Origin of the sequence: Streptococcus sp. Marseille-P7376, assembly GCF_902460385.1 — a bacterium.
Lineage (GTDB): Bacteria > Bacillota > Bacilli > Lactobacillales > Streptococcaceae > Streptococcus > Streptococcus sinensis.
In genome coordinates this window covers 1-53,922 of sequence record NZ_CABPTS010000015.1, presented here as the reverse complement: position 1 = coordinate 53,922, position 53,922 = coordinate 1, and the positions used below count along the sequence as shown (strand labels likewise).

Annotated in this window: 47 protein-coding genes, 1 pseudogene and 1 other annotated feature; of the genes and pseudogenes, 41 read left to right on the top strand and 7 right to left on the bottom strand. The window is 40.9% G+C overall.

Annotated elements, in window-relative coordinates; genetic code table 11:
• The first annotated feature begins 281 nt into the window (after positions 1-281).
• On the top strand, positions 282-2,336 hold the full coding sequence (locus FZ952_RS08130; RefSeq protein ID WP_148881290.1) for a C69 family dipeptidase: 2,055 nt from the start codon (positions 282-284) through the stop codon (positions 2,334-2,336).
• A gap of 128 nt (positions 2,337-2,464) precedes the next feature.
• Here FZ952_RS08130 and FZ952_RS08125 read toward each other — a convergent pair whose 3' ends face one another.
• The gene (locus FZ952_RS08125; RefSeq protein ID WP_148881289.1) at positions 2,465-3,019 is read right to left on the bottom strand and encodes a TetR/AcrR family transcriptional regulator; all 555 of its coding nucleotides are present in this window, start codon (positions 3,017-3,019) and stop codon (positions 2,465-2,467) included.
• A gap of 149 nt (positions 3,020-3,168) precedes the next feature.
• Between FZ952_RS08125 and FZ952_RS08120 the strand changes: the two genes are divergently transcribed.
• The 3 genes from FZ952_RS08120 to FZ952_RS08110 all read left to right on the top strand — a co-directional run bounded on the left by FZ952_RS08120 (position 3,169) and on the right by FZ952_RS08110 (position 8,181).
• Entirely contained in the window at positions 3,169-3,870 is a 702-nt protein-coding gene (locus FZ952_RS08120) for an ABC transporter ATP-binding protein (protein ID WP_148881288.1), read from the top strand.
• A 12-nt stretch (positions 3,871-3,882) separates the two neighbouring features.
• Complete coding sequence (locus FZ952_RS08115; RefSeq protein ID WP_148881287.1) at positions 3,883-7,248, top strand: FtsX-like permease family protein; 3,366 nt, start codon at positions 3,883-3,885, stop codon at positions 7,246-7,248.
• A gap of 90 nt (positions 7,249-7,338) precedes the next feature.
• On the top strand, positions 7,339-8,181 hold the full coding sequence (locus tag FZ952_RS08110) for a metallophosphoesterase family protein (protein WP_148881286.1): 843 nt from the start codon (positions 7,339-7,341) through the stop codon (positions 8,179-8,181).
• Positions 8,182-8,271: 90 nt separating this feature from the next.
• On the opposite strand, the gene FZ952_RS08105 is transcribed toward FZ952_RS08110, so the two are convergent.
• The 3 genes from FZ952_RS08105 to FZ952_RS08095 are packed head-to-tail and all read right to left on the bottom strand — an operon-like array spanning position 8,272 to position 11,939.
• The gene (locus FZ952_RS08105; RefSeq protein WP_148881285.1) at positions 8,272-9,453 is read right to left on the bottom strand and encodes a TPM domain-containing protein; all 1,182 of its coding nucleotides are present in this window, start codon (positions 9,451-9,453) and stop codon (positions 8,272-8,274) included.
• A 16-nt stretch (positions 9,454-9,469) separates the two neighbouring features.
• Positions 9,470-10,555, bottom strand: coding sequence for a hypothetical protein (locus tag FZ952_RS08100; RefSeq protein WP_148881284.1), 1,086 nt, complete (start codon positions 10,553-10,555; stop codon positions 9,470-9,472).
• 49 nt (positions 10,556-10,604) lie between these two features.
• On the bottom strand, positions 10,605-11,939 hold the full coding sequence (locus tag FZ952_RS08095) for an SPFH domain-containing protein (protein WP_148881283.1): 1,335 nt from the start codon (positions 11,937-11,939) through the stop codon (positions 10,605-10,607).
• Between the two features lie 345 nt (positions 11,940-12,284).
• Here FZ952_RS08095 and FZ952_RS08090 point away from each other — a divergent pair, with 345 nt between their 5' ends.
• The 3 genes and pseudogenes from FZ952_RS08090 to FZ952_RS08080 form a co-directional block, all read left to right on the top strand.
• A complete protein-coding gene (locus tag FZ952_RS08090; protein WP_062199688.1) occupies positions 12,285-12,737 on the top strand; it encodes an Rrf2 family transcriptional regulator in 453 nt (150 codons plus the stop codon).
• A gap of 285 nt (positions 12,738-13,022) precedes the next feature.
• Positions 13,023-13,520 (top strand): hypothetical protein, encoded by a 498-nt coding sequence (locus tag FZ952_RS08085; RefSeq protein ID WP_062199686.1) that lies wholly within the window; start codon positions 13,023-13,025, stop codon positions 13,518-13,520.
• Positions 13,521-13,724: 204 nt separating this feature from the next.
• A pseudogene (locus FZ952_RS08080) lies at positions 13,725-13,979 on the top strand (type I restriction enzyme endonuclease domain-containing protein); the annotation flags it as partial.
• A gap of 134 nt (positions 13,980-14,113) precedes the next feature.
• On the opposite strand, the gene FZ952_RS08075 reads toward FZ952_RS08080, so the two are convergent.
• Positions 14,114-15,196 carry a M24 family metallopeptidase gene (locus tag FZ952_RS08075; RefSeq protein WP_148881282.1) on the bottom strand — a complete coding sequence of 361 codons (1,083 nt, stop codon included), beginning with the start codon at positions 15,194-15,196 and terminating at the stop codon, positions 14,114-14,116.
• A gap of 161 nt (positions 15,197-15,357) precedes the next feature.
• Here FZ952_RS08075 and ccpA point away from each other — a divergent pair, with 161 nt between their 5' ends.
• The 8 genes from ccpA (at position 15,358) to FZ952_RS11825 (ending at position 23,263) form a co-directional block, all read left to right on the top strand.
• Positions 15,358-16,362, top strand: coding sequence for a catabolite control protein A (gene ccpA / locus FZ952_RS08070; protein WP_062199680.1), 1,005 nt, complete (start codon positions 15,358-15,360; stop codon positions 16,360-16,362).
• Positions 16,363-16,644: 282 nt separating this feature from the next.
• Positions 16,645-17,643: a glycosyltransferase family 4 protein gene (locus tag FZ952_RS08065; RefSeq protein WP_148881281.1), complete on the top strand. Its 999-nt coding sequence runs from the start codon at positions 16,645-16,647 to the stop codon at positions 17,641-17,643.
• Between the two features lies 1 nt (position 17,644).
• A complete protein-coding gene (locus FZ952_RS08060; RefSeq protein ID WP_148881280.1) occupies positions 17,645-18,958 on the top strand; it encodes a glycosyltransferase family 4 protein in 1,314 nt (437 codons plus the stop codon).
• A gap of 36 nt (positions 18,959-18,994) precedes the next feature.
• Positions 18,995-19,360, top strand: coding sequence for a hypothetical protein (locus FZ952_RS08055; protein WP_148881279.1), 366 nt, complete (start codon positions 18,995-18,997; stop codon positions 19,358-19,360).
• Between the two features lie 269 nt (positions 19,361-19,629).
• Entirely contained in the window at positions 19,630-20,268 is a 639-nt protein-coding gene (locus FZ952_RS08050) for an AAA family ATPase (RefSeq protein ID WP_187423898.1), read from the top strand.
• A complete protein-coding gene (thrS, locus tag FZ952_RS08045) occupies positions 20,265-22,214 on the top strand; it encodes a threonine--tRNA ligase (protein WP_148881278.1) in 1,950 nt (649 codons plus the stop codon). The genes FZ952_RS08050 and thrS overlap by 4 nt, the downstream gene beginning before the upstream one ends.
• Positions 22,215-22,362: 148 nt before the next feature.
• The gene (lepB, locus tag FZ952_RS08040) at positions 22,363-22,920 is read left to right on the top strand and encodes a signal peptidase I (RefSeq protein ID WP_148881277.1); all 558 of its coding nucleotides are present in this window, start codon (positions 22,363-22,365) and stop codon (positions 22,918-22,920) included.
• A gap of 220 nt (positions 22,921-23,140) precedes the next feature.
• A complete protein-coding gene (locus FZ952_RS11825) occupies positions 23,141-23,263 on the top strand; it encodes a hypothetical protein (RefSeq protein WP_262366350.1) in 123 nt (40 codons plus the stop codon).
• Between the two features lie 7 nt (positions 23,264-23,270).
• Here FZ952_RS11825 and FZ952_RS08030 read toward each other — a convergent pair whose 3' ends face one another.
• Entirely contained in the window at positions 23,271-24,461 is a 1,191-nt protein-coding gene (locus FZ952_RS08030; protein WP_148881276.1) for a cation diffusion facilitator family transporter, read from the bottom strand.
• Positions 24,462-24,608: 147 nt separating this feature from the next.
• Between FZ952_RS08030 and pcrA the strand changes: the two genes are divergently transcribed.
• The 21 genes from pcrA (at position 24,609) to FZ952_RS07925 (ending at position 51,064) form a co-directional block, all read left to right on the top strand.
• Positions 24,609-26,891 (top strand): DNA helicase PcrA, encoded by a 2,283-nt coding sequence (gene pcrA / locus FZ952_RS08025; RefSeq protein WP_148881275.1) that lies wholly within the window; start codon positions 24,609-24,611, stop codon positions 26,889-26,891.
• Complete coding sequence (locus FZ952_RS08020; RefSeq protein ID WP_148881274.1) at positions 26,888-27,286, top strand: NUDIX hydrolase; 399 nt, start codon at positions 26,888-26,890, stop codon at positions 27,284-27,286. Before pcrA ends, FZ952_RS08020 begins: the two co-directional genes overlap by 4 nt.
• A gap of 98 nt (positions 27,287-27,384) precedes the next feature.
• Complete coding sequence (locus tag FZ952_RS08015; protein ID WP_148881273.1) at positions 27,385-28,665, top strand: O-acetylhomoserine aminocarboxypropyltransferase/cysteine synthase family protein; 1,281 nt, start codon at positions 27,385-27,387, stop codon at positions 28,663-28,665.
• Positions 28,666-28,763: 98 nt separating this feature from the next.
• Positions 28,764-29,690, top strand: coding sequence for a glycosyltransferase family 2 protein (locus FZ952_RS08010; protein ID WP_148881272.1), 927 nt, complete (start codon positions 28,764-28,766; stop codon positions 29,688-29,690).
• Entirely contained in the window at positions 29,687-31,171 is a 1,485-nt protein-coding gene (locus FZ952_RS08005; RefSeq protein WP_148881271.1) for a glucosyltransferase domain-containing protein, read from the top strand. Before FZ952_RS08010 ends, FZ952_RS08005 begins: the two co-directional genes overlap by 4 nt.
• Before the next feature lie 276 nt (positions 31,172-31,447).
• A complete protein-coding gene (gene rfbD / locus FZ952_RS08000; protein ID WP_148881270.1) occupies positions 31,448-32,302 on the top strand; it encodes a dTDP-4-dehydrorhamnose reductase in 855 nt (284 codons plus the stop codon).
• A 114-nt stretch (positions 32,303-32,416) separates the two neighbouring features.
• Positions 32,417-33,694 carry a lipopolysaccharide biosynthesis protein gene (locus tag FZ952_RS07995; RefSeq protein ID WP_148881269.1) on the top strand — a complete coding sequence of 426 codons (1,278 nt, stop codon included), beginning with the start codon at positions 32,417-32,419 and terminating at the stop codon, positions 33,692-33,694.
• Between the two features lie 6 nt (positions 33,695-33,700).
• On the top strand, positions 33,701-34,693 hold the full coding sequence (locus FZ952_RS07990; protein ID WP_148881268.1) for a glycosyltransferase family 8 protein: 993 nt from the start codon (positions 33,701-33,703) through the stop codon (positions 34,691-34,693).
• Between the two features lie 36 nt (positions 34,694-34,729).
• Complete coding sequence (locus tag FZ952_RS07985) at positions 34,730-35,446, top strand: glycosyltransferase family 2 protein (RefSeq protein WP_187423896.1); 717 nt, start codon at positions 34,730-34,732, stop codon at positions 35,444-35,446.
• Complete coding sequence (locus FZ952_RS07980) at positions 35,446-35,805, top strand: DUF2304 domain-containing protein (protein WP_002912850.1); 360 nt, start codon at positions 35,446-35,448, stop codon at positions 35,803-35,805. Before FZ952_RS07985 ends, FZ952_RS07980 begins: the two co-directional genes overlap by 1 nt.
• The gene (locus tag FZ952_RS07975; RefSeq protein WP_148881267.1) at positions 35,795-36,574 is read left to right on the top strand and encodes a glycosyltransferase family 2 protein; all 780 of its coding nucleotides are present in this window, start codon (positions 35,795-35,797) and stop codon (positions 36,572-36,574) included. Before FZ952_RS07980 ends, FZ952_RS07975 begins: the two co-directional genes overlap by 11 nt.
• Positions 36,575-36,598: 24 nt before the next feature.
• Positions 36,599-39,532, top strand: a complete 2,934-nt coding sequence (locus FZ952_RS07970; RefSeq protein ID WP_148881266.1) for a rhamnan synthesis F family protein — start codon at positions 36,599-36,601, stop codon at positions 39,530-39,532.
• Positions 39,519-40,820: a DUF2142 domain-containing protein gene (locus tag FZ952_RS07965; protein WP_187423897.1), complete on the top strand. Its 1,302-nt coding sequence runs from the start codon at positions 39,519-39,521 to the stop codon at positions 40,818-40,820. The genes FZ952_RS07970 and FZ952_RS07965 overlap by 14 nt, the downstream gene beginning before the upstream one ends.
• Positions 40,821-40,829: 9 nt before the next feature.
• On the top strand, positions 40,830-42,074 hold the full coding sequence (locus FZ952_RS07960) for a glycosyltransferase family 4 protein (protein ID WP_148881265.1): 1,245 nt from the start codon (positions 40,830-40,832) through the stop codon (positions 42,072-42,074).
• Positions 42,075-42,245: 171 nt separating this feature from the next.
• On the top strand, positions 42,246-43,394 hold the full coding sequence (gene cps2T, locus FZ952_RS07955) for a beta 1-4 rhamnosyltransferase Cps2T (protein WP_148881264.1): 1,149 nt from the start codon (positions 42,246-42,248) through the stop codon (positions 43,392-43,394).
• Positions 43,391-44,338 (top strand): glycosyltransferase family 2 protein, encoded by a 948-nt coding sequence (locus tag FZ952_RS07950; RefSeq protein WP_148881263.1) that lies wholly within the window; start codon positions 43,391-43,393, stop codon positions 44,336-44,338. The genes cps2T and FZ952_RS07950 overlap by 4 nt, the downstream gene beginning before the upstream one ends.
• Positions 44,332-45,141, top strand: a complete 810-nt coding sequence (locus tag FZ952_RS07945; RefSeq protein WP_148881262.1) for an ABC transporter permease — start codon at positions 44,332-44,334, stop codon at positions 45,139-45,141. Before FZ952_RS07950 ends, FZ952_RS07945 begins: the two co-directional genes overlap by 7 nt.
• A complete protein-coding gene (locus FZ952_RS07940) occupies positions 45,141-46,349 on the top strand; it encodes an ABC transporter ATP-binding protein (RefSeq protein ID WP_148881261.1) in 1,209 nt (402 codons plus the stop codon). The genes FZ952_RS07945 and FZ952_RS07940 overlap by 1 nt, the downstream gene beginning before the upstream one ends.
• 17 nt (positions 46,350-46,366) lie before the next feature.
• Positions 46,367-48,016: a rhamnan synthesis F family protein gene (locus tag FZ952_RS07935; RefSeq protein ID WP_148881260.1), complete on the top strand. Its 1,650-nt coding sequence runs from the start codon at positions 46,367-46,369 to the stop codon at positions 48,014-48,016.
• A 20-nt stretch (positions 48,017-48,036) separates the two neighbouring features.
• Positions 48,037-50,505, top strand: a complete 2,469-nt coding sequence (locus FZ952_RS07930) for an LTA synthase family protein (protein ID WP_148881259.1) — start codon at positions 48,037-48,039, stop codon at positions 50,503-50,505.
• Between the two features lie 70 nt (positions 50,506-50,575).
• Positions 50,576-51,064, top strand: a complete 489-nt coding sequence (locus FZ952_RS07925) for an EbsA family protein (protein ID WP_037616331.1) — start codon at positions 50,576-50,578, stop codon at positions 51,062-51,064.
• Here FZ952_RS07925 and FZ952_RS07920 read toward each other — a convergent pair.
• Positions 51,061-51,258: a ferredoxin gene (locus tag FZ952_RS07920; protein WP_280513234.1), complete on the bottom strand. Its 198-nt coding sequence runs from the start codon at positions 51,256-51,258 to the stop codon at positions 51,061-51,063. The genes FZ952_RS07925 and FZ952_RS07920 overlap by 4 nt on opposite strands.
• A 45-nt stretch (positions 51,259-51,303) precedes the next feature.
• Between FZ952_RS07920 and FZ952_RS07915 the strand changes: the two genes are divergently transcribed.
• From FZ952_RS07915 to rplT, 5 genes are all read left to right on the top strand, one after another.
• Positions 51,304-51,759, top strand: a complete 456-nt coding sequence (locus tag FZ952_RS07915; RefSeq protein WP_148881258.1) for an SAG1386/EF1546 family surface-associated protein — start codon at positions 51,304-51,306, stop codon at positions 51,757-51,759.
• Between the two features lie 9 nt (positions 51,760-51,768).
• Positions 51,769-52,446 carry a (d)CMP kinase gene (gene cmk / locus FZ952_RS07910; RefSeq protein ID WP_148881257.1) on the top strand — a complete coding sequence of 226 codons (678 nt, stop codon included), beginning with the start codon at positions 51,769-51,771 and terminating at the stop codon, positions 52,444-52,446.
• A gap of 26 nt (positions 52,447-52,472) precedes the next feature.
• Positions 52,473-52,603: a sequence feature (ribosomal protein L20 leader region), on the top strand.
• A 16-nt stretch (positions 52,604-52,619) separates the two neighbouring features.
• Positions 52,620-53,150 (top strand): translation initiation factor IF-3, encoded by a 531-nt coding sequence (infC, locus tag FZ952_RS07905; RefSeq protein ID WP_037616322.1) that lies wholly within the window; start codon positions 52,620-52,622, stop codon positions 53,148-53,150.
• A 33-nt stretch (positions 53,151-53,183) separates the two neighbouring features.
• Complete coding sequence (gene rpmI / locus FZ952_RS07900) at positions 53,184-53,384, top strand: 50S ribosomal protein L35 (protein WP_002895038.1); 201 nt, start codon at positions 53,184-53,186, stop codon at positions 53,382-53,384.
• Positions 53,385-53,429: 45 nt separating this feature from the next.
• Positions 53,430-53,789: a 50S ribosomal protein L20 gene (gene rplT, locus FZ952_RS07895; protein ID WP_003003310.1), complete on the top strand. Its 360-nt coding sequence runs from the start codon at positions 53,430-53,432 to the stop codon at positions 53,787-53,789.
• Positions 53,790-53,922: the final 133 nt, after the last annotated feature.

The window sequence follows — 53,922 nt, the reverse complement described above, 5'->3', positions numbered from 1 at the left end:
CATAAGATTCTTTCTAATGATGGTTTCGTTGCTTTTCATTATAGGTCTTATGGGACTTTTTTTCTACAACAAAATAGGCTCCATAATCCCTGCGGTGGATTTACCCACTACAGAAATTATAGAGCCTAGATATTTATCTTTTTAAGAAAAAGTCAATTGGCTAGTTATCAAAAAAATTGAGAATAGATTTCTTGAAACCGCTTGCATTATAATATTATAAATAGTATACTAAGTGTGGTATTACAATTCTACAAAAAATATACAAAATAAAGGAGAAATGTATGAAAAAAGTACTTTTTCGTTCACTTCTTGCTCTCTTGACGATTTTCCTGCTTCCTTTTCAGATAGTAGAGGCCTGTACAGGCTTTATCGTCGGCAAGAACTTAACAACAGACGGCTCAACTCTTTATGGCCGGACAGAAGATTTGGAGCCAAATCATAACAAGGTCTTTCTGGTTCATGAGCGAAAGACTAATGCAGCAGGCGAAAAATTAGTCGATCAGGTCAATGGGTTTGAATGGACCCTTCCTGCCGAAAGCTATAAATATACTTCTGTTTCAGATGTGACCCCTGCAGATGGAATCTACGATGAAGTTGGTTTTAATGAGTATGGTGTCTCCATCTCAGCGACTGTCTCAGCTAAGGCCAATAAGGCTATTCAAAAGGTGGATCCTTATGTGGAGAAGGGATTGGCCGAGTCTATCTTAACCACTGTAGTCCTGCCTCATGTCAAGACGGCTCGCGAAGGGGTAGAGCTGATGGGGAAAATTGTAACTGAGCAAGGTGCTGCTGAGGGCAATATCATCACCATCGCAGATAAGATCGGCGTCTGGTATATGGAAATCTTGTCTGGACACCAGTATGTAGCGATTAAGTTTCCAGATGACAAATACGCAGTCTTTCCTAATACCTTCTTCTTAGGCAGTGTCGACTTTGCTGATACAGAAAATGTTATTGCCTCTGAAGGTGTAGAAGAAGTAGCCAAGAAGGCCGATTCTTATAAGGAAATCGACGGGAAATTCCACATTTCTCAATCCTACAATCCGCCTATGGTAGAAGCAGACCGTTCTCGCGCTTGGGCGGGGATTACCAGCCTAGATCCGGAGGCACCGATTTCTTATAACGATGCCTACTTTGATCTCATGCACAGCACGAATAAGAAAATCTCAGTGGCTGATGTCATGAAAATGCAGCGCAACCGTTTTGAAGGTACTCAGTTCAAGCCTTTAGATCAGATGGAACTGGACGGTAAGGGCATCCCTCAGCGCGGTTCAGTAGATCCCGTTTACAAATATCCACTAGGCAATCCGAACGTTATGGAAGCCCATGTTTTCCAACTCAAAGACAATATGCCTGCCAGCATGGGTGGCGGTACTATGTGGCTGGCAGTAGGCAGTCCGCGTTTCTCCCCTTATCTTCCTTACAATGGTAATATCACAGATACTTACGGTGCTTATAAGGTCAACACAACTAGCTACAGTCCAGACTCTTGGTACTGGGTTGCATCCCATATCTATGACATGGCGGCTAAACATCAGGATCTCTTTGGCACTTCTATCCAGGATAAGTGGAAGGCTTTAGAAGCCAAAATGATTGAAGAACAGGCCGGTTTGGACCTTGCCAATGCGGGATTAGAAGATTCATCTGCTCAAGTGACTGCTGAAAGCATAGCCAGAGCAGAAGCTGTATTCAAAGAAATGAAAGCTCTGGAAGCAGAAATGGAAGCTAAGATTAAAGAAGCTGAGACAAAACCGTCTGATTCCAGCAGTTCATCATCTAGCTCTTCTGCAGAGACGAGCACTTCTTCCAGCAGCTCATCTACCTCCAGCACCAGCAGTTCCAGCTCCCAATCTTCTACTGATCAGCAGGTTATTGATAGTTTGGTAGACGATGCGACAGGTATCAGTCTGAAAAATGCTGACTTGGTCAAGGCCAGCCTGAAACTATCTGTGACTAAAGTAAACACAGACGACCAAAATGCAGATACTTATGACATCAAGCTGACAGACCAGCAAGGTCAGCCAGTCCATCAGGTCAGCCCTACTCTGGTGACCATGCCAATCCGCAAGGGAGCAACTGTAGAAGGAGTCTATGACCTTAAAGACGGCAAGCCAGCTGAAAAATTTGAGTTTACTGTAAATGAAAATGGAACAGTCCATTTCACGACAAGCCATTTTTCAAGCTATCAAATTCAATATAAAAAACCAAGCCCTGATGTTAAAAAGACGAGCAAATTCTTACCGTCCACTGGTGAACAAGTCACATTCTTAGGAATTATAGGTGTTATTCTTTTGGGTGTTGTTATCTACGTTTTGAAAAAATCTAAAAAGAAATAGAAGCCAGAAATCCCCTCAATCGAATGATTGAAGGGATTTTTACAAATGATGAACTTACTAGATTTTTTAGTTCACACATATTCTGAGTGAAGCTAAGCCTATAATAAAAAATAAACTGAATGCCTATCTCAGTACCACTGGCTGTAATCGTAAGTATTGAGGATGATGTCAGTGATTTCTTGCGGACTTTCCTGAGCACCGCTTGTAATCCAGAGAGAGACAATTCCTTCAATGCTGGATAGGAAAATCTCCAGAGCATATTTCTCTGGGACTCGGAAATTTTCTCGGAGAAAGGCCTCGGTACTGGCAGTTTGTTGCTCGCTGAGGATAATGCTAGTCATGAATTCTCGAATGGTTTCCCGAAAGTTGATATATTTGCTCTTTGCCACGGCATTGATCAGGCGCTCATTTTCCTTGAGATTTTGGAAATTTGCCATCATCAGCTCTCGGGGAGATGTTGCATGTTCTTCAAAAAGGCTGCGCAGCTGGGAGATAATTTCCTCTTTGAGGCGCTCCATCATATCATACTTATCAATGTAATGCAGATAAAATGTTCCGCGATTAATACCGGCTCGCTTGCAAAGTTTACTGACAGAAATATTTTCAAATTTTTCTTCTGAAAGCAGCTGGATTAGAGCTTCCTTGATGTCTTCCTTGGTGGATGTTTGGCGTTTTTGGGCCATCTTTGCTCCTTTTTATTAAATCAACACTTTGTTGATTTCTGACTATTGCAATTCACTTGTTTCCATTATATAATATCTTTGATAAATAATCAACATGTTGTTTATTTAATAAAAAATCTGCTAGTTATAAAGAATGAAAGGGTGAGGGAATGGCTTATATTGAGTTGAAAAATAGTTTTAAATGCTATCAAACAGGCGATACAGAAATTATTGCGAACAATGATATTTCTTTTGAAATTGAAAAAGGAGAGCTGGTCATTATTTTGGGGGCTTCCGGTGCCGGCAAGTCAACCGTCCTCAATATCTTGGGAGGCATGGATACCAATGATGAAGGGCAGATTTTGATAGACGGCCAGAATATTGCTGATTACACTTCTCATCAGTTGACTGACTACCGCCGCAACGATGTGGGCTTTGTCTTTCAGTTTTACAATCTGGTTCCCAATCTGACAGCCAAGGAAAATGTGGAGTTGGCTTCAGAAATCGTCAAGGATGCCCAGGATCCGATAGTGGCTTTGACGGCAGTTGGTTTGGAGAAACGAATAAATAATTTCCCCGCCCAGCTCTCAGGTGGAGAGCAGCAGCGGGTCTCTATCGCTCGGGCAGTGGCCAAAAATCCTAAGCTTTTGCTCTGCGATGAGCCGACCGGAGCCTTGGATTACAAGACTGGTAAGCAGGTTCTTCAGATTCTTCAGGACATGTCCCGCAAGCAAGGGGCGACCGTCATCATCGTAACCCACAATGCTGCTTTGGCTCCTATTGCTGATCGGGTTATCCGTATGCACGATGCCCGAATCCAGTCTGTTACTTTAAATGCTAGGCCTCAGGATATTGCCAGTCTGGAGTATTAGCGGGGTGAGTATATGAGAAAATCAATTCTTAATAAAGATATCTGGCTCTCCTTTCGTCAGTCAAGAGGACGCTTTATTTCTATTATGAGTCTGATGATGCTGGGCGCTTTTGCTTTGGTTGGGCTCAAGACATCTGGTCCTGATATTGAGCGGTCTGCCAGTCGCTATCTATCCAGTCTTAACACCATGGATCTAGCTCTTATTTCTGACTATGGGATTAGTAAGGAAGACCAGAAAGAGCTAGATGGGATAGATGGTGCTCAGGTGGAGTACGGTTATTTTACAGATGCTGTGATTGGCGAATCCTACCAAGCCCTTCGGGTCTTTTCTAAGCCAGATAATATTTCTAAATTTAAGCTGGTTTCTGGTAAATATCCAAGAAATGACCGAGAAATTGCACTGCTCAGCTCTTTTCAAGATCGTTACAAAATCGGAGATAAGATTACTGTAAACGAAAAGAGTGGCGGAAATCAACTTCTGACTCAGCACAGCTTTACTATTACTGGCTTTGTTAACTCAGGAGAGCTGGGCTCTACTGTTAATTTTGGCAATACCAATGTCGGAAATGGAACCTTGTCTGGCTACGCCCTTGTGCTGCCTCAAGCTTTTGATAGTCAAGTCTATACTCTTGCCCGTTTGACTTATAAGGATTTAAAGGGGCTGAATTCTTTTGGGCCTAACTATCGGACCAAACTGGAAAAACATCAAAAAGACTTGGAAAAACTGGTCGCAGATAATGCAGAAAATCGTTTGGAAGAAATCCAGTCAGCAGCTAAGAAGAAGATTCAGGACGGTGAAGCCGATTTGCAAAAAGCTCAGCAAAGTCTGATAGATGCTGAAAATCAGCTAGCGGATGGGCAAAATCAAATCAATCAGAAACAAACTGATTTAAACCAGGCTCAGTCGCAAATTGCTGAAAATGAAGGAAAACTAAGTCAGGCTGCCACCCAGCTTGCTGAGGCTGAACAGGTACTTGCCGCTTCAAAAGCTCAGCTGGATGCAGTAGCTCCGCAAATTGCCGCAGGTCAAAATCAGCTGAATCAAAACAAGGCACAATTAGATGCGGCACTTGCATCCCTGATGGCAGCTCAGCAAATCTTAGAGGGCAAAAAGGCGGACTTGGATACAGCCCAAGCTAGTCTCAGCCAAGGTCAGGCCGAATTGGAAGCTGCCAAATCTCAGCTTCAGGCGCAGCTTGCGGCTATTGAGGCTCAAGGTGGCGATCCTGCTGATTTTCCGAAAATTGCTGCTGCCCAGCAAGAAATTGCCACTAAGGAAACAGAATTGGCTGCTGCCCAGCAGGCACTAGAAGCTGGCAATGTCCAATATCAGACGGCACTTACAACCTACCAAGCTCAGGAAGCTTCTTATCAATCTGGCTTAAGCCAGTACCAGGAGGCTGTCGCCCAGTTTGAAAGTAAAAAAACAGCCTATAATGTCGGTTTAAACCAATATCAGACAGGATTAGCCAGTCTTGAAAGTAAAAAAGCTGAATATCAGTCTGGCGTCAATCAGCTGGCCCAAGCCAAAGAACAGTTAGCAGCAGGCCAGCAGCAGATTGACCAAGCTCAAGCAAGCCTAGATGAGAAAAAATCTGAGTTTGATCAGCAAAAGGGAGAGGCAGAGAGCAAGATTAAAACGGGACAGGCAGAGATTCAAAAAGCTAAAGAAGAAGCTGCTGGTCTAACGCTTCCAAGTTACCATGTCTATACCCGACGCAACTTTCCGGGAGACACAGAGTATCAGATAACGGCAACTCGTGCCAGCGGTATGTCCTCGGTCGGAAATGTCTTTCCAATCGTACTTTACTTGGTGGCAGCTTTGGTAACCATGACGACGATGACACGTTTTGTGAGTGAGGAGCGCATGAACGCAGGAATTCTTCGGGCCTTGGGCTACGAAAACAGAGATGTCATCAAAAAGTTTGTTGTCTATGGCTTAATTGCAGGTGTCCTGGGAACGATTTTGGGTATTCTTGCGGGAACCTACTTTCTGCCCTATATCCTTGGGAAGTCACTCTTCCAAACCTCTACCTATCCAGCGATTAGACTGGATTTCTACTGGCAAATTAGTTTGGCTGCCCTAGTTCTTTCTTTTATCTGCAGTGTTGTACCAGCACTTTACATTGCTCACAAGGAGTTGAAAGAAAAGCCAGCTCAGCTGCTTTTACCCAAGCCTCCAAGCAAGGGTTCAAGCATTTTATTGGAAAAAATCGGCTTTATCTGGCGTCGTCTCAGCTTCGCTCAAAAAGTGACTGCCCGCAACATTTTTCGCTACAAGTTGCGTATGTTTATGACCATCTTTGGGGTGGCTGGTTCCGTCGCTTTGCTCTTTGCAGGACTAGGCATCTCTTCCTCTCTGGGAGGAATTGCAGAGCGGCAATTCGGCGAAATTTTTCAGTATGATATGATTGTTGTGGAAAAGAATCGTAACAGTCAAGCAGAAGAACAGTCTCTGATTCAAGCCTTGAAATCAGACAAAGTATCTGACTCCCAAGGCATTTACCGTGAGACTTTTACCAAAACCATCAAGGGTCTCAAAGATGAGCAGTCCATTGCTATGTTTGTGTCAAAAAACAATGACTTTAAAGGTTTTATGGAGCTCTACGATAGTCAAAGTGGGCAAAAATTGCCCCTTTCAGATAATGGCATTGTTCTTTCAAGAAAACTGGCGACTGTTTTAAATGTATCGGTCGGAGACAGCATTGAACTGACATCTGATGAAGGGAAGGCCTACAAACTAAAGGTTTCAGGTATCTCAGAAATGTATGCAGGCCACTTTCTTTTCCTGAATCAAACCTATTATGAAAAGGTTTTTGCCCGAGATTTTGCGATTAATGCCTATCTAGTCAAGCTCAAAAATCCTTCAAGCAAGAATATTCAGGCTAGAGCTGCTGATTTTATGAAAGAGACCGGTGTTCAAACTGTCGTACAGGATATTGAAGTGATAGAGTCGATTAATGCAGCTGTCAAGTCTTTGGGCTTGGTCATGCAGATTCTAACTCTGGTCTCCATTCTCTTGGCAGTGGTCATCCTTTATAATTTGACGACGATCAATGTCTCTGAGCGGATTCGAGAGTTGTCTACCATCAAGGTACTGGGTTTCCATAACAAGGAGGTAACCCTGTATATCTATCGTGAAACGATTGTCCTCTCACTGATTGGCATTGTGGTCGGAATCTTTGCTGGGAAGACGCTTCACAGCTTTCTGTTGCAGATGATTGCACCGGACAATGTTCTTTTCAATCCAGAAGTGTCCTTTACGGTTTACCTGATTCCAGTCATTTCCATCATGGGTATCCTAATCCTTTTAGGTTATATGGTCAATTACAATCTCAGACGGGTAGATATGCTAGAAGCTCTCAAGTCGGTGGATTAATATTCGTATATAACTTCCCTCAATGTTTTTTGAGTGGAAGTTTTTTTGATCTTTGTTATAATATTTCTTGTATAGAAAGAGAAAGATACGATGAAAAGAAAAATTGCTTTATTGTCAGATGTTCATGGCAATGCGACGGCTCTGGAGGCCGTCTTGGCTAACGCAGAGAGTCAGGGAGTGACGGACTACTGGTTTTTGGGTGATCTGCTCATGCCAGGGACTGGTCGGCGTAATATTCTGGACAGACTGGATCAGTTGCCCATCAGCCTACAGGTTCGGGGAAATTGGGAAGATAGCCTTTGGCGTGCCCTGCACGGCAAGCTGGACTTGTCTCGCCCTAGCCATCTTTACTTGACCAGGCTCTGCCATTTTATCTTGGAGGAAATTCGTCCAGAAGAAATTGACCGTATGCAAGAGTTACCTCTGCAAGTTTTGACAGAAGTAGAAGGTTTGAAGATTGCAGTCAGCCACCACTTGCCGGATAAAAACTGGGGTCGGGAGCTGATTCATATCGGTGAACAGGCCGATTTTGACCGACTCTTTGAGGGAAATGAAGCGGCCATTGCCATCTACGGCCACATCCACCAACAATTCCTTCGTTATGGAACGGGTGGCCAGCTGGTTATCAATCCAGGCTCCATCGGTCAGCCCTTCTTTTTGGACGCGACTTTGCGGCAGGATCTGCGAGCCCAGTATGCTATCATCGAAATTGATGAGACCGGTCTGAAGGATGTGGACTTGTGTAGAGTCGCCTACGATGTTGAGCAGGAGTTGGAAATAGCGCGTGAGCTCCAGTTGCCCTATTACGAAATTTATGAGGAAAGCATAGTCAATGGCATTCACCATACCCACAATCACGATCTCTTGCGAGAAATCAGTGAGAGGGAAGACTATTTTGCCTCGGTTAAGGAGTTCTTGAGAGACCCTTTATAAACTTGCAGCGCCTGCAGAACAATGTTTTTTTGTCAATTAAATAAGCGGTCGAAGATTCTTGTTTCGACCGCTTTATCTATTGGCATGATTCTAAAATCCTCCGCCACTTCCTCCGTGACTTCTGCCTGATGAAGACGTATGTGTGCTGCTACCACCAGAACTAGAGTTGCTGCTAGGTTCTGGTTTTGGTTGCTTGCTTACCTTTGAGAAGAGGAAGAATTCTTGAGAATTGGTAATCTGAAGGCTGTTTTTCTTGATGTAATCAGCGGCTCCGGTTTGATAATGGACGGATTTGAGCTGACCTTTCATTCCTGTTACGATGAGATAGGCGATACCAAAACCGATAGCCATAGCCCCAGGAATCCAGTACCAATCTAAAGGTTCCTTGGGGAGATTATGCACATCATAAGGCTGTCCTTTTCTGGCTTGCGTCAGAAAGTCATCGCACTGCTTAGCGTAGGTTGTAAAAGCAGCATTGTAGTCACCATCTTTTAAATCAGGCAAGAACTGCTTTGATAGATAATCTAAGCCAGCATCGGTAAAAGCAGTGATGCCGTAGCCTGTTGTTGAAATGTGCCATTTTCGTTCTGTCATACTGACTAAGAGAAGAAGACCATCGTGATTTTTCCCTTGGCCGTAGCCATTGTAATCGAAGTAATCATCTGCAAAGTCTTGGACGCTCTTTCCTTCCAGACTCTTGACGGTTACGACAACGACATCGCATTTTTGGCGCTGACTAATGTCTTCGAGCTTTTCTAGCAAGACTTTTTCTTGCTCTGGCTTCAGCAAGTCGGCATCATCTACCAGTAACTTATTGGCTGATGAATCAAGAAGCTTGACCACCTTATTGAGATAATACCGGACACAGCTATAATTGTTTTCACCGCTCTCAAAAGCTTCCCAAAGTATGTCGTCACTCTTTTCGCCTAGCTTTTCTTCAGCATTTCCAGCATAATAGACGGTCCACTCGTCCTTTTCCTCATCGACAGCAAGGAGAACGCCTTCGGCTGTCCCTGCAGTTTCTTGATAAATCTTTTCAGCATAGGCTTGAATGCCATCTTCACCTGCTGACTTGGCTGCCAGAAAGTAGACTTTGAAGTGATAGCGCTCATCAATCTCTTTGGCGGCTTTATTAATCTCGGCAATTTCCTCACTGGAAAAGGCGGAGACTTCATCGCGAATATAGCTGGTTTCTTCTTCTGCACAGACGGTTCCAATCATGAGCAAGGAAAGCAGAAGGGTTGTCAGTAAAGTTATGAATTTCTTCAACATAGTCTGATCCTCCTTCTCACAGTAAGTTGATTAGCCATGCTGCCGCATAACTAACTAAACTTGCCGCCACGCCAATACCAATCAGCCAACGTCTATAAGCTTGTTTGTCTAATGGCAGGTCGCCGACGAATTTACCAGTTTGACCATTCATGGCAAAGACAAATTTTTTACCATGCCAAGTTGTATTTAAGATCCAAACTGGATAAAGCACATACTTGGTCGAGCCATTTTTTAGTCGGATATTTGATGATTCTGCAACAACGGTATCGAAATTGGTGACCGTGTTTGCAAAGACAGTTTCTGTACTTTGCTTGACACGGCGATTGGCATGAGAAAGACTTTCCTCAGCACCAACATCATACTTGTCTGCCAGATAACCTGCTAAGTATGCAGTCTGAAAATTAACAGCTTCTGAAAAATCAAAGGGCTCAATGGATTCCATCAATTGATTATCTAATTTGCTTGAACCATCAACTGGGATTCGCTCAAAATCTAACTGACCAGAACGAAGAACTGAAAAGTAGTTCGTTTCGGTGTAGTTGTAGTCCTTATCACTCCAGCTTCTCACTCTAGTGGCTTGATACTGAATATCGGCATCCGCTTCTGTATCAAAAAGCCAGAATGGGACATAAAGTCCTTTGACCTCATCGATGTGATTTTGGTCTTTAAAGACCTTGGGGAGGAGGATTTTCCCCACAAGGTGTTTACTTAGTTTTTCCTTAGCTGCTTTTTTGTCCAATTTAAAAGGAATGACATAGTCTGGTTTTAAATCACCAGAAAAGCGTCCCATCATAACGACAGGATTGTCACAGAATGGGCAGGATGTGGCTGCCGTTGATTCATCAGCGACGATTTCACCGCCACAAGACTTACAGACATAGACGGACATGTTATCTGTCTCGCCACTTTCCCATTCACCACCAGCTTGAGAAGTCCAAGTCAAATCTTCACCGGCTTGGTTTTTTAATGCTTCATCTAATGCCTGCAAACTATCCATATCCAACTCAGTATCACAATAAGGACACTTCATTTTTTGGATAGAACTGTTAAATTCAAGAGCACCGCCGCAATTCGGACATTTATATTCTTGTAATTCTGCCATGATGACCTCCTTTCTACTGTCATCTGTCTATGAGATAGAGAAAAAAGTTTTAAATAAGGTCATGTTCATCGAAAACATTGCCACATTCAGGGCAGAATTTTGGTGGATTGTATGGATCTTCAGGCTGCCAGCCACAGTTGCTGCAACGGTATTGGCGCTTGGATTCAGGTTTCGGTTGGCCGCAATTTGAGCAGAATTTGCCCTTGTTGACAGTGCCACAAGAACAGGTCCAACTGTCTTGAACAGGTTTTGGCGAACCGCATTCGGGACAGAATTTCCCAGAAGCTTCATGTCCATTTGGGCAAGTCCATTTATCTGTTGGACTTTGAGAAGCTGCAGACGCTGCTTGTGCCTGTTGTTTGGCAGCTTGTTCTTGTTGTCCCATGGCAAAAAGATTTTGAGCATTCATACCGCCGCCCGCGCCTGTAGCCATGCCTAGTCCCATGAAGCCGGTCATAGCACCGCCAGGATTATTAGCGGCTGCTTTCATAGCATCTGCCTGTGCTCCAACCAAAGTAGCAGCTGCCATTGTTGTATCTTTCATAATGGCCGTACGTTGCGCTTGCTTAATCATTTCAGCATCTTCTTCTGGAAGAGTGACAGAACCCAGAGCTACGCTAATGACTTTCAGCCCACGGAGCTCGCCCCATTTGCTAGATAAGGCTTCGTTCATGGCATTTTCCAGCTCTGTATTGTGGCTCACGATTTGATTTGGCCGCAATTCTAAGTCAGATAATTGTGCAAAAGCTGGTTGAAGAGCGCTGATAAATTCAGTTTTCAGTTGTGATTCGAGTTCTTCCCGCAGATATTCTCTTTCTACGTTTCCACAGACATTGGTGTAGAAAAGAAGCGGGTCAGCAATCTTGTAAGAATAAACGCCAGAGCAGCGGACAGAAACATCTATATCCAGACCGATTTTGGAGTCCACTACCCGAAATGGAATTGGGTTTGGGGTGCCAAACTTATTATCGATAAGTTCTTTGGTATTGAAATAGTAAACACGCTGGTCTTTGCCTGTATCACCACCATAAGTAAACCGTTTACCGATTTGTTTGAAGGTTTCCTTGATGGATTCCCCTAAATTGCCTGTAAAAATGCTAGGCTCACTAGAAGTATCGTAAGTAAATTGACCAGGCTCCGCACAGACTTCGACAATTTTTCCTTGTTCGACAATCATCATACATTGACCGTCTGCCACAGCAATTCCAGAGCCGTTTGAAATAATGTTGTCGTTGCCCTTAGTGTTGGAAGAACGTCCAGATATTTGTTTTTGCCCTTTGACCACCATAACGGACTTGTCCATGGCATCACAGTAAAAGAATTCCTTCCATTGGTCGGCTAAGACGCCTCCTACGGCGCCAATTCCTGCTTTAATAAGGCCCATAAGAATCTCCTTTCTTTTTACAAAACACGCTGATTGGCATTAATTTAAAGATTCCTGATAAATCACCTCATCTCTTTTGGCAGTGAATTTTGAGTATAGCAAAAAATCGTGTGCCGATGAACACACTTTTATATTTTCTAATTTCATAATTTGCTTGACTCGAAGTTTTTGAAAACGCTTTCCTATATAAACTATTATATCATATTTTGGGAAGATTACAATAATTTATAGGAGAAAACATGCAGACAGGATGCAAAAGTGGAGACAAGAATATATAAGTAACACTTGAAGTTACAACGTTTTTAATATATAATAAAGGAGAATAAGAGCAGAGAGGAGAATGAAATGCAAATTTCTAGCCGTTTTACTATGGCGACTCACATCCTAGTGGTTATCGCTCTAGAATGTAAAAATGAAAAAATAACGAGCGATTTGTTGGCAGGCAGTGTCGGAGTCAATCCAGTTATTATCCGCAAGACCTTGTCCCAACTTAAGAAGGCTGGCTTGATTACCGTTGCCCGCGGAACAGGAGGAGCAGAGCTTGCTAAGGATTTAAAAGATATCACGCTCTTGGATGTCTATCAGGCAGTAGAATGCCTGGGCAAGAGCGGGCAGCTCTTTAGTTTCCATGATAAGCCTAATCCAGACTGTCCGATCGGCAAGAACATTCACACTGTTTTAGACGACCGCTTGGCTGCTATCCAGACAGCCATGGAAGCAGAATTAGCTCAAACCAATCTGGCCCAAGTCGTTGCGGCTGCGGAAAAAGAAATTCAACAACAAGCTGTTTCCCAATAATCAGCTTGTTGTTTTGCAATTTCCAATGGCTTTGTTTATAGTAACAAACATTGATATATTTTGAGAAGGTCGCTGTGAAAAACAGAACGGGTGGACAGACACTCTGAAGATGAGGAAAGCAGATAAAAAGTACCAAATTCGGTGCTTTTTACCGTACTTTAAATATGGTAAAATGGATATGACCAAAATATGAAAAAAGTATAGAATGGCGAAATAATAAACGCAAATATTCTTTTTTGATGATGAATAAGAATAGAGAAAATTTGAATGTACAGAGGAAAAAGCATGAGATTACCCCAAAATAAGACAAAGCATGAACTTACAAAATTATGGACTGGGGAGCTGATGGCTGTTGTATCATTTTGGCTATGTTTTTTTGCTTTAAAAGACTGGCTCTTAAATACAATGATGTTGATTTCTATTTTATATCCACTAACTGTATTGAGTTTAATTCTTATTCAGGGTTCCTTATATTGGCTGATTTTGTTAAAGAGATTATCCAAGCCGCAATTTGCCAGAACAAATACAAGAAAGATATATAGGATCTTTAAAATGATTGATTTTGTTTTATTATGCTTCGGCGTCCCTATGATTATACTCTGTTTTGTAAATGTTCCTGTAATGATGTTCGCAAGTTTCATCTTGACCTTTGCAGTAATTGAGTGGATAAACTATTACAAAGTACGATTATCTTACAGTGCGAATCCTTTCGTTTTATTGAGACGTATTAAAAACGGGAAATTGTCAAAGAGTAGATTAGCTAAAGAACTTAGTGGAAAATAACTTGCAGATTGTCTAACCGAAACAATTAAATACAATTCTACTACATAGTCATTCATCAAACAGTAAGTCCAAATGATTTACTGTTTTTTTATTGTGCACTTATATTGTATATTCAAGGGATAAATAGGGAAAGAGTATACATCAAGTAAATAATTGCAAATACCAAGGGTGAGGGCGAAAAAGTTGGGGCAAAGCCGAAAAGCTCTCCTATACAGTACTCATGAATTAACGGAGACATTGCGCAAAAGCAGAATTATTGATTGGCAGAAAAAACATTCTGCGCGTGCTCGTATGCGCATGCTTGTTAAACGGCTCCTTAGGAAATACAAATATCCACCGGAGGGTGTCGAAGACGCCATTGTGACAGTTATCAAACAATGTGAAATGTGGACAGATAATCCTGATAATAATTATGAGTCCTATTCATTTTCTGACCAACTGATGGTTGCTGAAAAATAATATTTACTCAAAATATCAGTCATTTTTTGAGATCCCTCAAAGATATTTTGTTACAATATTTTCACCATTCCAGAAAGTAAAAATAAGAACCCGTGTAAGCAAAAAAGCACCAAATTTGGTGCTTTTTTGCTATGTTAATTAAAATACAGCAAGTCCTTGCTGGTTTCGGTGAAGAGTTCAAAACCATTCTTAGTGACATGACCGCAGTCTTCGATGCGGACACCAACCTTGCCAGGGATGTAGATACCAGGCTCGACAGAGAAGCACATGCCTTCCTCGATGACCATGTCGTTGCCCTCCATGATGGATGGGAATTCGTGGACATCCATACCGATGCCGTGACCCAGACGGTGGTTGAAATACTCACCATAGCCAGCTTTTTCGATGACCTCGCGGGCAGCTCGGTCTACTTCATGAGCTGTGACGCCTGGTTTGATAAAGTCAAGCGCTGCTTGTTGGGCTTCCAGAGTCAAATAGTAGATGTCTTTTTTGAACTGGTCTGGTTGCCCGACAGCGACGGTCCGTGTCATATCACTGGCATAGCCATTAACCATGCAACCCAGGTCAAAGAGGAGGAGGGCATTATTTTCTACTTTGTTAGCTCCGGGAATGCCGTGTGGATTGGCTGCGTTATTGCCTGTCAGAACCATGGTTTCAAAGCTCATCTCATAGCCTTCTCGCTTGATAGCAAAATCAATTTGAGCGATGATGTCTGTTTCGGTATTATCCAGTGAAATATTGTCAAAACCAATATTGACAGCCTTGTCGGCATACTGGCCAGCTACCAGCATTTTCTGGATTTCGTCGGCTGATTTGATCAGACGCAAACGGTTGATATAAGGAGTCAGGTTGACAAATTCAGCCCCGTCAAAAACGGTACGCAGGCCGTGATATTTGGTTAAAATGAGATTGTCAAACTCGACCGCTACTTGTTTGAAGATTTGAGATGGTAGGGAAGCTTTGATCTTTTCCCAAGGATTTTCAGAATCAACATAGCCCACAACCTTAAAATCCACGATGGATGAAGCGCGCTCAACCTCAAGTGCAGGTACGAAAAGAAGCGGCTCATGGTCGGTGTAGACGAGTAGAAACATTTGGCGTTCATGAGGGTCGCTGTAAAAACCAGTTAGGTACTGAATCGTTACAGGATCGGATATGACAGCCACATCTTTTTTTTCATTTTCAAGATAAGTGATGATTTGATTGATTTTTGTCATGTTTCGACCTTCTTTCTATGCCTCTATTTTGGCAAAAAAAACAAAAAAAATCAAGAGTTTTCAAAAACTTATCAAAATACTTGAAAGTGTTTACAATAAGTGATAAAATGGTGTGTGTAGGAAAGTGAAAGCGAAATTTTCAATAAAAGAAAGGAAACCATATGAACACAGACGACACAGTAACCATTTATGATGTCGCCCGTGAAGCGGGAGTTTCAATGGCGACAGTTAGCCGAGTCGTAAATGGAAACAAAAATGTAAAGGAAAACACGCGTAAAAAAGTGTTGGAAGTGATTGATCGCCTTGACTACCGTCCAAATGCTGTTGCACGTGGTCTGGCTAGTAAAAAAACAACTACTGTCGGTGTTGTGATTCCAAATATTACCAATAGTTACTTCTCAACTCTGGCCAAGGGGATTGATGATATTGCTGAGATGTATAAATACAACATTGTCTTAGCAAACAGCGACGAAGATGACGACAAGGAAGTTTCTGTTGTCAATACGCTTTTCTCTAAGCAGGTGGATGGTATCATTTTCATGGGTTATCATCTGACTGAAAAAATTCGCTCTGAATTTTCACGTTCACGGACACCGGTAGTCCTTGCAGGAACGGTAGATGTGGAGCATCAGCTACCAAGTGTCAATATTGACTATAAGCAGGCAACAACGGATGCGGTGAGCCTTTTGGCTGATCGTAACAAGAAGATTGCCTTTGTTAGTGGCCCTTTGGTTGATGACATCAATGGCAAGATTCGTTTGTCTGGCTACAAAGAAGCCCTGAAAAGCAAAAAACTCCCTTACAGTGAAGGGCTGGTCTTCGAGTCCAAGTATAGCTACGACGATGGTTACCATCTAGCTGAACGCCTGATTGCCTCAAAAGCCACTGCAGCTTTTGTGACAGGTGATGAATTGGCGGCTGGTCTGCTCAATGGCTTGTCAGACCAAGGAGTCAAGATTCCAGAAGATTTTGAAATCATTACCAGCGATGATTCACAAATAGCTCGCTTTACTCGCCCTAACCTTTCTACCATCAGTCAGCCTCTTTATGATATTGGTGCGATTAGTATGCGCATGCTGACTAAGATTATGCACAAAGAGGATTTAGAGGAACGTGAAGTTCTTCTCGCTCATAGCATTAGTGAGCGCAAATCGACCCGTAAATAAGCCGAAAAGACCGCAAGGTCTTTTCTTATCTCGTCACCAAATGATGGCTGTAGAGAAGATGCTCTAGACGAAAATCCACTAAATTGTAAACTCTCAGGATATACAGTTCTTGAGAGTGTTCTTTTTTGATTAAGTCTGAGCCTGTCTATTTCGGAAATATCATTCTGAAAACAAATCCAAGCCTTCCTTTAGTTTTATGAGAAGTCAGGCTAAGGATTGATTTTTGCGTCATTCTTCCCTTGGCGATTCCCTTTTTCGCATCTTTTGGGTATAATAGAAAATATGAAAGTATTACTATATCTAGAAGGAAAGTCTGTTTTAGAAAAATCAGGCATCGGCCGTGCCTTGCAGCATCAAATGCATGCACTGGATCTGGCAGGAATTCCTTATACAACAGATGTTTTAGGAGATTATGATGTTGTGCACATCAACACTTACGGTCCCCGTAGTTTGCTTCTTCTTCACGCGGCCAAGCGGAGAGGCAAAAAAGTAATCATGCACGGACATTCGACCAAAGAAGACTTTGAAAATTCTTTTATTGGCTCTAATCTTTTTGCGCCCTTATTTGGCAAATATTTAGCTCACATGTATAAAATGGCGGATTTTATCATTACTCCGTCAGAGTATTCAAAAAAATTGATTCAATCCTACGGTGTAACGACGCCCATCATAGCTGTGTCAAATGGCATTGAGCTGTCTAAATACAAGAAAGACAAACGTAAGGAAGACGTCTTTAAAAAACATTTTCAGATTGCAGAGGGGCAGAAAGTCGTAATCTGTGCAGGCCTTTATTTCAGACGAAAAGGAATCGAAGACTTTGTCGAAGTAGCTAGTAGAATGCCAGATGTCCGCTTTATCTGGCTGGGTTCTATCAATCTTTGGCTTATTCCGCGCAAGATTCGAGATCTTGTCCTCTTTAATCATCCAGAAAACGTGGAATTTCCGGGTTATTTCAAAGGTGCAGTCTTCCAAGGAGCCATGTCAGGCAGTGACGCTTTCTTTTTCCCATCTTATGAAGAGACAGAAGGGATTGTGGTTCTAGAAGCGCTGGCCAGTGGTCAACATGTGGTCCTGCGTGATATTCCTGTTTATAATGGCTGGATTAATGAAGAGTCGGCGGAGCTTTGTCATAATGTAGATGAGTTTGTTGAATCGCTTCGTAAGGTTCTTGACGGAAAAGTGGACAAACGTGAAGCAGGTTATCGCGTTGCGGAGAGTCGCTCTATTGATGATGTCGCACTTCAGTTAGTCAAGGCTTACCAAACAGTTTTGGAGATGTGATATGCGGATTGGTCTTTTTACAGATACCTATTTTCCTCAGGTTTCCGGGGTGGCGACGAGCATTCGTACCCTCAAGACTGAGCTAGAGAAACTAGGTCACACAGTCTTTATTTTTACTACGACGGATAAGGATGTCAACCGCTATGAGGATTGGCAGATTATCCGTATTCCCAGCGTACCTTTCTTCGCTTTTAAGGATCGGCGCGTGGCTTATCGTGGTTTTTCCAATGCTTTGGAAATTGCCCGCCAGTACCAGCTGGATATCATCCATACCCAGACAGAGTTTTCTCTGGGCCTTTTGGGAATCTGGATTGCCAAGGAATTGCGGATTCCAGTGGTTCACACCTACCATACCCAGTATGAGGACTATGTGCACTATCTTGCCAAAGGAATGGTGATTCGTCCAAGTATGGTCAAGTACATCGTGCGTGGCTTTATGAGCGATTTGGATGGTGTGATTTGTCCTTCTGAGATTGTTTACGATCTTTTGGTCGGTTACAAAATCAAGGCAGAAAAACGGGTCATTCCGACAGGAATCGACTTGGCCAAGTTTGACCGACCAGAACTATCTCGGGAAGATATTAAGAAACTGCGCTTTAAGCTGGGAGTAGCAGAAGACGAAATCATGCTGCTCAGTTTATCTAGAATTTCTTACGAGAAAAATATCCAGGCGATTGTTCAAGCGATGCCAACGGTTCTCGAAGAGAATGGTAAGGTTAAGTTGGTCATTGTCGGAGATGGGCCTTATGCAGAGGACTTGAAAGCCTTGGTAGCCCAGCTCCATATTGAGGATGCTGTCATTTTCACAGGAATGATTGCGCCAAGCGATACAGCCCTCTATTATAAAGCGGCAGATTTCTTTATCTCAGCCTCAACCAGTGAGACGCAGGGTCTGACCTATCTGGAAAGTCTAGCCAGCGGTACGCCGGTCATTGCTCATGGTAATCCTTATCTGGACAATGTAATCAGCGATAAAACTTTCGGTACACTCTATTATGAAAATCGGGATTTGGCAGGAGCCATTTTGGAGGCCATTTTGGCAACACCAGATATGGACGAGAAAAAGCTAGCTGATAAATTATACGAGATTTCCGCAGAGAATTTTGGCCGTCGTGTCTATGAATTTTACCTAGATTTGACTATTAGCAAGGATTTTCAAAATGATCTCAATCCGGAAGAAACGGTTGCCAAACGCTTAGCCAAGACCATTGTCTATTTGCCAGGTAAGATTATTTCTCTGCCAGTAAGTGGTTCTACACGAATCATGAAGGCATCTAAGAAACAGATAAAAAATATTCGGAAATATTTGGAATAAACATCGTCGTGAGGCCTAATGATCGGAGGTGTTCCTATGAAAGGTTACAAAAAAGAAATTTTCTTTTTGCTCCCCCTTGTCTTTTTCTATTTTGTCTTTTATATACTGTTACGGTATTTGCCCATGGATTCCATGTTAAGTAAGGGGCTTGTAGTTGGAAATGTTCTCATCTATTCTCCCCTCGCAACCCTACTGGTCTCCTTGCTCTATGCAGCTTTTCATGGATTTTCTTTGCGCTTTTCTTTCTTGGTTGCCCTCTTATTTTTCCTGACCATTTTCACCTTTGGAGAGTGGATTCCTCTTTATCATGCCGTCTATTTCCTTTTCTCACTAGCTGGAAATGGCTTGGGGCATTTGATCTATCGATTTAGTAGGAAAAATAGCAGAGCTGGGAATCAGTAAAAGTTCTTGCAAATTTTTCCAATCGTGCTATAATGTTTTCTAGAGACATATCACCTGCAGGAAATCTTTTAGAGAGCGCGTGGAGCTGGAAATCGCGCAGAGGATGCAGTTGGGACTACTCTACTGGCTTTTATGCAAACATAAAACGGTGGCTACGTTAGAGCCGATTCGAGGTGTGAGTCTTTTGACTTGCATAAATGAAGGTGGAACCACGTTGCGACGTCCTTTTATGGATGCCGCTTTTTATTTTGTCAGAAGGAGGAAGAATGATGCTTTATATGATTGGCGGATCGCCTTGTAGTGGGAAGTCAACAATTGCTTCACTTCTAGCTAGACAGTATCAGCTGCTTCATATCAAGCTGGATGATTTGGTGGACGAGATGATGAGTCAAGCAAGTGTAGATTCACAGCCGATTTGCCTTCTTAGACAGGACAGAAATCCGGAACAAATCTGGATGAGAAATCCAGAAGAGATGGCAGATGAAGAATGGCGCTTTTATGAAGAGATTTTTCCTTATGTAAAATCTTACTTGATAAAAAATCAAGATAGACCTCTCTTGGTGGAGGGGGCAGGACTTTTGCCTCACTTGGTAAAGGAGCTTGAATGCCCAGTGGCCTCTTATCTATGCTTGACTCCGACAGCTGATTTTCAGAAAAAGCATTATAGACAGAGAGAATGGGTTCCTTATGTCTTAGAGGGAACAACCAATCCTGAGCAAGCTTTTGAAAACTGGATGCAACGAGACATTCTTTTTGCCCAAATGGTTCGGCAGGAAGCGATGAAATTAGGCTATCCTAGCCTCATAACAGATGGTAGTCAGTCAGAAAATCAGACTGTGGAAGAAGTTGCTCGGCTCTTAAAATTGTCCAATATAAATAGAATAGATATTAAAGGAGAAAACACATGATTAAGATTACTTTCCCAGATGGCGCTGTGCGTGAATTCGAATCTGGCGTTACTACTTTTGAAATTGCCCAATCTATCAGCAATTCCCTAGCTAAAAAAGCTTTGGCTGGTAAATTCAACGGCAAATTGATTGATACAACTCGTGCCATCACTGAAGATGGTGCCATTGAAATCGTGACACCTGACCACGAAGATGCTTTGGACATCTTGCGTCACTCTGCAGCCCACCTGTTTGCGCAAGCAGCTCGCCGTCTTTTCCCAGATATTCACTTAGGCGTTGGTCCTGCCATTCAGGACGGTTTCTACTACGATACAGACAATGAAGCAGGGCAAATCTCCAACGAAGACCTGCCTCGTATCGAAGAAGAAATGAAGAAAATCGTCAAAGAAAACTTCCCGTCTATCCGTGAGGAAGTGACCAAGGATGAAGCGCGTGAAATCTTCAAACATGACCCCTACAAGTTGGAATTGATTGAAGAGCACTCAGAAGATGAGGGTGGTTTGACCATCTACCGTCAGGGCGAGTACGTGGATCTCTGCCGTGGACCTCATGTTCCATCGACAGGTCGCATCCAAAACTTCCACCTCTTGAACGTGGCTGGCGCATACTGGCGTGGGAACAGCGACAACGCAATGATGCAGCGGGTCTATGGTACTGCTTGGTTTGACAAGAAAGACCTGAAGAAATATCTGCAAATGCGGGAAGAAGCTAAAGAACGCGACCACCGTAAACTTGGTCGTGAGCTTGATCTCTTCATGATTTCTCAAGAAGTAGGACAAGGTTTGCCATTCTGGCTGCCAAACGGTGCGACCGTCCGTCGTGAGTTGGAACGCTACATTGTAGACAAGGAGTTGGCTTCTGGTTACCAACACGTCTACACTCCACCATTGGCTTCTGTAGAGCTTTATAAGACTTCTGGCCACTGGGATCATTATCAAGAAGATATGTTCCCAACTATGGATATGGGTGATGGGGAAGAATTTGTCCTCCGTCCGATGAACTGCCCTCACCACATCCAGGTCTACAAACACCACGTTCACTCTTACCGTGAGCTGCCAATCCGTATCGCTGAGATCGGCATGATGCACCGCTATGAGAAATCCGGTGCCCTGACTGGTCTCCAACGTGTACGCGAAATGTCCTTGAACGATGGACACCTCTTTGTTACTCCAGAACAAATCCAAGAAGAATTCCAACGCGCCTTGCAGTTGATTATCGATGTTTATGAAGACTTCAATTTGACAGAATATCGTTTCCGTCTGTCTCTTCGTGACCCTCAGGATACGCATAAGTATTTTGATAACGATGAGATGTGGGAAAATGCCCAAACCATGCTGCGAGCAGCCTTGGACGAAATGGGTGTGGACTACTTTGAAGCAGAAGGAGAAGCAGCCTTCTACGGTCCGAAACTGGATATCCAGGTTAAAACAGCCCTTGGAAATGAAGAAACTCTGTCAACTATCCAGCTGGACTTCCTCTTGCCAGAGCGCTTTGACCTCAAGTATATCGGAGCTGATGGTGAAGAACACCGTCCAGTTATGATTCACCGTGGTGTTATTTCAACCATGGAGCGCTTCACAGCTATCTTGATTGAGAACTACAAGGGTGCCTTCCCGACTTGGCTGGCTCCGCATCAAGTGACTTTGATTCCAGTTTCTAATGAAGCCCATATTGACTACGCTTGGCAAGTGGCTAAGAAGCTGCGTGACAAGGGGGTTCGTGCTGATGTGGATGAGCGCAATGAAAAGATGCAGTACAAGATTCGTGCTTCACAAACCAGCAAGATTCCTTATCAGCTAATCGTTGGTGACAAGGAAGCAGAAGACGGTACTGTCAATGTTCGTCGCTACGGCCAAAAAGAAACGCAAACCGTTCCAGTTAACGAGTTTGTGGAAGCTATCCTAGCTGACATCGCCAACAAATCACGCGTGGCTAAAGAAGATTAAAATAAGAAAGGCAAATCCGACTGAGGGAGCTCCTCAACAGGTTTTGCTTTTCTTTGCAAGTTTATTACGGAGAAACTATTTCTCATCTCTGTGTTTTGTCTAATTTCTCAAAAAATGGTATAATGAAATAAAAGAACAGGGGAGAGAGATGTTAAAAAGAGATTTACTGAGAAATGTTATCATTGTTGCGGTTCTTCTTGCTATTTTAGTGGGATTGCGTTTGTTTGTCTATACGCCTTATCGTATTACCAAGCAAGATGCCAATTCTTTCTTAGCGGAAGATGATTTGGTGCTGGCTGAAAAGACAGAGAAAATTCCGCGGGGGGAATTTGTGCTCTATGAAGTCGATGGCAAATATTATGTCGGTCGCGTCATCGCTAAGGAAAATGACAAGGTGACCTACATGGATAATCTTCTCTATCTGAACGATCAGGTGCAGTCAGAGGAATATATCGAAAAGATGCGGGAAAAATACTTAGCTTCTGCTGCAAGCACAGGCTATTATACTCACGATTTTTCGATTATGGATTTAAAAGGTGCAGAGTCCGATACCATCCCAGAAAAATCCTTTTTGATTTTAAACGATCGGCGGGAGAATACAAAAGACAGTCGAGAATTTGGTCTGATAAAAAAGAATCAGATTAAGGGAGTTGTGGAATTCCGGATTTCTCCATTAGATAAATTTGGTTTTGTAGAAACGAAGTAACATGAGTTATTTCGTTTTTCTTGTGGTTTTGTAGTAGTCAGAAGGATGATATAAAAATGCTCAGATGCTAGTGACGTGGGGCTGATTCGTGTTCTTTTGCTTAATTGTGTGTATGCACATTATTATCGGCCAGAAGAAATCTTGGAGGAGCATACTATTTTTGAGTTGCAATTGTTAGTAAGGCCTTTGCGGTCGAGCTAGAAAGGCGGACCGTACTTTAGTGGAAAAAGTAAATGCTGCTTTCGGAAAATTATACCAAGAAGGACAAGTCCATAAAATCGCTGAAAAGTGGTTTGGAGAAGATATTGCAACAGACCAAGTGAAAGTATATAAAAACAACTAGCAGAAAACTAGTTGTTTTTTCGTGTTTCTTGGTGAAAGATGTTTTGCCAGACTTCGTGGCGGCGCCAGAGGCTGGTATGGATAACATCTCCGATTTGATAGCGAATCAGCTTGGTTTTTTGGCTGACGGATGTAATTTCTAAATTTTTGATAGGAGAAGTTTGGGCTCTCTCTAGTTGAAATTCTTCTTTGTTGAGCTGGCGACCATCTTGGGAAATGTAGACAAAATCGGAAGATAAGAGAGTATCTAATTGACTGCCTTGGTCGACTAATTGCTCACGCATCAGGAGTTTTTGATAAACATTATCCAGAATCTCATCTTCAGGAATAGGAGCTGGCTCAATATGAATATCAATGTCGAAGACACCGAAGTTTTCCTTGAGCATATCCTCTACCTGATCAGCGATTTCGTGGCTTTCAAAGACGGAGAGGTTAGGATTCATTTCCAGTATAATATCCAGATAGATATTGCTGCCATAGGTCCGGCCACGCTGGGACTTGACGCGTGTGATTTTAGGAATTTCCAGAATGGCACGCTTATAGTCGTCTAAAAGGTCCTGGTCAAAGCCATCTGATAGGCTGAAGGAGGACTCCATGAAAATATCATAGGCCGTTTTCAGAATGAAAAAAGTAATAATGATGGCTGCTAGCTTATCAACGATAGGAAACTTCAGGGAGCTAGCAATAATAGCAACCGACGTGCCCAGAGAAGTGATAGCGTCCGATAGATTGTCCTTGGCAGCCGCATCCAGAGCTTTGGATTTTACCCTTTTGGCTAGGTTTTTATTGTAAAGATAAACGCCAAACATGATGATAGCTGATACAATCCCGACAATGGCTCCCACAGGATCAATCAAGGTTTCTTCTTTGTTAATAATTTTTTGAGCCGTATCAATGAGAACATTGAAACCGACAAAAAACATGATGAAAGAAGTAATCAGGCTGGCCAGATCTTCAATCTTCCAATGGCCAAAGCGATGGTCCTTATCCGCTGGTTTTCGAGCCATGCGCAGGCCGATTAAGACTGCTAGATTGGCAACGATATCGGAGACGTTGTTGAAACCATCCGCCGTCAAACTGGAGGATGTCAGTGCTGCACCTGCAATGATTTTTGTAACGGATAAACCTATGTAGGTGGCAATTGCTAGGAGGGCGCCTCGTTCGGCAAGTTTGAGATTGTCACTTGGATGATTGTTCATGGCTGCTCCTTTCTAGACTACTATTATAGCTTTTTCGCACTTAAATTTCAATGAAGGACAGTTGTCTTTTCGATAACAAATTCACTCGAATTTTGATATAATGGAAGCATTGATTTTCAGTTTGATTTTATATTGAAAGGATAGAAGATGAATCCCTTATTAAACGGTATGAATGACCGTCAGGCCGAAGCGGTCCAAGCAACAGAAGGACCCTTGTTGATTATGGCGGGGGCTGGTTCGGGTAAGACCCGTGTCCTGACCCACCGTATCGCCTATTTGATTGATGAGAAGATGGTTAATCCTTGGAATATTCTAGCCATTACCTTTACCAATAAGGCAGCGCGGGAGATGAAGGAACGGGCAGCAGCACTCAACCCAGCTACCCAAGATTGTTTAATCGCCACTTTCCACTCCATGTGTGTGCGCATCCTGCGGCGAGAAGCAGATCATATTGGCTATAACCGTAACTTCACCATCGTTGATCCGGGCGAACAGCGAACCCTGATGAAACGGATTCTCAAAAACCTCAATCTGGATCCTAAAAAGTGGAATGAGCGCGCCATTCTGGGTACGATTTCCAATGCTAAGAACGACCTGATTGATGAGGTAGCCTATGCGAATCTAGCAGGTGATATGTACACGGAGATTGTGGCCAAGTGCTACACAGCCTATCAAAAAGAACTGCGTCAGTCTGAGGCTATGGACTTTGATGACTTGATTATGCTGACCCTGCGGCTTTTTGACCAGAATCCTGATGTCTTGACTTACTACCAGCAGCGTTATCAGTACATCCATGTGGACGAGTATCAGGATACCAACCATGCCCAGTACCAGCTGGTCAAACTCTTGGCTTCTCGCTTCAAGAATATCTGTGTAGTCGGGGATGCTGACCAGTCTATCTATGGCTGGCGGGGAGCCGATATGCAAAATATCCTAGACTTTGAAAAGGATTATCCAGAAGCTAAAGTAGTTCTGCTTGAGGAAAATTATCGCTCTACCAAGACCATCCTTCAGGCAGCTAATGAAGTGATCCGAAATAACCGCAACCGTCGTCCTAAAAATCTCTGGACCCAGAATGAAGATGGCAAGGAGATTGTCTACTATCGGGCTAATGATGAGCAGGATGAGGCCCTTTTTGTCGCTCGGACCATTGATCAGCTGAGCCGAGAAGGCTACAGTCATAGGGATTTTGCGGTCCTTTACCGGACCAATGCCCAGTCACGGACGGTGGAGGAAGCCCTGCTCAAGTCCAATATTCCTTATACTATGGTGGGCGGCACTAAGTTCTACAGCCGCAAGGAAATCCGCGATGTCATTTCTTATCTAAATCTCATCGCCAATCCTAGCGACAATATCAGCTATGAGCGCGTGGTCAATGAGCCCAAGCGTGGTGTCGGTCCAGGAACGGTGGAGAAAATTCGGGATTTTGCGTCCAGCCAGGAAATCTCTCTACTGGAAGCATCGGCCAATATCCTGCTGTCGCCAGTCAAGGGTAAGGCGGCTCAGGCAGTTTATGAGTTTGCCAATCTGATACTCGACTTGCGGGATCGTTTGGATGATTATACAGTGACTGAGCTGGTAGAAGCCGTATTGGAAAAGACAGGTTATGCTGCAGCCTTGGCTGCTCAGGCAACCATAGAAAGCCAAGCACGGATTGAAAATATCGAAGAATTCCTGTCTGTGACCAAGAACTTTGACGAAAGTCCAGACAATCCTGCTGATGAGTCTGGTCTTGACAAGCTCAGCCGTTTTCTCAATGACTTAGCCTTGATTGCAGACACAGATGACGGAGATACGGAGAGTTCTGAAGTGACTCTGATGACCCTCCACGCGGCCAAGGGATTGGAATTTCCAGTCGTCTTTCTGGTTGGTATGGAGGAAAATGTCTTCCCTCTAAGTCGGGCATCTGAAGATGAGGATGAGCTAGAAGAAGAGCGGCGTCTGGCCTATGTCGGCATCACCCGAGCGGAGAAGATTCTCTATCTGACCAATGCTAACTCCCGCTTGCTCTATGGCCGTACCAACTACAATCAGCCGACCCGTTTCCTAAGAGAAATCAGCTCAGACTTGCTAGACTATCAGGGACTGGCTCGGCCGGCAAACAGCTCCTTTAAGGTCAGTTACACCAATAGCGATACTAGTCAGTTCGGTCAGGGCATGAGTCTAGCACAGGCTCTACAAGAGCGGAAGCGTCAGGCGGCTCCTAGTTCGATTTCTACAGGCAGTCTGCCTTTTGGAAAGAGCAGTCAGTCATCTAAGCCAGAAGTTGCTTGGGCTATCGGGGATATTGCCCACCATAAGAAATGGGGCGATGGGACAGTTCTGGCAGTTTCTGGCAGCGGAAATAGTCAAGAGCTCAAGATTAATTTCCCAGAAGTCGGTCTGAAGAAAGTGCTGGCCAGCATAGCACCGATTGAGAAAAAATCATGATAAGGCAGTCAATTGAAGCCTGGATCTATCATTCAAGTGATAGGGAAATCTTGCTCTTGAAAGTTGAGGATGAGAAAGTTTCCTTTTGGCAGCCCATTACGGGTGGAATAGAGAGGGGCGAGAGTCCAGAAGAGGCCTGCCTTCGTGAAATAAAAGAAGAGACTGGCTTAATCTTGTCTTGTACGAATCTGACTAGCCTTGGAGATTTTACAGTAAAGATTGATGAAAAACTGACCATCCACAAAAGTCTCTTTCTAGTTCTGACAGAACAGAAGGAAATCCAGCTTTCAGATGAGCATGTGGGAGCTCAGTGGGTAGCTTTAGACAAAGTTTCGTCGCAGTTGTACTGGCCCAGCAATCAGACTACTTTTGAAATCATTTCCGAGGAGCTATAAGATATAGCTTCTCTTTATTTGTTTTGATAAGGAAATTCTATTAGTCAAGCGAGATGTTTAGTGGTAGACTTATCACATAACTATAGTGAGGTGACCTTATGACACGTGAATTCAAATTTGAAACCCTGCAGCTTCATGCCGGACAAACAGTGGACCCGACAACCAAGTCGCGGGCTCTGCCTATTTACCAGACAACTTCCTATGTGTTTGATGATACTCAGGAAGGAGAAGATCTTTTTGCCCTGCGCAAACCGGGCAATATCTACACTCGGATTACCAATCCGACCCTGTCTGCTTTTGAGGAGCGGATTGCGGCTTTGGAGGGTGGAGTCGGAGCTCTAGCAACAGCTTCTGGTATGGCGGCCCTTACCTATACCATTTTAGCCTTGGCGCATGCTGGCGACCATGTAGTGGCAGCTTCCACCATCTACGGTGGCACCTTTAATCTGCTCAAGGAAACCCTGCCTCGCTATGGTATTACCACGACTTTTGTCGATATTGAAAATCTGGCTGAAGTAGAAGCGGCCATTCAGGACAATACCAAGTTGGTTTTGATTGAAAGCTTGGGCAATCCTCTGATTAATATCCCTGACTTTGAAGCTTTGGCAGAGCTGGTTCATGCTCATAAAATTCCGCTGATTTCTGACAATACCTTTGCTACACCTTATCTGATCAATGTCTTTTCTCACGGAGTGGACATTGCGGTGCATTCTGCGACCAAGTTTATCGGCGGTCACGGAACCAGCATCGGAGGTGTGATTGTGGACAGCGGTCGTTTCGACTGGGAAGCTTCTGGCAAGTTTCCGCAGTTTGTTGATCCGGACCCGAGCTATCATAATATCAGTTATACGCGCGATGTCGGAGCAGCAGCCTTTGTCACTGCTGTCCGGACCCAGCTCTTGCGCGATACGGGCGCAGCCATGTCTCCCTTCAATGCCTTTCTCTTCTTGCAGGGGTTAGAAACTCTCTCTTTGCGCGTAGAGCGTCATGTGTCCAATGCGGAGAAGATTGTAGATTTCCTAGCAGGGCATCCTAAGGTTGAGCAGGTCAATTATCCCAAACTTACTGACAGTCCTTATCATGCTTTGGCAGAAAAATATTTCCCTAAAGGCGTGGGCTCTATCTTCACCTTTAATGTCAAAGGTGGAGAGAAAGAAGCTCGTAAGGTTATTGACAGCCTGGAGATTTTCTCTGACTTGGCCAATGTAGCAGATGCTAAGTCTCTGGTTGTCCATCCAGCTACGACAACTCACGGTCAGATGTCCCCAGAAGATCAGCTGGCAGCAGGTATTACACCAAATCAAATTCGTCTCTCTATCGGCCTGGAAAATGTGGATGACTTGATTGAGGATTTGAGAATCTCCTTGGAATCTATTTGATTTTTAATATTTCTAGACAGAGTAAATAAGAATAAAACTAGGTTTTCGCCTAGTTTTTTGTTATAATGAGAGATATTAAAAAATAGCAGGTAATTAAAATGACAATTTCAGTGATTGTTCCGTGCTTCAATGAAGAAGAGTCTATTCCTTTGTTTCATGAAGCCATGGAAGCGGTCAAATATCAAATCCGTGACCAGTTTGAATATATTTTTGTCAATGATGGGTCGACAGACCGCACCTTGGCTGTTTTGCGTGAGCTCAGCAGACGCTGTCCAGATGTGCACTATCTGTCCTTTTCTCGTAATTTCGGAAAAGAAGCAGCGCTCTATGCTGGGCTCCAAGAGGCAAGCGGGGATTTTGTGACGGTCATGGATGTGGACTTGCAGGATCCGCCCGAGCTTCTAATTGAGATGAAAGCTATGTTGGACATGAATCCAGAACTGGACTGTGTGGGGACCCGTCGCACTACTCGAGAGGGAGAGCCACCTATCCGGAGCTTTTTTGCCAATCTGTTTTATAAACTGATTAATAAGATTAGTCAGGTAGAGATGGTGGATGGTGCGCGTGACTTCCGACTGATGCGCCGCCAGATGGTAGAGGCTATTCTGGATGTTTCAGAGTACAATCGCTTCTCCAAGGGGATTTTTGCCTGGGTTGGCTTCAATACCGAGTACTTGGAATACAAAAATGTCGAACGAGTGGCTGGCAAGACCTCTTGGAATTTCTGGTCCCTCTTCAACTATTCCTTGGAAGGTATTGTCAATTTCTCTGATGCACCGCTGAACATCGCTTTTTTAGGCGGCATCCTGTCTTGGATTTTAGCCTTTATCCTAATGGCGGTGATTATTATCCGTACCTTGGTTTTTGGTGACCCGACATCGGGCTGGCCGTCGCTCATGACCGTTATTCTCCTTCTCGGAGGCTTCCAGCTGCTAACCATCGGCATACTCGGTAAATACATCGGAAAAGTGTTTATGGAAACTAAGCATCGGCCGATTTATGTGATTAAGGAGAAGAGTAAATGATTTTCCAAAAACGTTTTTCTGATTTTAAAAACTATCTTCTTTTAAATAAATCGTCTGCCCTGCTTATTTTTATTATTTATTCAGTGGTCAATATTAATGTCGGTTTAGCTGAGTATCCCTATATTGATGATATTGGAAGACAATTACAAGGTTATTCAGGATTTTCTGAGCATTATTCAAGATATTTAAGTGAGTATTCCGCTCGTTTAATACAGGGTGGGAAGCATCTGACAGATTTAGGATTAACTACTCATATTCTATCAGCTTGTTTTCTATCTCTTGCTAGCTTGGTTTTATTATTTGTCTTATACCCTAAAAATAAGATAACTTTTGTAACTGCATGTGCTTCAACTATTATAGGGATTAATCCATGGTTTTTAGAGCCATTAAGTTTTAGGTTTGACAATCCTTTTATGACTTTAAGTATATTAGTTTCAATTATCCCATTTATTTTTTGGGATAATAAAAAAATATTTGGAATCATGTCAGTTGTTGGTATATTCTTAATGTGCAATTCATACCAAGCTTCTTCAGGAGTGTACATTATGGTAACCATGACGCTAATATTTTTAGAATTATTGCAAGGAAGTTATTTTAAAGAAGAAATTCCTAAAATTGTTATTTCTATCTTGTCTTATGTAGTTGGTTTGGTTTTATATCGTATACAACTTTTTATAAAGCCACCGATTTTTGCTGATCAAGCTAATATTCCAAAGGGATTAGCAATTCTTAAAATAATCATTTTTAATGCCAAGGGATATTTGAAAAATATATTTTTGCAGAGTTCGACTATCTGGATTCTATTAAGTATAACAGCTGTACTTCTCCTAATGATTAGTGTAATTCGCTTTTCGAGAACAAAATTTGTTTTAAACTTTGTTTATATGTTGATATGGTTAAGTTTAGGAAGTGTATTTAGTTATGGAACTTATTTGATTTTGTCTAATCCTTATTATCTTATGAGACCAAGATATGAATATGGTTACGGAATTTTTTTAGCGATTATCTTAATTGTTAGCTTAGAGTGTATTGAAAAGAGTAAGATTATACGTGGGATTAAGTCCCTCATTTCTGGATTATTAGTTTTCTATTTCCTCTCTTTCTCTTTTGTTTACGTGAGCAGTTTAAAACAACAAAATGATATGTTCAAATCGCAGAGCATATTGCTAGCTTCCTCTTTAAATAAGTATGTTACCCCAGAAAAAGCAGTGATTAATGTGAATCGATTTCTTTCTGATTCTCCAGTATTTAGCAATACAGCTTCTGTTTATCCTATTCTCAAAAGTCTGATTATGCCAAATACAAATGTTTCTTGGGATATGACAATGAGATTTAATAGCATCACTAATCTAAATGTTGATTTTAAATTAATTGATATTGCAAATTTGGATTTTAGTAGTGAAAAATATACCTTACTTGAAGAAACAAAGTTATATAATATCTATCTTAAAAACAATGAATTATTTGTTATCATGAAATAGAATATTTTCTGCCTTATAGGAGAATGAAGAAAACTTTAATTTTATATTGTATACTGTAGATTTCTCTATACTCTATTGCCTCTTATGATAAGTCTATTCATTATTACTTGTAGATTATTGTATCATTTATATACAGAGTATCAAAAGGCATAAGAAACTATTCTTTTGTGCTCCTACTGAATAGATTTTCCGATAGTGATTCGATCAAGCAGATTTTTTCTGCTTTTTTTGGTATAATAAATTCATCGAATATTTATGATCTGAAAGGAAAAACAAATGATTTTAATTACAGGCGCGAATGGACAGTTGGGAACAGAGCTTCGCTATCTTTTGGATGAGCGCAATGAGGAGTATGTGGCTGTTGATGTGGCAGAAATGGATATTACCAATACCCAAATGGTGGATAAGGTCTTTGCGGAGGTCAAGCCAAGCTTGGTCTATCACTGCGCAGCCTATACTGCAGTTGATGCAGCTGAAGATGAAGGCAAAGAGCTGGACTATGCCATCAATGTGACCGGTACCGAAAATGTGGCAAAAGCTGCAGAAGCACACGGGGCGACCATGGTCTATATCTCAACAGACTATGTCTTTGACGGACAAAAGCCTGTCGGAGAGGAATGGGAAGTAGACGATCGACCAGATCCACAGACCGAGTATGGCCGTACCAAGCGCATGGGTGAGGAGCTAGTTGAGAAATATTCCAGCCGTTTCTACATTATCCGTACTGCCTGGGTCTTTGGTAACTACGGTAAAAACTTTGTCTTTACCATGCAAAATCTTGCCAAGACGCACAAAACTCTGACTGTAGTCAATGACCAACATGGCCGTCCGACTTGGACTCGTACGCTGGCTGAATTTATGACGCACTTGGCTGAAAATCAAAAGGAATTTGGTTATTACCATCTGTCTAATGATGCGGCAGAGGACACGACATGGTATGACTTTGCAGTGGAAATTCTCAAAGATACAGATGTGGAAGTCCAACCGGTTGATTCCAGCAAGTTCCCAGCCAAGGCTAAGCGGCCTTTCAATTCAACTATGAGCCTGACCAAGGCTAAGGCTACGGGCTTTGTCATTCCGACTTGGCAGGATGCCTTAAAAGAGTTTTACAAGCAGGATAAAAAACACTGATATCTAACAAAAAGGACCTTAGAGTCCTTTTTTGATATCTACTTATCATTAGCTTTTCACATTTCATGGAAAGTATAGTATAATAAGAACTAGAACACAATTGGAGAAGATAGAATGTCCCAGAAATCAGAAGTTTCACTACCGTTAGTTAAGAGTAATTATATATGGAATATGTTGGGGACTGTTTCTTCCTCATTAATATCAGTCGTATTGCTTCTTTTAGCTTCCAGAGTTCTGGGTTCAAAAGATTCTGATATTTTTAGTATCGCCTATGCCTTAGGTCAACAGTTTTTTGTCTTAGGTTATTTTCAGGTAAGAAATCTGCAATCTACAGATGTAAAGGAAAGATATCGATTTGCTTCTTATCATAACACGAGGCTTTTTACTGTCTTTTTAATGATTTTGACCTCATTTTTTTATATTTTATGGCAAAGTTATGATTTGTATAAAGCTAGTATCATTTTGTTGCTAGTTCTCTATCGATCCATGGATGCCTATTCGGATGTTTTTCAGGGATTATTTCAGCAGAAAAACAGATCTGATTTGGCGGGAAAGGTGCAATTTTATCGTAGTTGGATCTGTATGTTGATTTTTGCAACAACTTTACTGTTCACTGGATCATTGATGGCTGCTAGTATAGCTATCTGTTTCGTGAATTTCGTTTTGACTTTTGTATTAGATTTTAGAAAATGCAAATTATATTTTCCTCAGGAAAATTTCAAACCTTTATTATATGAGGATAGAAGGAATATTTACTCCATTTTAAAAAATAGTTTTCCCTTGTTTTTAAATGGATTTTTGTTAACGTATATCTATAACGAGCCCAAAATTGATATTGATTACCTTTTGACAAATGGCTATTTTTCATCTGGGGTTCAAAGAGACTTTAATGTTCTATTCATGCCTGTCTTTGTCCTATCCCTTTTATTCTTCGTCCTGAGACCGTTGACTACACAACTTTCTATTTATTGGAATGAGAAGAAATTTACACTATTTTTCAAACAGGTCAATACCCTATATCTAGTAATGACTGTTTTAGGAGTTGTTATTGTTGTTTTGGGTTATCTGATTGGTACAGAAGTGCTTGGTGCTGTTTATGGTATCCGATTACAGGAGTATAAGCTTCCTTTCACTATACTACTTATAGGTGGCATTTTGAATGTTTTTGCTCTAGTAGTCGATATCATTATGACTATCTTTAGAAAACAGCATTATCTGATGATAGCCTATTTATTGACATTTGCTGTTTCAAAATTTATTACGTTGCCATTTATCCGCGACCAAAAATTGCTCGGAGCTGCTAATTCCTTTTTAATCTCCATGTGCGTCTTTTATGCAACAAGTCTGATTATTTATGGCATTGTTAAAAATCAGGAAAAAAGAAAGAAGTAGGATTCTATGAATATCTTATTTACATTAAATGATGCGTTTGTACCTCAAGTTGCAACCTGTATGTGTTCTATATTTGAGAATAATAAATCTGCTGAGAATATTACAGTATATTTAATTGGCGAGAGGATAAGCCAAGAGAATCAAAATAAATTAAAAGGATTCGCTAAAAGTTACGATAGAAAAGTTTGTATTATTTCTATAAATAATATCGCAGACTATATTGACTTTGATTTTGATACAAACGGTTGGTCTTCAATTATTTTGGCACGTCTTTTTTTAGATAAGCTTCTTCCACAAGAAGTTGATAGGATCTTATATCTCGATGGAGATACACTAGTTCTAGAAGATTTAGGTTCATTGTTTTATAGCGACTTAGGAGATAAGGTAATAGGTATGTGTCCCGAACCAACTGTGGATAAGTCAAGAAAGGAATTTCTAGCTTTGAAAGAGTACCCCTATCATAATTCAGGTGTCCTATTGATCGATCTAAAAAAATGGCGTAGGGAAGAGATTGGTAAAAAGGTCATAGAATTTTATCAGTTTCATGAAGGAAAACTATTCGCACCAGACCAAGATGCCTTAAATGGAGCCTTGAAAGAGCAAATTTTTACCTTGCCAATTTCCTTTAATTATTTTAATATTTATGATGTCTATCCTTATAAAACGTTGAGTGAATTAAGTAAGCCAACTAAGTTTATATCACAGGAAGATTTTAATCATTTTCGGAAAGCACCTACAATTATTCACTATCTTGGTGAAGAGAGACCTTGGCGGAAGGGGAATACACATAGGTTTAAACAGGAGTACCTCTATTATCTCCACAAAACTCCATGGAAGGATACACCAATGGAAGAAGGTTGGCAGCTGTATTTTGTTTGTTTTAGAATCTTTAATATTGTTATGAAGCCTTTTCCAATGCTAAGATATAAGATTATCAATTCCCTAATCCCGAGCTTTATGAAATATAGAAAAAAACAGTTGCAGAAAAACAAAAAATAATGTGATGACATGTTATAGAAAGAATAGATTAGATTAATGAAAGTTTTAATGATAATTCCTGCTTATAATGAGGAAGAAAGTATTTTAAATACGGTTATGAGCATTGTAGAATATCGGAAGAAAGTTGACTTTGACTTAGACTACGTGGTCATCAACGATGGGTCGGTTGACAGAACCAAAGAGATTTTGGATAGCCACCATCTGAATGCTGTTCATTTGGTTATGAATTTAGGGATTGGTGGAGCTGTTCAGACCGGTTATAAGTATGCACTTGAGAAGAATTATGATGTGGCCGTACAGTTTGACGGAGATGGCCAGCATGATATTGAGTCGCTGGATGCTTTGCTGGAGCCTATTCGTCGTCAGCAGGCTGATTTGGTTGTTGGTTCTCGTTTTATCGGTGACAAGTCTTCGGAGTTTCAGACGACTTTTATGCGGCGTTTTGGCATTACTATTATCTCAGCCTTTATTAAATTAACAACTGGTAAAAGAATTCTTGATGCCACATCAGGCTATCGTTTGGCCAATCGAGACATTATTCGACAATTCGCTGCGCGCTATCCTATCAAATATCCTGAGCCAGAATCAATCGTCCATCTTTTGAAGCGGAAATATACAGTGGTGGAAGCACCGGCCAATATGTTTGAGCGTGCAGGAGGAGTCTCTTCGATTACTCCGATTAAGTCCATTCGTTATATGATCGAAGTCTGCTCTTCAATCTTGATTGCTGCTTTTATGAAAGAGAGTGAATAATGTCCATTTTATCTATTGTTATGCTAGTGGCTTCAGTCCTGTTCCTATATTTTGTCTTTCGGAATATCAATCAAAACAATATTTTGTTTGAGCAAGCCTTTATGTGGATTATTATTGGCTTTGTACTGATTGTTATCTCTATTTTTGATTGGATTCCAGTTTCGATTGCCAAATTGTTAGGCTTTGAACTGACCTCAAACTTTGTCATGTCCTTGGCCATTTTTTTCCTGCTGGTTATTGTTTTTTTACATACTATTTCCATTTCAAAGCAAAAGGAACAAATCAAGCAGTTGGTGCAAGAACTGTCCATCATGAAGCAAAGAATGTCCAAGTTAGAGAGTGAAAAAGATGAAAAATAACCATACCTGGGTGATTTGCGCCTATGGCGAAAGTGAATTTTTAGAAGCATGTATCCTGTCTTTGCAAGCTCAAACCTTGCCATCAAAGATTATCTGCTATAGCTCGACACCGTTGGATTCAATCAAGCAGCTGTGCCAGAAGTACGGTATTCCTTTTTATACGAAAGAAGGCGGTGGCATCGGTAAGGACTGGAACAATGCCCTTTCTTTTGTTGAGACGGCTTATGTTACCATTGCCCACCAGGATGACTACTATGAGCCAACTTATCTAGAAGCAGTGATGCAGAAGATAGAGCAGTCTAAAGACATTCTCATTGCCTATACAGACTACTTTGAAGAGAAAAATGGGGTCAAAATTCCAGCTAACACCAATCTGAAAATCAAGACTTTCATGCTCAAAACACTGAACCTGATGCCATCTAGCCATTTTTGGAGAAATCGGGTGCTGGCTTTCGGCAATCCCATTTCCTGTCCGGCGGTGACTTACAATTTAGAGGCATTAAGGGATTTCCGATTTGATGAGGAAATGCGCGTGAGTCTGGATTGGTACGCTTGGTACAAGATTAGCGCCTATAAGGGTCGCTTTGCTTATATTTCTGAGAAGCTTATGTGCCACCGGATTCATGGAGAGTCTGAAACAACCAAAACTATTTCAGATAATACGCGGACCAAAGAAGACTTGTTCATGTATCAGCTTTTCTGGCCTAAGTGGGTTGCTCATCTGATAAATAAAGCATACATGAAGAGTCAAGATGCTAACTCGAACTAATATAGTTATTTACAAGGAAAGTATATGAAAGATTTAATATCTGTTGTTGTAACATGTTACAACCATCAAGACTACATTGAACAGTGTTTGCGCAGTATTTTTGGGCAGACCTATCAAAATATCGAGTTATTGGTATTGGATGATGGTTCCACAGACAAGTCCGCCCAGATTATCCAAGAAACTTTGCAAGATTCCCCTTTCCCGACGAGGTTTGAAAGTCATGAAAATATGGGGGTCGTCAAGACAAGAAATAAGGCATTGCAACAAATTCAAGGTACTTATTTTATTTTTGTAGATAGCGATGATTTTCTAGATGCTGACTATATTGAGAGCTTCTACACAACCATGGTGCAAGAGGAGGCAGATATTGTCTATGGTGATTTATACGACCCTGATAAAAAGGAAGTGTATCTTAAATCACAGCCATATGACAAGCAGGCTTTTTTAACAGATAATTATATCTCCAATTGTTCTCTCATTCGTCGCTCAATCGCTGATGGTATTTATTATGACGAGGCGCTTAATTATAAAAAATTAGAAGACTATGATTTTCTTCTAAACTTAATTATCAATCAAGGGGCGAAACCTGTTTATGATGAAAAAACAAAGTTGAATTATCGGGTCTTTGATAAAGAGTCTGTCTCTAAGCGAGATTCTACTAGATACCATTACGAAATATATTTGCAAATTATAAAGAAGTACATGGATAAACTTCCTAATGAGATTTACCAAGCTTTGTCTGCAAATATCTTTACTCTGGAAGGACGGCTGGATAATTTGATTCAGCATATGGACAGGGTGTCTGACTATATCCAAGAGCTAAAGGGAAACTGGGAACGTGATAGCGAATTGATTTATCAATATCAGGATGACATTGATGAATTACGTAACTCACTTTCTTATCGTGTTGGGAATGCTATTGTGACACCGATTAAACAAGTGGGACAGGTTGTCAAGAATCCGCGGCGTATCAGAGCGCTCTTATCTCAGTTGAAACACCAGTGCATCTCCATAAAAAGAAATATCAAATCGCCAAAAACCTATTATTATAGGGTTTTACGTCATTCTCAGCGAAAGCAGCTTCAACATATGAGTGGCAAAAAGTGCCTAGTCTATGTCATTTTTGAGGCAGAAGAGAATCTTCAGCGCTACAAGGTTCTGTTTTTAGAGAAATTAGCATCTTTGGTAGATGAAACGCTGATTGTGGTAAATGGAGGATTGAAATCAGAGGATTTATCTACCTTAGAACAATATGGGCAAGTTCTGGTAAGGGATAATACGGGTTATGATGCCGCGGCATTTAGGGAAGGGATTTTGACCTTTGGTAAGGAAAAGTTGCAAACTTCTTCTCAACTCTTGTTAGTCAATGATACGAATATTGGTCCAATGCGAGATTTGAATGAGGTCTTTCAAACAATGGCGGAGAGAAATCTTGATTTTTGGGGGATTTCCTTTGGTGAAGTACAAGAAGATGCCACGAATTTCAATCAATACGGCTATATTCCAGAGCATCTACAATCTTATTTTCTTGTCATTGAGTCTTTATTGCTTCGGTCAGAGGAGTTTTTCGACTATTGGAATAACCTAACCGATACGGATTCACGTGATAAGGCTATTGGAAAACACGAAACAACTTTTACTAAGTATTTTGCAGATTTAGGCTATCGCTACGATGCCTTGGTACCTGAAAACAAAGACAGCGCCATGTATATTCATCCTTTGAGAATGCTAAGGGCTGGAAGTCCTTTAATCAAGTATACCTCATTACAAAATTACAATGAGCAGCAGTTTCGCTGGCAGGGGCTAGAAAGACGAACAGAAGTACCTGATTTGCTCAATTATGTGCGAAAAGAAACAGATTATCCAGTTGAAATTTTGGATAATATTGTAAAAAAATTCAAATCGATTTCGAGAGAGCAGTTTATTCTGATTATTGATGGAGTTGAAAATATTATTCCTCAATGTACGCGCTACCGAGTGCTTAACAAAGCAGAACAGTTGAGAAAAAACGGTTTCACGGTCAAAGTAGTAAATTTATCAGAGTTTGAGATTTCTCAGGCTCAGCATGCTAGTCATATTATTATCTATCGAGCTCCGTGGTCTTATCAACTTCAATTCTTGTGCGATACAGCTAGAAGAGATAAAAAGCCAGTTTATTTTGACATTGATGATTTGGTTTTTGATACAGTTTATACAGATCAGTTGAGCTATACTCAAGGCTTATCAGAGAAGGAGAAGGGCAACTATGATGCTGGTGTCAAAAATTATGGCAAGATGTTAGCTGCCTGTGATGGAGCGATTACTTCAACACTCCAATTGCAGGAAGAATTGCTCAAATATCAAGATAAGGTGTTGCTGAATAGAAACCGAGCTTCCAGTGACTTGATTGAAATCAGTTCTCACTTTATCAAAGATTATAGTCAGCAGAACCCTAAAGTCAAGATAGGCTATTTTTCAGGTTCTATCAGTCATAATGAAAATTTTGAATTGATAAAACCAGCCATCCAGTCCTTGCTTGAAACTTACAAGAATGTGGAACTCCATATCGTCGGCCATTTAGATATTCCAGAGGATATGAAGCCTTACCAACAGCAGATTGTTGTACATGACTATGTTGACTGGAAGGATTTACCTCAGCTGATCAGTCGAGTGGATATCAATCTAGCTCCACTGGTTGACTCGGTCTTTAATCGGGCTAAGTCTGAAATCAAATGGATGGAGGCTGCCTTAGTAAAAGTTCCTACAGTTGCTAGTCACATTGGAGCCTTCTCTGATATGGTAAAAGATGGGGAGACTGGACTTTTGGCTAAAGACGGGGAGTGGAAAGAAAAGTTAGAGCGTTTGATTCTTTCGTCTGACCTACGTCAGGAATTAGCAGAAAATGCCTATGATTTTGTTCTTGAAAACTGCAGTTTAGATAGTAAAGATGAAATGGTGAATGATTTTGAAAAGAAGTAAGACGATAAAAATAGAAAATATCTTTTTGGTCTTGGCGACTGTCTTTGTCATGACATTTATGGTGGTTCAACCGATCAACCGTGTGCCGGATGAAACGAATCACGCCCGCATGACTTGGGAGATTTTCCATAAGCCGACGGATAAAACCTACAAGTGGATGGAAAATATCTCTGCGGAACCGAATGTTTCCCCAGCAGAGTATAAGAAGCTTTTTACGGAAAAATTGGATTTATCTCAGGAAGAATTTACTCTGGGTATTAATCTCAAGACTCTTTCCTTTTTACCGCAGCTCATTGGCATGACCTTGGGAACGTTTATCTATCCATCAGTAGGAGTTATTCTCATGATGGGACGATTCTTTAACGCCCTAGCCTATATTTTTGGTATTTACTTCCTGATTAAGTATTTTAAGTATGGCAAGAAAGCTCTCTTTTTCATTTCGCTTCTGCCAATTATGGTTCAGCAGGCAGCTTCTCTCTCCTATGATGTAATGAACTATTTGGAGATTATGCTGGTTATTGGTTTTTTCACTAATATTGCTTCCAGCAAGAAATTTAACAATAAGAATTTTATCCAGCTTTTGGTCATATCCGTCGGACTCTTTGCAACCAAACTGAACAATGTCTTATTGCTAGGCTTGTTGCCTTTCATTGATTTTGAAATTGAAGGATTCTTAGCTGCTTTGAACAAGCCTTTTCTTGCGACTAAGGCATTTATCAGTCGTCATCGCTATGTTTTTTACAGTTTGGCTTTTGTTGCTGTTTTCTTAGCCTTGCATTTGCTTTTTCGTCATCAAGGAGGGCTCCTCCACTATAGTAGGGTTCTGCTTAACACCTTGTTTAAACAGCGCATGAACGGTGACCTCAATACCATATTGACCATTGGTCTCTTTGGATTTTTGGGTAATTTCACCATTCAGTTGCCCCTGTGGCTAATCTTTCTTGATGTAGCGGTACTGACTATCATTTTCTTACAGTCTAAGAAGGATTTTATGACGAAATCTTATGCAACTGTCTCCGCTTATCTTTTCCTTTTGCAGGTCATTTCCGTTGTCACCATCATGTATCTAGAGTGGACTCCGATTGTTTTAGGAAAAGGTGCTCAGATATCCGTTGGAACTCAGGGCCGCTATTTTACGCCTTTCCTAATTCTCTTCTTACCCCTTCTTGCAAATTTAGGCAAGTTGGAGATTCAGGAGCGAACAGTTAAAAACTTGCTTATAGGAACTTTGTCAGCTAACTTTTTAATTTCAATCTATTTAATGATTCCATTCTATTGGAATTGGTAAGGATAAGCTATGAAGAAAAACATTTTATTCATTTCACCGACTGGAACCTTGGATAATGGAGCAGAGATTTCTATTTTCCATCTGATGAAGTATTTGGTTCAAGATGGCTATCACGTTATCAATGTGATACCAGATTATCATGTCCAAGTCCAGCAAGACTATATTTCTACTCTTGCAAAAGAAGGAATTAGAACCATTGCTCTGCCATCGGTTAAATGGTGGTGGGAGGATGCACCAGGTGGTCTTCCTGGAACTCATGAAGAGAGGGTAAATTCTTACCAAGAAAATATTGCTGCGCTGAGAAAGTTAATGGTAGATAGCCATATTGACTTGGTCATTACAAATACAGTTAATATGTTTCAAGGAGCAGTAGCAGCAGCTTGTGAAAATATTCCGCATTTTTGGTTGATTCATGAATTTCCTGAGGGAGAATTTGGTTATTATAAAGCGAAAATTGATTTTGTAGATGAATATTCTCAGGAGATTTTTGCGGTGACAGGTTCTCTACAAAAAAGCTTAGCCCAGCTTCTCCCTCATAGGGAAATTAGTTCCTTTGCTCCTTTTACAGAGATTGAAGCGGAAAAGGAGCAAAAACTTGCTGGGACTGAGTGTCGTATCCTGTCAGTTGGTCGTCTGACAGAGAGAAAAAATCAACTAGAACTCCTTCAAGCTTATGCACAACTCCCTCAGCCAAGACCAGAACTAGTCTTTATTGGGGCTTGGGACGATGAATATAAGAATAAGTGTGAGTCCTATATAGTTGAACATCAGTTGCAAGGTGTCCAGTTTTTAGGATATCGTGATAATCCTTGGGCTGAAGCAACAACGGCTGATATAGCAGTATTTCCATCTGCTATGGAGACCTTTGGCCTAGTTTATATAGAATCCATTATGAATGGCCTGCCAACCATCCTATCAGATAATCCTGGCCATCTATCGGCTTATGAAATGTTCGAGGAGGGTCAACTCTATCCTACGGGAGATGTAGATGAATTAACAGATCAAATCCAGCAATGTTTAGAGGATTTCAAATACTTGAAAAAGCGCTCTATAGATAACATAGAAAGAGTAAAGAATCTTTACAAGGTTTCCAGTGTTTATCATGACATATTAGAAGAAATCGATCATTCTGATACAAATAGCGGTCATTCTTTGCGACACATAAAATTTTTATTTGAGCCAATTCCCTCTGCTTCGCCAATAAGTACTTTCTTGAATAAAGTAAAGAGAAAAATAATTTTCTTAAAAAATTAAAGAATCTTTTTAAGTAGTAGTAGCCTACAACGGATGATATAAAAGTCGAATCAAACAATAATTTTGCTTAGGCGATATTATGATTTGTTCGATTTTTTTGTCTGTAGCCCACAAACCACCAAGAAAATGATATAATAGACTAGATTGTAAATCTTTGAATAGAGGGAAAGCATGAGACATGTCTTCATCATCGGAAGTCGCGGGCTTCCTGCTAAATATGGCGGATTTGAAACCTTTGTTGAGAAATTAGTAGAAAATAAGGTTTCTTCCCAACTCCAGTATCATGTAGCTTGTTTGTCAGATGATGAAGCTTCTCATCATTTTGATTACAAGGGAGTGGATTGCTTCACCGTTAAGGCTCCTAAACTGGGGCCGGCTCGGGTGATCGCCTATGATATGATGGCCATTAATTATTCTTTAAAGTTAGTGCAAGAGCAGCAGATTGAGCGTCCGATTTTTTATATTTTGGGCAATACGATTGGAGCCTTTGTGGCGCCTTTTGCACATAAAATTAAAAAAGCAGGCGGGACTTTCTTTATCAATCCGGATGGTCTGGAATGGAAGCGGACCAAGTGGCCTAAGCCGGTTCAAGCCTATCTCAAATATTCTGAGAAGGTTATGACCAAGCATGCTGATCTGGTCATTGCGGACAATCAAGGCATTGCAAGCTATATAAAACATTCCTATCCTTGGTCTAAGACGGCTTTCATTGCTTATGGGACAGACCTCCAGCTATCTTCTCTTGACTCTCAGGATGCTCGCGTGCGTGGTTTTTTTGAGAAATGGCAGAGCAGAGAAAAGGAATATTATTTGATTGTTGGCCGTTTTGTGCCAGAAAACAACTACGAGACCATCATTCGGGAATTTATGAAATCCAATACCAAACGTGACTTGCTGATTATCTGCAATCATGAAGGGAATTCTTATTTTGAAGAGCTCAAGCAGAAAACCGGTTTTGACAAGGATTCTCGGATTAAGTTTGTCGGGACAGTCTATGATCAGGAACTGCTCAAATATATCCGCAATCAAGCCTTTGCCTATTTGCATGGACACGAAGTCGGCGGGACCAATCCCGGGCTTCTGGAAGCTCTGGCTCAGACTGATACCAATTTGGTTTTGGATGTGGACTTCAACCATCAAGTAGCCAAAGAAGCCGCTCTTTACTGGGAAAAAGAAGAGGGACAGTTGGCTCAGCTGATTAACAGAGTAGATGGTCAAATTGACTTTTCTGAGCTAGGTCAGGCAGCCAAAAAAAACATGAAAGAAAACTACACCTGGGAAAAAATTGTGGGTGAATACGAGGAGCTATTTTTATCATGAAAGTGACTATTCTTCTGTCGACCTATAATGGTGAGCAGTTTCTGGCAGAGCAGATTGAAAGTATTCAAGCCCAAACTTATAGGGACTGGCAGCTCTTGATTCGAGATGATGGCTCTAGTGATGGGACGCGAGCGATTATTGAGGATTTTTGCCATCAGGACGACCGAATCTTCTTTATCAATCCAGAAGAACCTCAAAATTTGGGCGTCATTAAGAGTTTTCATAGCTTGCTTAAATATCAGGATTCGGATTTTTACTTTTTTAGTGACCAGGATGATGTCTGGTTGCCAGATAAGTTGGCGATTCAGTTAGCAGCAGCAGAGAAATACGATGCTTCCTTACCTTTGTTGGTCTATACGGATCTAAAAGTGGTGGATCAGGAGCTAAATATTGTTCACGAAAGTATGATTCGGACGCAGTCTGACCATGCCAATACCGAATTGATTCAGGAATTGACGGAAAATACAGTGACAGGCGGCGTTTCGATGATCAACCAAGCTCTGGCTGATTTGTGGACAGGGCAGGAGGAGCATGAACTGCTCATGCACGATTGGTATCTGGGCCTGTTGGCTTCAGCTTTCGGACAGCTCGTTTATCTGGATCAGCCCAGTGAACTCTACCGTCAACATTCCAATAATGTGTTAGGAGCCCGAACCTTACGCAAGCGAATGAAGAACTGGATTCATCCTAGCCGTCTATTTGCTAAATATTGGAAATTGATAAAAGACAGTCAGACTCAGGCCCGCAACCTTCTCAGCCAGCCTCTGACAACTGAAAATAGAGAAATTATTGAAAATTTTGTGACAATCATGGAAGCTCCTTTTGCAGAGCGGCTGCGACGTATTCGAAAGTATGGCTACAGAAAAAATCGTGCCTTTCATACTTTGGTTTTCACTTGCTTGATCTTGACAAAATTTAGGTATAAGGAGAAATATGCATGCTAGATTATTTTAGCCAAAAAAACTGGATTCTCTTGAGGGAACTGGTTAAAACAGACTTCAAATTACGTTATCAAGGCAGTTTCATTGGGCATTTGTGGTCGATTTTAAAACCCTTAATGCTTTTTACCATTATGTATCTTGTTTTCGTTCGTTTCCTGCGTTTTGATGATGGAACGCCTCATTATGCAGTATCGCTTCTCTTAGGGATGGTGACTTGGAATTTTTTCTCAGAAGCAACCAATATGGGCATGATGTCCATTGTTGCGCGAGGGGACTTACTGCGAAAACTGAATTTTTCTAAATCAATTATCGTTTTTTCAGCTATTACTGGTGCAGCGATCAACTATGCGATCAATTTGTTGGTTGTTTTTGCTTTTGCTCTGATTAATGGAGTATCAATCACGCCAGGATGGCTAGTTATTATCCCGCTTTTTCTGGAATTAGTTTTGATTTCAGCTGGTTTTGCCTTTATGTTGGCGACACTTTTTGTCAAATATCGTGATATTGGACCCATTTGGGAAGTGGTTTTGCAGGCAGGCCTGTATGCGACACCGATTATTTATTCACTGACTTATATCCTGAAGGGTGGGCATGTTTTGGTCGCTAAGCTGATGATGCTGAATCCAATGGCTCAGATTATTCAAGATCTTCGTCATTTTATCGTTTTCTCAGGCAGTACTCGGGGCTGGGATTTGATGGATCATTACTGGATTGCTCTGATTCCTTATTTATTGCCAGTAGTGATATTTGGACTTGGATATTATATCTTTAATAAAAATGCTAAGAGATTTGCGGAGATTTTATAATGTCAAATAATATTGCAGTAAAAGTTGACCATGTCAGTAAGTTTTTTAAACTGCCAACAGAGTCAACACAAAGTTTAAGAACAAGCCTAGTTAACCGCTTTCGAGGTATCAAGGGTTATAAAGAGCAGAACGTTCTTAAGGATATTTCCTTTGAAGTGGAAAAGGGAGATTTTTATGGAATTGTCGGCCGTAATGGTTCGGGCAAGTCCACTCTTCTTAAAATTATCTCAGAGATTTATATTCCCGAAAAGGGCACAGTGACTATTGATGGCAAGTTGGTTTCCTTTATCGAGCTAGGTGTTGGATTCAATCCAGAGCTGACCGGCCGCGAAAATGTCTATATGAATGGTGCCATGCTGGGCTTCTCAACTGAAGAAGTAGATGCCATGTACGATGATATCGTGGAGTTTGCTGAGCTGGGCGAGTTTATGAATCAAAAACTCAAAAATTATTCTAGTGGGATGCAGGTTCGCTTGGCCTTTTCAGTTGCGATCAAGGCACAGGGAGACATTCTAATTTTGGATGAGGTTCTGGCTGTGGGGGATGAAGCCTTTCAGCGCAAGTGTAATGATTATTTTATGGAACGGAAGCATTCGGGAAAGACAACTATTTTAGTAACTCACGATATGAATGCCGTCAAAAAGTATTGTAATAAAGCTGTTTTGATTGAAAATGGATTAGTCAAAGTTGTCGGAAATCCAGATGATGTAGCTAACCAATACAGTTTGGATAATGCAACTGACACCAAAGCCATGAACGAAGATTATGTCGCTGAAAAGGAATCTGAGGCAGTTTCTGATTTAGAGGTTCGTCTACTAACCTCTCCTCAGACAGCACCAACTGAAGAAATTGAATTTGAGATTAGCTATCAAGTCAATCAGGATATGCCAACCTACATAGCCTTTTCACTGACTGATATCGACCGTACCATTTGGTTGTATAATGATAATTCAATGGATAATTTGACAGAAGGAACAGGAAAAAAGACACTTAAATACAAATGCCATCTTTCCCAAATCAATCATGCAAAATTGAAATTGCAGGTTTCTGTGCGTGATGAAGAGAATCAGATTTTAGCCTTTGCAGATTCTAAGAATACTCCAGTCCTTATCATCAGCCGACGGGATATTGAAGATGACGATACCTCTGCAAAAGACTCAGCAACGGGATTGATTCAGCGTAATGGGGTCTGGGAAATCTCTCAATAAAATGATAAGGTGTTTTCATGGAACGAATATTACTCTATGTTCATTTTAATAAATATAAGCGCGTGAGTAATCATGTCTTCTACCAATTAGAACAGCTCAACCCCCTGTTTTCCAAAATCCTTTTTATTTCAAATAGTTATATCGAAGAAGCAATTAAGAAAAAGCTGCACGACGAATTTGGGATAAGCAATGTGTTGGAGCGGGACAATCAAGGTTATGATTTTGCGGCTTGGCGGGATGGAATGAGCGCCATAGGTTTTGAGGAGCTCAAAACCTACGACTCTCTGACTCTGATGAATGATACTTGTTTTGGTCCGCTCTGGGATTTGGAGGCTATTTATAAGAGGTTTGAGGACGATACCCAGGTTGATTTTTGGGGCATGACCAACTTTCGAAAAACAAAGTATTTTGAAGAACATCTGCAGAGTTACTTTGTTACCTTTAAGCAGCAGATATTGAGGTCAATTTCTTTTCAAGAATTTTGGGAACAGGTAAAAGATTTTACTGATGTTCAAGATGTAATTGACCACTACGAGACGAAATTCACCCAATATTTTACAGAGGCAGGTTTTACCTATCAGGCTGCCTTTGATACTCGTCTAGAAGAAGCAGCGGATTTAATTCATCCAGACTTTACTTATTATAAGCCTTTTACTATTCTTGAGAAAAAGGTTCCCTTTTTGAAAGTGAAAGCTATCAGTGGTAATCCTTTTTCTGCGAGGTATCTGCTGGAAGAAATCAAAGAGAGAACTTCTTATCCTGTTTCTTTAATTTCTGAGCATATATTTGAATATGTTGGTCCAGATGTACCCTGCCTTTTGCAGGATAAGCAGCTTTCGAGAGATGATAAGAATGACTCGCCAGAAAAGCCGGTAGCTCTTCATATTCATGTAACAGATCTTCAAGTCTTCGAGCAATTTAAAGAAAATTGGGAAATTCTTCCTCTACAATACCAATTTGTGGTGACGACAGCTGACGAAAAAATCTTTACTCAGCTCTTGGAAATTGTATCAGACCGTTATCAAGTTATTTTAGGGAAAGAAGAGAATCCTATGCAGGCGATGCTTGAACAGAGTGGACTCTTGCTGCAATTTGCTTCCGTTGGGCATATTTCTACTGCAATTTTAGTAGATGGAATGCCTCAACTCGATAAAGCGATGCGTAGAGATTTGATGGAGATGATGTTTGAAAATGCCAATGCTAGTATTAAAGTCTTGGAACAAGATGATAAGCTTGGGCTCGTTATACCAGATCTTCCAAGTTTAGTCAGATATGGCTTGTTTGAGCAAAAAACATATCGGAAAGAAATGGCTTCAATTTGGCAGGAGCTCCATTGCCAGAAACAGTTTGATTTTGAACAACATCCTGTTTTTACCAGGGTGTATGGTGGCTTTTTTTGGTTTAAACCTTCCGTATTGACTGGTCTTTTTCAAAATGAGTACCAGTTGTCATCTCAGAAAGAGTCTAATATTTTAGAAAATTTATTGATTTATTTGGCTTGGGATAAGGGCTATGATTTTAAAATCATGCCTGGTCGCCCACTCCCTGCTTTATTAGATTTACAAAAAGAAGCAGAAGAATTAACAAGGCAGAAAGGAAAACTTGCTCGAAAGAGCCTAACCCAAAAAGTTAGAACTTATTTATCAAGTCTTTTAAAGGCACGGTAATCTGTTTGTTAGAAAGAAAAATGAAATTTTTGATTAATTATTATAAGCAGATTTCTTATTTGCTTATCAGCTTTTTATTTTTAGATATTACAGCTGTAACCACTCTTTTTTTACTTCAAGTAAATAAGAACATAGAAAATTACAGTAGCCTAGGGTTTGTTTTTCTTGGTCTAATCGTAGCTCTATTTGGCTTAGGACAGATTGTATCCCAACTGCTAAGCCAAAAGCTATTAATATGGTCTGCTATCGTCTATGCTTCTTACACGCTATTTTCTTACTTGCTGACGGTTACCCAGCATATTAATGATTTTGATTTTAAGGCAGAGAATTTACTTAGTAATCACTTTTTTCAAGTGAACGGCCTACCTTATTTGCTTCTTATTTTTTTCTTCGCCTATCTTATAAACTATTTCCCCTCTTTAAAAAAATATAATTCTTTGGACTATTTTATTGTTGATAAGTACAATAAATATTTTCTAGAGATACTCTTTCTATCTCAGTCCCTTATTTTTTTATCTTTAACAGATGATAAGATGACAGGTATTTTTCAGCACCAAAGTTTGCTGACAACTTATCTTACAGATAAAGGATTTGAAATCTCTCAAGATTCTATTTTAAAATTAATTGGTTTTATTATTTTACTCTTTCTTTTATTTTTGATCCCTAGCTTTTTAGGGATAAAGGGATTAAAAGATATTTCGAAAAACAGAGGCAGTTTTTCAGTTGCTGTTTTATGCAGCGCAGTTCTTTCTATCATTTTCAACTATACTATTCAAAATAGTATTCGAGGAGATGTTTCTGTTTTAGAACTGCATTTATTTACAGGAGCAACATTCTTTCAGATAGCAGTCTTTTTTACACTATTTATTTTTATCTATCTTGCTTTTAATCAAATTTTTCTACCCACAATTATCATATTGGCAATAGGTATTAGTTCCACCATTGCCAGCAGTTTGAAATTTCAATATCGTCACGAACCTATTCTGCCAAGTGACGTCAGCTGGTTAAAAAATCCAAAAATTTTGTTTGATTTTCTTGGTGGCAATTATGGAATCTATACTATTGCAGGATTGGCAGCTCTTGGAGCTTTCTATTGGTTTTTCCGTAGAAGGATTTTACCTGAGAAAATTTTATCGATGATAAAAATGCAGCTTATGTTACTGGCTTTTCCTATTATTTTTTTCCTAGGTGTTTTACAGATATTCTCTTCGAAAGAAAATGGTAAAGTAGCTGAAAATATCCCCGTTATCTCTATTTTAAATAATTATCATGACTTGACTTGGTTTGGTAATACAGTTAATTCGCAAATGCGGTCTATCTCTTTTGTTTGGTTTACTCAATTATCAGATAAGGCTATGATCCAGCCGGCAGGATATTCCAAAGAAAAAATTCAGGAAATAGAAAAAAAATATGGAGAACTTGCTGATTCCATTAATCAGGAACGTCAACATAACATTGAACAGCAGACTGTCATTTATGTCCTCAGTGAAAGTTTTTCTGATCCTGCCCGGATTGACGGCGTGTCTATGTCAGAAAATCCAATTCCAAATATTCAGGAAATTATGTCTAAGACAACCAGTGGGTTGATGCAGTCAGACGGTTATGGCGGTGGAACAGCAAATATGGAGTTTCAAACGTTGACCGGTCTGCCATTTTATAATTTGTCACCATCTGTTTCAGTTATTTATACGGAAGTAGTGCCAAAGATGAACAAACTTCCGGCTATCAGTGATTTTTACACTTCTCAAAATCGTACCGTGATTCATTTGGCCTCACCAAGTAATTATTCCAGAGACATCATTTATAAAGATCTGGGATATGATACCTTTATTCATTATGGAACTCAAGGGTTGCAGGGAGATCATATTGGTGGAAACTATAGTGATAAAACGACCTATAATCAAGTCTTAGATCGCCTAAAAACAGACCAAAGTCAATTTTTCTCAGTTATGACGATGCAAAATCATATGCCTTGGACGGAAGTCAATCCGATTTATATGTCTGCTAGTTACCCAGGTTTCACGGAGGCAGGAAATAAATCCTTATCCAGCTATGTAAGGATGCTCTACCACACAGACAATGCGACCAAGGATTTTTTGGATAAGCTTTCTAAAATTGATAAAAAGATAACAGTGGTCTTTTATGGTGATCACTTGCCAGGTCTGTACCCTCAGTCAGCTTTTAAGGAACATCCTGAAAACCAGTTTCTAACAGATTACTTTATCTGGAGCAATTATGAGACTCCTAAGCTGGACTATCCTTTGGTTAACTCTAGTGATTTTTCTGCCTTGTTGCTTGAGCAGACCAATTCTAAAGTATCTCCTTACTATGCTTTATTGACCGAAGTTCTTCATAAGGCTAGTGTGGACAAGAAGGCACTGGAGCCATCAGCCCAAGAAATTGCAGATGATTTGAAATTGATCGAATATGATATGGTTGGCGGAAAAGGCTATCTTTCAAAGGATTTCTTCGCTATGCCAGCGAAATAAAAAATAGAATAGGTTTACCAATTCTATTTTTTATTATTTTATGCTAAACTAGTAGTATGGGGGTGAAGATATGATAAAGATTTTCGGGAAAGTACGCTATCATTGGCAACCAGAAATGTCGGTTTTAGTTATTTATTGGTCTTTGTCGGTTATCCCGATCTTTATAGGGCTGGCCTTGATGTATGAAAGTTCTAGAGTACCAACTCTTGTTCTCTTTTCCTTCTTCTTATTTATGGTTTTGTTGGGCATTGGTGTGCATCGATATTTCACCATATATGATGATGGGATTTTGCGGATTATTACGGCAAATCCTTTCACGCCAATCAAGATTGATATTTCAACTATCGAGAAGTTAGAAGTAACAAAGACCTCAATCACTCTTCATTTTACAGGGAAAAGTCGTAGCAGAACCTTCTGTATGCGCAAATGGCCAAAAAAATATTTTGTCAACGCCTTGGCTCTGAATGAGCATTTTAAAGGGGAAGTCGAATTGGTAGATAATTTTACTCTTCTAGATTATTTTGAAGTCTATTATGGTGATAAGGCTAAGAAAAACTAATCTTTTAGCAGTGCTCTGGTTGGACAATTTTTGATGGCTTCGAGAATATCGGGATGGTCAGGGACTTCTTTTTCTAACAGTTGGTCATCTTGATAAAATTTGACAATGCCATTATCGTGATAGTCAAAGATGTCTGAGTAAGTTTGGCAGAGCCCACAGGCAATGCAGCGTTCGGGAATGAGTGTAATTTTCATACTCATATTGTAATAAGATTTTTAGAAAAACTCAAGGAGGAAGTCATGGAAAAAGAACCATGGGAAGCAGATGTATACGATAATGGAGAAGAGAAATTGAAAAGAATTAAAAAAGTTCAAGCGAGTCGAGTAGATCGTATTTTGACGGTTTTAGTAACTGTTTTTTTGATATTGGTCATTGCAGTTACGTGCTTCTTGGTCTACCTTTCTATTGGCGGAAGTAATAAAAAGACGAGTATGGAAGGCTTTTATGGGACTTCTGCTGCTGTTGCCTCGTCAAGTAGTACGGAGCAACCAGCTTCAACAGAGGCGGCGGCTACACCTGAAGGAGAAACGACGGAATCATCTGAAGGAACTTTGACGGTTCAGCCTGGTGAAGGTGAGGCGGCCATTGCTGCGCGTGCAGGTATTTCTATTGCAAAATTAGAGCAGCTAAATCCATCGCACATGTCCACTGGCTCTTGGTATGCCAATCCAGGTGATATTGTTAAGATTCAGTAGGAGCGGGTTATGAAACAGATTCAGATTGCGATTGATGGACCTGCTTCAAGTGGGAAATCAACTGTTGCAAAAATCATTGCCAAAGATTTTAATTATACCTATTTAGATACTGGAGCCATGTACCGTGCAGCGACATATTTGGCTTTGCGAAATCATTTGACTGAAAACGACGCAACAGAGATTGTAGAGCTGCTTGAGACTTATTCGGTCAGTTTTGGTCGTGCAGATAACGGTGAGCAGCTGGTGTTTGTTGGGGATGTAGATGTGACCCATCCGATTCGTGAAAATGACGTTACCAATAATGTGTCGTGGGTGTCGGCTATCCCAGAAGTACGTGAAAAACTAGTTTATTTGCAGCAGTTGATTGCTGCTCAAGGTGGCATTGTCATGGATGGTCGTGATATTGGAACGGTCGTATTGCCAAATGCAGAACTTAAAATTTTTCTAGTTGCCTCGGTCGAGGAGAGAGCAGAGCGCCGTTATAAAGAAAATCTTGCAAAAGGGATTCCGGCTGATTTGGAAACTCTTAAAAAAGAAATTGCTGAGCGGGATTATAAAGACAGTCATCGTGCTGTGTCGCCTTTAAAACCAGCGGCTGATGCGATTCATTTTGATACGACAGGCGTTGGAATTACAGAAGTTGTCAAATTTATTGAAGAAAAAGCGAAAAAAATCATTGACAAATAAAAAGAAACTTGGTATGATAGTGGAGTTGAGAAAAGCAGAAGTGAGAACTTCTCGCCTTGCGACTAACGTTGTCTGGCTCTACAGGATTCAGTTTCAGTGATGAAATACTATCATGTAGTGCGGGTTTGCGTTAGCAGGTCCGCACTTGTTTTTCTCTAAAAATAAAAAAAGAGGTGAAAACCATAGCAAAACAAGACTTATTCATCAATGATGAAATTCGTGTGCGTGAAGTTCGGTTGATCGGTCTTGACGGCGAACAATTAGGTATTAAACCACTTAGCGAAGCGCAGTCTCTTGCGGATGAAGCAAATGTCGATTTGGTCCTGATTCAGCCACAAGCTAAACCACCTGTTGCGAAAATTATGGACTATGGCAAGTTCAAGTTTGAGTACCAGAAAAAGCAGAAAGAACAACGTAAAAAACAGAGCGTTGTCACTGTGAAAGAAGTACGTCTCAGCCCAACGATTGATAAAGGGGACTTTGATACAAAGCTTCGTAACGCACGCAAGTTCCTTGAAAAAGGAAATAAAGTTAAGGTATCTATTCGCTTTAAAGGTCGGATGATTACCCACAAAGAGATTGGAGCTAAGGTCTTAGCAGACTTTGCTGAAGCGACTCAAGATGTTGCGATCATTGAGCAAAGACCTAAAATGGATGGACGTCAGATGTTCATGCAAATGGCACCGATTAGTGACAAAAAATAAACTGTCAGAAAGTTAGAAAAAGGAGATTTTACCATGCCAAAACAAAAAACACACCGCGCATCAGCTAAACGTTTCAAACGTACAGGTTCTGGTGGCTTGAAGCGTTTCCGTGCTTACACTTCTCACCGTTTCCACGGAAAAACTAAGAAACAACGTCGTCATCTTCGTAAAGCAGGAATGGTGCATGCAGGAGATTTCAAACGTATCAAAGCAATGCTTACAGGTCTTAAGTAAGAGATTTTGTGACACTTATCTAGGAAATATTGGAGGAAAATAAACATGGCACGTGTTAAAGGTGGCGTTGTATCACGCAAACGTCGTAAACGTATTTTAAAATTAGCAAAAGGTTACTATGGAGCAAAACACATCTTGTTCCGTACTGCAAAAGAGCAAGTAATGAACTCTTACTACTATGCATACCGTGACCGTCGTCAGAAAAAACGCGACTTCCGCAAACTTTGGATCACTCGTATCAATGCGGCAGCTCGTATGAACGGACTTTCATACTCACAATTGATGCATGGTCTGAAATTGGCTGAGATCGAAGTTAACCGTAAAATGCTTGCTGACTTGGCTGTTAATGATGCAGCAGCTTTCACAGCTCTTGCAGATGCAGCTAAAGCTAAGCTTGCTAAATAAGAAGATAAAAGAGTCTGAGACAAAATAGTTCTCAGTCACAAAAAAGCTAGAGATTCCCAATTATGGAACTCTAGCTTTTTAAATTTGAACCGTTCTCTTATTGTATTTAAGGAGATTATTGGCCAGGAGCACT

Coding starts and splice junctions, on each gene's coding strand:
- FZ952_RS08130 (WP_148881290.1), top strand. CDS start 282: ATGAAAAAAGTACTTTTTCGTTCACTTCTTGCTCTCTTGACGATTTTC.
- FZ952_RS08125 (WP_148881289.1), bottom strand. CDS start 3,019: ATGGCCCAAAAACGCCAAACATCCACCAAGGAAGACATCAAGGAAGCT.
- FZ952_RS08120 (WP_148881288.1), top strand. CDS start 3,169: ATGGCTTATATTGAGTTGAAAAATAGTTTTAAATGCTATCAAACAGGC.
- FZ952_RS08115 (WP_148881287.1), top strand. CDS start 3,883: ATGAGAAAATCAATTCTTAATAAAGATATCTGGCTCTCCTTTCGTCAG.
- FZ952_RS08110 (WP_148881286.1), top strand. CDS start 7,339: ATGAAAAGAAAAATTGCTTTATTGTCAGATGTTCATGGCAATGCGACG.
- FZ952_RS08105 (WP_148881285.1), bottom strand. CDS start 9,453: ATGTTGAAGAAATTCATAACTTTACTGACAACCCTTCTGCTTTCCTTG.
- FZ952_RS08100 (WP_148881284.1), bottom strand. CDS start 10,555: ATGGCAGAATTACAAGAATATAAATGTCCGAATTGCGGCGGTGCTCTT.
- FZ952_RS08095 (WP_148881283.1), bottom strand. CDS start 11,939: ATGGGCCTTATTAAAGCAGGAATTGGCGCCGTAGGAGGCGTCTTAGCC.
- FZ952_RS08090 (WP_062199688.1), top strand. CDS start 12,285: ATGCAAATTTCTAGCCGTTTTACTATGGCGACTCACATCCTAGTGGTT.
- FZ952_RS08085 (WP_062199686.1), top strand. CDS start 13,023: ATGAGATTACCCCAAAATAAGACAAAGCATGAACTTACAAAATTATGG.
- FZ952_RS08075 (WP_148881282.1), bottom strand. CDS start 15,196: ATGACAAAAATCAATCAAATCATCACTTATCTTGAAAATGAAAAAAAA.
- ccpA (WP_062199680.1), top strand. CDS start 15,358: ATGAACACAGACGACACAGTAACCATTTATGATGTCGCCCGTGAAGCG.
- FZ952_RS08065 (WP_148881281.1), top strand. CDS start 16,645: ATGAAAGTATTACTATATCTAGAAGGAAAGTCTGTTTTAGAAAAATCA.
- FZ952_RS08060 (WP_148881280.1), top strand. CDS start 17,645: ATGCGGATTGGTCTTTTTACAGATACCTATTTTCCTCAGGTTTCCGGG.
- FZ952_RS08055 (WP_148881279.1), top strand. CDS start 18,995: ATGAAAGGTTACAAAAAAGAAATTTTCTTTTTGCTCCCCCTTGTCTTT.
- FZ952_RS08050 (WP_187423898.1), top strand. CDS start 19,630: ATGCTTTATATGATTGGCGGATCGCCTTGTAGTGGGAAGTCAACAATT.
- thrS (WP_148881278.1), top strand. CDS start 20,265: ATGATTAAGATTACTTTCCCAGATGGCGCTGTGCGTGAATTCGAATCT.
- lepB (WP_148881277.1), top strand. CDS start 22,363: ATGTTAAAAAGAGATTTACTGAGAAATGTTATCATTGTTGCGGTTCTT.
- FZ952_RS08030 (WP_148881276.1), bottom strand. CDS start 24,461: ATGAACAATCATCCAAGTGACAATCTCAAACTTGCCGAACGAGGCGCC.
- pcrA (WP_148881275.1), top strand. CDS start 24,609: ATGAATCCCTTATTAAACGGTATGAATGACCGTCAGGCCGAAGCGGTC.
- FZ952_RS08020 (WP_148881274.1), top strand. CDS start 26,888: ATGATAAGGCAGTCAATTGAAGCCTGGATCTATCATTCAAGTGATAGG.
- FZ952_RS08015 (WP_148881273.1), top strand. CDS start 27,385: ATGACACGTGAATTCAAATTTGAAACCCTGCAGCTTCATGCCGGACAA.
- FZ952_RS08010 (WP_148881272.1), top strand. CDS start 28,764: ATGACAATTTCAGTGATTGTTCCGTGCTTCAATGAAGAAGAGTCTATT.
- FZ952_RS08005 (WP_148881271.1), top strand. CDS start 29,687: ATGATTTTCCAAAAACGTTTTTCTGATTTTAAAAACTATCTTCTTTTA.
- rfbD (WP_148881270.1), top strand. CDS start 31,448: ATGATTTTAATTACAGGCGCGAATGGACAGTTGGGAACAGAGCTTCGC.
- FZ952_RS07995 (WP_148881269.1), top strand. CDS start 32,417: ATGTCCCAGAAATCAGAAGTTTCACTACCGTTAGTTAAGAGTAATTAT.
- FZ952_RS07990 (WP_148881268.1), top strand. CDS start 33,701: ATGAATATCTTATTTACATTAAATGATGCGTTTGTACCTCAAGTTGCA.
- FZ952_RS07985 (WP_187423896.1), top strand. CDS start 34,730: ATGAAAGTTTTAATGATAATTCCTGCTTATAATGAGGAAGAAAGTATT.
- FZ952_RS07980 (WP_002912850.1), top strand. CDS start 35,446: ATGTCCATTTTATCTATTGTTATGCTAGTGGCTTCAGTCCTGTTCCTA.
- FZ952_RS07975 (WP_148881267.1), top strand. CDS start 35,795: ATGAAAAATAACCATACCTGGGTGATTTGCGCCTATGGCGAAAGTGAA.
- FZ952_RS07970 (WP_148881266.1), top strand. CDS start 36,599: ATGAAAGATTTAATATCTGTTGTTGTAACATGTTACAACCATCAAGAC.
- FZ952_RS07960 (WP_148881265.1), top strand. CDS start 40,830: ATGAAGAAAAACATTTTATTCATTTCACCGACTGGAACCTTGGATAAT.
- cps2T (WP_148881264.1), top strand. CDS start 42,246: ATGAGACATGTCTTCATCATCGGAAGTCGCGGGCTTCCTGCTAAATAT.
- FZ952_RS07950 (WP_148881263.1), top strand. CDS start 43,391: ATGAAAGTGACTATTCTTCTGTCGACCTATAATGGTGAGCAGTTTCTG.
- FZ952_RS07945 (WP_148881262.1), top strand. CDS start 44,332: ATGCTAGATTATTTTAGCCAAAAAAACTGGATTCTCTTGAGGGAACTG.
- FZ952_RS07940 (WP_148881261.1), top strand. CDS start 45,141: ATGTCAAATAATATTGCAGTAAAAGTTGACCATGTCAGTAAGTTTTTT.
- FZ952_RS07935 (WP_148881260.1), top strand. CDS start 46,367: ATGGAACGAATATTACTCTATGTTCATTTTAATAAATATAAGCGCGTG.
- FZ952_RS07930 (WP_148881259.1), top strand. CDS start 48,037: ATGAAATTTTTGATTAATTATTATAAGCAGATTTCTTATTTGCTTATC.
- FZ952_RS07925 (WP_037616331.1), top strand. CDS start 50,576: ATGATAAAGATTTTCGGGAAAGTACGCTATCATTGGCAACCAGAAATG.
- FZ952_RS07920 (WP_280513234.1), bottom strand. CDS start 51,258: ATGAAAATTACACTCATTCCCGAACGCTGCATTGCCTGTGGGCTCTGC.
- FZ952_RS07915 (WP_148881258.1), top strand. CDS start 51,304: ATGGAAAAAGAACCATGGGAAGCAGATGTATACGATAATGGAGAAGAG.
- cmk (WP_148881257.1), top strand. CDS start 51,769: ATGAAACAGATTCAGATTGCGATTGATGGACCTGCTTCAAGTGGGAAA.
- rpmI (WP_002895038.1), top strand. CDS start 53,184: ATGCCAAAACAAAAAACACACCGCGCATCAGCTAAACGTTTCAAACGT.
- rplT (WP_003003310.1), top strand. CDS start 53,430: ATGGCACGTGTTAAAGGTGGCGTTGTATCACGCAAACGTCGTAAACGT.